This window comes from Pseudomonadota bacterium (assembly GCA_018817425.1).
GTDB lineage: Bacteria > Desulfobacterota > Desulfobacteria > Desulfobacterales > RPRI01 > RPRI01.
The window spans coordinates 1-52,597 of record JAHITX010000008.1 but is presented as its reverse complement, the minus strand read 5'-3'; the positions used below and the strand labels follow the sequence as shown (position 1 = coordinate 52,597).

General features: G+C 38.0%; 49 protein-coding genes. 30 read left to right on the top strand and 19 right to left on the bottom strand.

The genetic code is table 11. From position 1 onward, the window contains the following. Window positions 1-406 precede the first annotated feature (406 nt). From KKC46_02230 to KKC46_02205, 6 genes are all read left to right on the top strand, one after another. Window positions 407-1,909, top strand: coding sequence for a TolC family protein (locus KKC46_02230; protein MBU1052629.1), 1,503 nt, complete (start codon window positions 407-409; stop codon window positions 1,907-1,909). Between the two features lie 5 nt (window positions 1,910-1,914). Further along, window positions 1,915-2,820, top strand: coding sequence for a hypothetical protein (locus KKC46_02225; GenBank protein MBU1052628.1), 906 nt, complete (start codon window positions 1,915-1,917; stop codon window positions 2,818-2,820). Window positions 2,821-3,421: 601 nt separating this feature from the next. After that, entirely contained in the window at window positions 3,422-4,138 is a 717-nt protein-coding gene (locus tag KKC46_02220; protein MBU1052627.1) for a methyltransferase domain-containing protein, read from the top strand. A gap of 346 nt (window positions 4,139-4,484) precedes the next feature. After that, window positions 4,485-5,066, top strand: coding sequence for a transglutaminase family protein (locus KKC46_02215; protein ID MBU1052626.1), 582 nt, complete (start codon window positions 4,485-4,487; stop codon window positions 5,064-5,066). Window positions 5,067-5,525: 459 nt separating this feature from the next. Further along, entirely contained in the window at window positions 5,526-5,954 is a 429-nt protein-coding gene (locus KKC46_02210; GenBank protein ID MBU1052625.1) for a thioesterase family protein, read from the top strand. A gap of 78 nt (window positions 5,955-6,032) precedes the next feature. Then, window positions 6,033-6,455 carry a Rieske 2Fe-2S domain-containing protein gene (locus KKC46_02205; protein ID MBU1052624.1) on the top strand — a complete coding sequence of 141 codons (423 nt, stop codon included), beginning with the start codon at window positions 6,033-6,035 and terminating at the stop codon, window positions 6,453-6,455. Between the two features lie 125 nt (window positions 6,456-6,580). Here KKC46_02205 and rmuC read toward each other — a convergent pair whose 3' ends face one another. The 6 genes from rmuC to KKC46_02175 all read right to left on the bottom strand — a co-directional run bounded on the left by rmuC (window position 6,581) and on the right by KKC46_02175 (window position 12,937). Beyond that, on the bottom strand, window positions 6,581-7,924 hold the full coding sequence (rmuC, locus tag KKC46_02200) for a DNA recombination protein RmuC (GenBank protein MBU1052623.1): 1,344 nt from the start codon (window positions 7,922-7,924) through the stop codon (window positions 6,581-6,583). A gap of 412 nt (window positions 7,925-8,336) precedes the next feature. Beyond that, window positions 8,337-8,537, bottom strand: coding sequence for a cold-shock protein (locus tag KKC46_02195; protein MBU1052622.1), 201 nt, complete (start codon window positions 8,535-8,537; stop codon window positions 8,337-8,339). A gap of 162 nt (window positions 8,538-8,699) precedes the next feature. After that, entirely contained in the window at window positions 8,700-9,146 is a 447-nt protein-coding gene (locus KKC46_02190) for a phage holin family protein (GenBank protein ID MBU1052621.1), read from the bottom strand. A 2-nt stretch (window positions 9,147-9,148) separates the two neighbouring features. After that, a complete protein-coding gene (locus tag KKC46_02185; protein ID MBU1052620.1) occupies window positions 9,149-9,586 on the bottom strand; it encodes a hypothetical protein in 438 nt (145 codons plus the stop codon). 154 nt (window positions 9,587-9,740) lie between these two features. Further along, entirely contained in the window at window positions 9,741-11,453 is a 1,713-nt protein-coding gene (locus tag KKC46_02180; protein MBU1052619.1) for a glutamine--tRNA ligase/YqeY domain fusion protein, read from the bottom strand. Window positions 11,454-12,151: 698 nt separating this feature from the next. Next, window positions 12,152-12,937, bottom strand: coding sequence for an SDR family NAD(P)-dependent oxidoreductase (locus KKC46_02175; GenBank protein ID MBU1052618.1), 786 nt, complete (start codon window positions 12,935-12,937; stop codon window positions 12,152-12,154). Window positions 12,938-13,193: 256 nt separating this feature from the next. Here KKC46_02175 and KKC46_02170 point away from each other — a divergent pair, with 256 nt between their 5' ends. Continuing rightward, the gene (locus tag KKC46_02170) at window positions 13,194-13,562 is read left to right on the top strand and encodes a pyridoxamine 5'-phosphate oxidase family protein (protein ID MBU1052617.1); all 369 of its coding nucleotides are present in this window, start codon (window positions 13,194-13,196) and stop codon (window positions 13,560-13,562) included. Window positions 13,563-13,579: 17 nt separating this feature from the next. Here the strand turns inward: KKC46_02170 and hisF are convergent, their stop codons facing one another. From hisF to KKC46_02150, 4 genes are read right to left on the bottom strand one after another with little or no spacing between them, the layout of a single operon-like run. Further along, window positions 13,580-14,359, bottom strand: coding sequence for an imidazole glycerol phosphate synthase subunit HisF (gene hisF, locus KKC46_02165; protein ID MBU1052616.1), 780 nt, complete (start codon window positions 14,357-14,359; stop codon window positions 13,580-13,582). Then, window positions 14,353-14,982 (bottom strand): imidazole glycerol phosphate synthase subunit HisH, encoded by a 630-nt coding sequence (gene hisH, locus KKC46_02160; protein MBU1052615.1) that lies wholly within the window; start codon window positions 14,980-14,982, stop codon window positions 14,353-14,355. Before hisH ends, hisF begins: the two co-directional genes overlap by 7 nt. A gap of 56 nt (window positions 14,983-15,038) precedes the next feature. Beyond that, window positions 15,039-15,854: a nucleoside triphosphate pyrophosphohydrolase gene (gene mazG / locus KKC46_02155; protein MBU1052614.1), complete on the bottom strand. Its 816-nt coding sequence runs from the start codon at window positions 15,852-15,854 to the stop codon at window positions 15,039-15,041. Beyond that, window positions 15,806-16,363, bottom strand: coding sequence for a CvpA family protein (locus tag KKC46_02150; protein ID MBU1052613.1), 558 nt, complete (start codon window positions 16,361-16,363; stop codon window positions 15,806-15,808). The genes mazG and KKC46_02150 overlap by 49 nt, the downstream gene beginning before the upstream one ends. A 651-nt stretch (window positions 16,364-17,014) precedes the next feature. Between KKC46_02150 and KKC46_02145 the strand changes: the two genes are divergently transcribed. The 3 genes from KKC46_02145 to ybeY all read left to right on the top strand — a co-directional run bounded on the left by KKC46_02145 (window position 17,015) and on the right by ybeY (window position 20,862). Beyond that, complete coding sequence (locus tag KKC46_02145; protein ID MBU1052612.1) at window positions 17,015-18,010, top strand: PhoH family protein; 996 nt, start codon at window positions 17,015-17,017, stop codon at window positions 18,008-18,010. Window positions 18,011-18,113: 103 nt separating this feature from the next. Next, entirely contained in the window at window positions 18,114-20,507 is a 2,394-nt protein-coding gene (locus KKC46_02140; GenBank protein ID MBU1052611.1) for an HDIG domain-containing protein, read from the top strand. Then, entirely contained in the window at window positions 20,407-20,862 is a 456-nt protein-coding gene (ybeY, locus tag KKC46_02135) for an rRNA maturation RNase YbeY (GenBank protein MBU1052610.1), read from the top strand. The genes KKC46_02140 and ybeY overlap by 101 nt, the downstream gene beginning before the upstream one ends. Here the strand turns inward: ybeY and KKC46_02130 are convergent. Beyond that, a complete protein-coding gene (locus KKC46_02130; GenBank protein ID MBU1052609.1) occupies window positions 20,849-21,211 on the bottom strand; it encodes a hypothetical protein in 363 nt (120 codons plus the stop codon). The genes ybeY and KKC46_02130 overlap by 14 nt on opposite strands. Before the next feature lie 319 nt (window positions 21,212-21,530). Between KKC46_02130 and KKC46_02125 the strand changes: the two genes are divergently transcribed. The 4 genes from KKC46_02125 (at window position 21,531) to KKC46_02110 (ending at window position 26,321) form a co-directional block, all read left to right on the top strand. Beyond that, entirely contained in the window at window positions 21,531-23,513 is a 1,983-nt protein-coding gene (locus KKC46_02125) for a (Fe-S)-binding protein (protein MBU1052608.1), read from the top strand. Window positions 23,514-23,535: 22 nt separating this feature from the next. Then, complete coding sequence (gene elbB, locus KKC46_02120; protein MBU1052607.1) at window positions 23,536-24,195, top strand: isoprenoid biosynthesis glyoxalase ElbB; 660 nt, start codon at window positions 23,536-23,538, stop codon at window positions 24,193-24,195. Between the two features lie 373 nt (window positions 24,196-24,568). Further along, window positions 24,569-25,009, top strand: coding sequence for a D-tyrosyl-tRNA(Tyr) deacylase (dtd, locus tag KKC46_02115; protein MBU1052606.1), 441 nt, complete (start codon window positions 24,569-24,571; stop codon window positions 25,007-25,009). Between the two features lie 82 nt (window positions 25,010-25,091). Continuing rightward, window positions 25,092-26,321 carry a D-alanyl-D-alanine carboxypeptidase gene (locus tag KKC46_02110; protein ID MBU1052605.1) on the top strand — a complete coding sequence of 410 codons (1,230 nt, stop codon included), beginning with the start codon at window positions 25,092-25,094 and terminating at the stop codon, window positions 26,319-26,321. 112 nt (window positions 26,322-26,433) lie between these two features. On the opposite strand, the gene KKC46_02105 is transcribed toward KKC46_02110, so the two are convergent. After that, window positions 26,434-27,492, bottom strand: a complete 1,059-nt coding sequence (locus KKC46_02105) for a DUF1311 domain-containing protein (GenBank protein ID MBU1052604.1) — start codon at window positions 27,490-27,492, stop codon at window positions 26,434-26,436. Window positions 27,493-27,632: 140 nt separating this feature from the next. Beyond that, window positions 27,633-28,235 carry a hypothetical protein gene (locus KKC46_02100; GenBank protein MBU1052603.1) on the bottom strand — a complete coding sequence of 201 codons (603 nt, stop codon included), beginning with the start codon at window positions 28,233-28,235 and terminating at the stop codon, window positions 27,633-27,635. Window positions 28,236-28,684: 449 nt separating this feature from the next. On the opposite strand from KKC46_02100, the gene KKC46_02095 reads away from it, so the two are divergent. After that, entirely contained in the window at window positions 28,685-31,357 is a 2,673-nt protein-coding gene (locus KKC46_02095) for a PAS domain S-box protein (protein MBU1052602.1), read from the top strand. A 10-nt stretch (window positions 31,358-31,367) separates the two neighbouring features. On the opposite strand, the gene plsY is transcribed toward KKC46_02095, so the two are convergent. Continuing rightward, on the bottom strand, window positions 31,368-31,982 hold the full coding sequence (plsY, locus tag KKC46_02090; protein ID MBU1052601.1) for a glycerol-3-phosphate 1-O-acyltransferase PlsY: 615 nt from the start codon (window positions 31,980-31,982) through the stop codon (window positions 31,368-31,370). A 396-nt stretch (window positions 31,983-32,378) separates the two neighbouring features. Between plsY and KKC46_02085 the strand changes: the two genes are divergently transcribed. The 11 genes from KKC46_02085 to KKC46_02035 all read left to right on the top strand — a co-directional run bounded on the left by KKC46_02085 (window position 32,379) and on the right by KKC46_02035 (window position 43,297). Further along, window positions 32,379-32,681 (top strand): BrnT family toxin, encoded by a 303-nt coding sequence (locus KKC46_02085; protein ID MBU1052600.1) that lies wholly within the window; start codon window positions 32,379-32,381, stop codon window positions 32,679-32,681. Continuing rightward, window positions 32,678-32,944, top strand: coding sequence for a BrnA antitoxin family protein (locus KKC46_02080; GenBank protein ID MBU1052599.1), 267 nt, complete (start codon window positions 32,678-32,680; stop codon window positions 32,942-32,944). Before KKC46_02085 ends, KKC46_02080 begins: the two co-directional genes overlap by 4 nt. A 90-nt stretch (window positions 32,945-33,034) precedes the next feature. After that, window positions 33,035-33,337: a helix-hairpin-helix domain-containing protein gene (locus tag KKC46_02075; GenBank protein MBU1052598.1), complete on the top strand. Its 303-nt coding sequence runs from the start codon at window positions 33,035-33,037 to the stop codon at window positions 33,335-33,337. A gap of 15 nt (window positions 33,338-33,352) precedes the next feature. Beyond that, complete coding sequence (locus KKC46_02070) at window positions 33,353-34,849, top strand: type I restriction-modification system subunit M (protein ID MBU1052597.1); 1,497 nt, start codon at window positions 33,353-33,355, stop codon at window positions 34,847-34,849. A gap of 7 nt (window positions 34,850-34,856) precedes the next feature. After that, the gene (locus KKC46_02065; GenBank protein MBU1052596.1) at window positions 34,857-35,684 is read left to right on the top strand and encodes a hypothetical protein; all 828 of its coding nucleotides are present in this window, start codon (window positions 34,857-34,859) and stop codon (window positions 35,682-35,684) included. After that, entirely contained in the window at window positions 35,659-36,921 is a 1,263-nt protein-coding gene (locus KKC46_02060; GenBank protein MBU1052595.1) for a restriction endonuclease subunit S, read from the top strand. The genes KKC46_02065 and KKC46_02060 overlap by 26 nt, the downstream gene beginning before the upstream one ends. 4 nt (window positions 36,922-36,925) lie before the next feature. Continuing rightward, window positions 36,926-37,201: a hypothetical protein gene (locus KKC46_02055; GenBank protein ID MBU1052594.1), complete on the top strand. Its 276-nt coding sequence runs from the start codon at window positions 36,926-36,928 to the stop codon at window positions 37,199-37,201. Window positions 37,202-37,203: 2 nt separating this feature from the next. Beyond that, on the top strand, window positions 37,204-37,917 hold the full coding sequence (locus KKC46_02050) for a transposase (GenBank protein ID MBU1052593.1): 714 nt from the start codon (window positions 37,204-37,206) through the stop codon (window positions 37,915-37,917). 3 nt (window positions 37,918-37,920) lie between these two features. Beyond that, window positions 37,921-40,377, top strand: a complete 2,457-nt coding sequence (locus KKC46_02045) for a DEAD/DEAH box helicase family protein (protein MBU1052592.1) — start codon at window positions 37,921-37,923, stop codon at window positions 40,375-40,377. Between the two features lie 67 nt (window positions 40,378-40,444). Further along, window positions 40,445-41,815: an MFS transporter gene (locus KKC46_02040; protein ID MBU1052591.1), complete on the top strand. Its 1,371-nt coding sequence runs from the start codon at window positions 40,445-40,447 to the stop codon at window positions 41,813-41,815. A gap of 21 nt (window positions 41,816-41,836) precedes the next feature. Continuing rightward, a complete protein-coding gene (locus KKC46_02035) occupies window positions 41,837-43,297 on the top strand; it encodes a PLDc N-terminal domain-containing protein (GenBank protein MBU1052590.1) in 1,461 nt (486 codons plus the stop codon). A gap of 106 nt (window positions 43,298-43,403) precedes the next feature. Here KKC46_02035 and KKC46_02030 read toward each other — a convergent pair whose 3' ends face one another. The 3 genes from KKC46_02030 to KKC46_02020 all read right to left on the bottom strand — a co-directional run bounded on the left by KKC46_02030 (window position 43,404) and on the right by KKC46_02020 (window position 46,062). Then, window positions 43,404-43,613: a hypothetical protein gene (locus tag KKC46_02030; protein ID MBU1052589.1), complete on the bottom strand. Its 210-nt coding sequence runs from the start codon at window positions 43,611-43,613 to the stop codon at window positions 43,404-43,406. 102 nt (window positions 43,614-43,715) lie between these two features. Beyond that, complete coding sequence (gene fusA / locus KKC46_02025) at window positions 43,716-45,749, bottom strand: elongation factor G (protein MBU1052588.1); 2,034 nt, start codon at window positions 45,747-45,749, stop codon at window positions 43,716-43,718. A gap of 127 nt (window positions 45,750-45,876) precedes the next feature. Continuing rightward, a complete protein-coding gene (locus KKC46_02020; protein MBU1052587.1) occupies window positions 45,877-46,062 on the bottom strand; it encodes a conjugal transfer protein TraB in 186 nt (61 codons plus the stop codon). Window positions 46,063-46,852: 790 nt separating this feature from the next. Between KKC46_02020 and KKC46_02015 the strand changes: the two genes are divergently transcribed. Beyond that, a complete protein-coding gene (locus KKC46_02015; GenBank protein MBU1052586.1) occupies window positions 46,853-47,479 on the top strand; it encodes a PEP-CTERM sorting domain-containing protein in 627 nt (208 codons plus the stop codon). A gap of 227 nt (window positions 47,480-47,706) precedes the next feature. Here the strand turns inward: KKC46_02015 and KKC46_02010 are convergent, their stop codons facing one another. Beyond that, window positions 47,707-48,702 (bottom strand): DUF362 domain-containing protein, encoded by a 996-nt coding sequence (locus KKC46_02010; protein MBU1052585.1) that lies wholly within the window; start codon window positions 48,700-48,702, stop codon window positions 47,707-47,709. Further along, window positions 48,692-49,708, bottom strand: a complete 1,017-nt coding sequence (locus tag KKC46_02005; GenBank protein MBU1052584.1) for a hypothetical protein — start codon at window positions 49,706-49,708, stop codon at window positions 48,692-48,694. Before KKC46_02005 ends, KKC46_02010 begins: the two co-directional genes overlap by 11 nt. A gap of 358 nt (window positions 49,709-50,066) precedes the next feature. On the opposite strand from KKC46_02005, the gene mobB reads away from it, so the two are divergent. From mobB to KKC46_01990, 3 genes are read left to right on the top strand one after another with little or no spacing between them, the layout of a single operon-like run. Further along, window positions 50,067-50,549: a molybdopterin-guanine dinucleotide biosynthesis protein B gene (gene mobB, locus KKC46_02000; GenBank protein ID MBU1052583.1), complete on the top strand. Its 483-nt coding sequence runs from the start codon at window positions 50,067-50,069 to the stop codon at window positions 50,547-50,549. Beyond that, on the top strand, window positions 50,546-51,328 hold the full coding sequence (locus KKC46_01995; GenBank protein ID MBU1052582.1) for an HD domain-containing protein: 783 nt from the start codon (window positions 50,546-50,548) through the stop codon (window positions 51,326-51,328). The genes mobB and KKC46_01995 overlap by 4 nt, the downstream gene beginning before the upstream one ends. 28 nt (window positions 51,329-51,356) lie before the next feature. Further along, a complete protein-coding gene (locus KKC46_01990; GenBank protein ID MBU1052581.1) occupies window positions 51,357-52,460 on the top strand; it encodes a hypothetical protein in 1,104 nt (367 codons plus the stop codon). The last annotated feature ends 137 nt before the right edge of the window (window positions 52,461-52,597 follow it).

Here is a 52,597-nt window from a genome sequence, read left to right as displayed (position 1 = left end):
TTCCCCCGCCTTGACCTTGACCAAACTGAAACGTTTTGAAAGTGGCTCTAATTTATGGTATTTATGTTATATAGGATTTTGCACTTTCGGGGTAAATATTGCAACCAAAATTGCTTGGGACTGATTACTTTATGGTTTATCAACTATTGTAACCCTTCAAATATTATATATAGCATATGCAAAATAATTTTGTTGTTTTAGTGTTTTAAAAATTTTATATGATAATATGTTTGATATCGTTTAATAAAAGTACCAAATTCATATTCAGAAAGGCTGGAATTTCTTGCGCCATATTTTTAAAATTCTTGCACTCAGCGGATTACTGCTGACATCTGCAAATTTTGCCCTGTTTGAAAAATGGATTGCACAAGCAGCAGAAGAAACGGATGTACAGTACGATACATCAATGTATGTTCAACCCGAACCCATTGGAAAACGGGAAGAAATTACATTGCAAACAGTACTGTCTTCTTCCTTAAAAATCACCCTCACCGAGGCTATTTTACTTTCACTTGAAAACAACCGTTCACTCGTAGTGGAAAGATTGAATCCTTCGATTAAAAGTACTTTTGAAGATCAGGAAAAAGCTGTGTTCGATCCGGAAACAAATGCAGAACTTTCTATCGGAAGAGAGGAAGCAGAACGCCTTGCAAGATCCGGTTCTGAAACCGAGAGTTTCACCAGAGATACTACAGACGGTGTTATTTCTCTTGAAAAGTTTTTTTCTACCGGCACAACAGTTGCCATAGAGGGAAGTACGCAACGGACGGCTTCCACCTTGTATCAGGACAACTTTTACTCAACCCGTTTAGGGATGACAATTACTCAGGCACTTCTCAAAGGTTACGGAACGGATGTCAACCTCGCCCGATTGCAACAGGCTCGCCTTGATACGCGCATGTCCGAATACGAATTGAGAGGTTTTACAGAATCTCTGATAGCTGAAGTGGAACAAACCTTTTGGGATTATGCACTTGCCGGACGTCAGATCGAGATTGTTGAAGAATCCCTTAAGGTGGCCCGTCAGCAGCTAAATGAAACAAAAGAACTGATCGAGGTCGGCCGATTGGCCAAGTCTGAATTAGCAGCTGTTCAAGCCGAGGTTGCCGGACAAGAACAGGCACTGATTGATGCCGGAAGCAATAAAGAAACTACCCGTTTAAAACTGCTGCGACTACTGAATCCTGCGGGCCCCGGTCTGTGGACGCGGGAAATCAATCTAATCTATCAGCCAACCCTGCCTGATATCAAACTTGAAAATATTGAGCTTCATGTAGCCGTGTCAATGCGTATGAGTCCAATTTTAAACGAAGCCAGGTTAAAAATTCTGCGCGGTGATTTAGATCTTGTCCAAACTAAAAACGGGTTGCTTCCACTAATGGATCTTTTTGTAACACTTGGTAAAAGCGGTTACGCAAATTCATTCGGCAAATCCATTAGCAGTCTTGATAAAGACAGCTATGACGCCCTTGCAGGCATTCGATTCAATTATCCCCTGTTTAACCGGGATGCAAAGGCTCAGCACCAGCGAGCGTTGATAGGCCGTGAGCAGTCAGGAAAAGCGCTTGAAAACCTTTCACAGCTTGTTGAAGTTGATGTACACACAGCATACATTGAAGTCAAACGCAGCAAAAAACAGATCGCCGCATCTACGGCTACACGTAGATTTAATGAGGAAAAACATCGTATCGAAACCGAAAAACTTAGAGTAGGAAAATCAACCAGCTTTCTTGTCGCTCAGGCTCAGCGGGATCTTTTGGCAAGCAGGATAGCAGAAGTCAGGGCTCTTGCAAACTACCTTCAGGCACTGGTCGACCTATACCGGCTGGATGGTTCACTGCTCGAACGCAAAGGCATTTCTGTCCCCGGCAAAGAAACTGTTACGCTATTAAAAGAGCAAAGGAAATAATATTTATGGAACAAAATTTATCTTACAACTCTTGCCAAAGAGTGCAAAAAACAATCCGTCATGAAGCAACAGACAGAATTCCAAGAGGCGAACTTTGCATAGCAGATGCTGTAATAAGCCGCGAATTAAATTGCACCAATGTCGGTTTTGATGAAAGACTTTTATTTGCCAATCAAATCGGACTCGATATTATTACTGTTTCACCTGTTTTTAAATACGGAAAAGAAAAGCTTCCAAGCCAGGGTGATTCAGACTGGCCAGATATTGACAAATGGTGCAACAACACTTCTCTGTTTACTTTTGCTCTTATTAACGGTGCGTTGGAAACAGGCATGAAGATACACGGATGGGCGGATTTTTTAAAAATTATAAGAAAATCGCCTCAAACTCTTCTGGAATTTATTGATGAAGTGGAAAAGCTAAATGTTTCAATGTTTAAAGAAGTTGCACAAAAGGGTATTGACGGTATTATACTTGCTGACGATGTTGCATATGCCAAAGGGCTTTTAGTAAATCCAAAAATTCTCCGGGAATATTTTTTTCCTTCTCTTGCAAGACAAGTTGAAGAAATCAAGCGCCTGGGCCTTTTTGCTTTCTTTCATTCAGACGGCGACTATCAGGAAATTATTCCCGACCTGATTGATCTAAATTTTGATGGCATGCAATGTATAGAAAAACGATGCGGCATGGATACTGCCAAACTACAGGAAGAATATGGAGACAGGATTTGCCTGTGGGGAAGCATTGATATTGAAGATACAGTTAGAGCAAATGAGCCGGATAATTTAAAGGCAATTACAGATTCGCTGAAAAGCCTGCAAAAAAAAGGCCTTATATTCGGCACTAACAACGGCCTTTACGAAGTAACTGACATTGCAGGCCTGAAGGCAATTTACCGGTTATTGTATTAAATCAAGTTTGATAATAGAGCCCGTGTTCAGTACATGGTATAGACAAAATATAATCAAGTTGACAATCCGGGGCAAACTCAAGAAACTGTTTTTTATAACATGTTGGAAGGCCGTCAAAAGGAACGGGGTATCCGGACAAAAATGCGGGTAAAATTGGCAGCCAGGTTATTAGTGATTGCATGGACTATGCTTAAAAACAATAAACCGTTTGATTCAAGCCGTTTAAAAACGGATACAGATTAGCATCAAACAGATATAAACTTTAATTACATCAAAGCAAATACTGCTTTGAGCATTTTCGGCGAGAAAGCCCGTGGATGGGCGTTGGAGCGAAACAACTCCGGGAGGGACAATTTAAGGGCTTCTCTCTGAATTCTTTAATCTGGATAAGGAATGATGTGGCGGTCAGCTAATAGTTGGGATGCCGGATAAACGTAACGATTAGATAAAGAGTTCGCCGCATGAGAGAACCGCCGGAAGCAAAATGCGCATTACCAAAAGTACAGCAATAGAGCTGTTCTCTCAATTTGGCGAAGAATATAAACAACTGATTATATTTGAATTATATTTTACACGTTTTTGCTTGACATAAGGAGACAATATGACCAAATCAACGCAAAAATGGTTTAAAGAATGGTCAAATGATTATGATCAAACTTTGGGCAAACTCAAGAGACATCATGAGATGCTTGATCTTGCTGTAGAAATGTCAAATGTAAAAGATGGGGAACGCATTCTTGATGTTGGATGCGGTACAGGCCTCCTGAGTTTAAAATTCCTTGAAGCAGCGAAATGTACAATAAATGGGATTGATCTGTCAGAAGATATGCTTAACATCTGGAAAGAGAAAATTGACACACTAAATCTTTCCAGCCGAGTAAAGACCAAACTGGGAGACGCCGCAACTTTAGAGTTTGAAGATTCCACATTTGAAATAATTGCTTCCACTGTAACATTGCATCATGTCAAAGATAAGCAACAGGCCTTAAATAAAATTTACAAACTATTGAAACCAAATGGGAGATTTGTAATAGGAGATTTGGATGTCGATACAAGCGGTGAATTAGTTGATATTAAAAGGTTAAGGCATATACTGGACTATTTAAAAGAAGAATTATCATTAGCACTTCAAGATGGTGGTGCAGATGCATTTATAAGGATGTATAATAATGGGAAAAAGCATATTTCAAATGATGGCGAATATTGCATAAATTTTGAAATGTGGTCTCAACTATGTAAGAATGCAGGATTTAAAAATATTACTGTTTTGCCGGTAAAATCTTTTAACTGGATGAAGGTATTATGTGCTGAAAAGTAATGTGCATCCCCTGATTTTTTGGACATAAAAATCTAACTAAAACGGAGGGAAAAGAAGCAAAAAGCCGCACCCGCTCAAAAGCACCGGTATCTTTTCAAAATGAACTGTAAATGGATGCAATGGTTACATGCTACTTGAGTACAGAATGAAAATATCTCAGGAAGAAGATTGCCAAAAGGCATTTAAATTTAAAGAAGAGATTCGTTGCATTAAAAGCATTGAACGTAGCTTTATGCAACCAGTATTCGAATAATACATCAAAAGAAAACCACTTTCTTTACCCGACCAATGTTCTGATATGCTTCACGCCGTCAGGTAAGAAATACTTTCTGAGTAGGATTAAGATATGGAGATGTACCTTAGACCGACTGATATAATTGATTGGCAGATACCGGTGATTCTTAACCATGCCAAGGCTCTTTCGGCGGACACTTCAAGTCCTATAGAAATCGCAAGGATTTGTTTTGAGTGGGTACGCGACCATATCCAGCATAGTGGTGATTACGAGGCTAATATCACTACTTGCCTGGCATCGGAGGTTATGATTGAAGGCACGGGATGGTGTTTTGCAAAAAGCCATCTTCTTGCCGCATTACTACGTGCCAACAGTATTCCTGCCGGTTTATGTTACCAACGCCTTAGCCGCGACGATGGTAACGGTTTTACTCTACACGGCTTGAATGCTGTGCACCTGCCTGAATTAGGTTGGTATAGAATTGATGCCAGAGGGAACAAACCCGGTGTTGATGCTCAATTCTGCCCGCCTAAGGAGATGTTGGCCTTTTATCCGCAAGCTGACGGGGAGTTTGATTTTTATGAGATCTGGCCAGATCCTGTCCCAATCGTTTTGGATTGTCTTACTCGGTCCAACGGATGGGCACAAGTTTTTGCAAATCTCCCGGATATTGCCATGATAAAAAAGTCATAGAACCACAAAATGCAACCAACGAATTAATGCTGAGAGTAGTTTTATTTGCAGTCTTTAACGGCTGGTTTCGGGTATTCGACTTAAATGGGAAAGGGAAAGATGTTTTTGCAGCGACACGGAGAAAGTGAAACGAATGTTTCTATGATTTTCACTTGCAGGAAATTAGACCCAGTGCTCACAGAACATGGAAAGCTTTAGAAATCGAGACATGAACCAAAAAAAAGAATAAAAATACTGCAACTTGGTAAACGGTGCTTTTTTGAATGTAAACATATTTGATTTTAAAGAAAAATTGCTGTAAAGATATAACTATTCGAAAAACAGATACTTCAGTATCTTATAATTAACCCGATTTCTCCGGCAAGTTACCCTCATAAAGGTTTTGCAGGTAAAGCGGGGTTAAATGTTTCCATTATATCCTGATTATGTTCAACAAAAGTAATAAACTGGAGACTGTAAATGAAAGATACACTGAAACCCGGAATTGAATACGAATTTAAATTCCAAATTTCAAAATCAAAGCTTGTCCCGGCTCTTTATCCTGAATCTGAAGAATTCCAGCAAATGCCGGAAGTATTTGCCACAGGATTTCTGGTTGGGTTTTTAGAGTGGGCATGTATTAAGGCCTTAAATCCTTATCTTGACTGGCCGGCTGAACAGACTGTGGGTACGCATTTTGATTTAAAGCATACTGCTGCAACTCCGGCAGGATTTGAAGCAACAGCGAAAGTAAAACTTATCGAGGTCGACAGACGACGCTTGGTTTTTGAAGTAGAGGCGTATGATGATATAGATATGATAGCAAAAGGAAAACATGAGAGATTTATAATCAACAAAGAAAAATTTGATTCCGGGATTAAAGAAAAAATTGCGAAAAAAAGCAAATGATTCATTGGAAACAATAAATTTATACTGTTACCTTATCGTCTAAACATCAAAGCAAATCGGGGTTAAAGGAGAAAAAATATGGATGTCAAAATTTTGAAAAGAAGTTTCTTCCAACGTATGCTGGGCCGTCCTGTAACATCTGAGCCCAAAGACTCAACTTGCTGGAGCTATTCCGGCGGCAAACTTACTCTTGACTTAAATAAAGCTCCTGAGCTTAAACAACCTGGCGGTGCTGTGCGTCTGGAAGGAAAAGACCTTCCGGTACGAATACTTGTATTTCTTGGAGAAGACAAAAAATATCATGTTTTCAAGAACCGCTGCTCGCATGTAGGACACCGCCGCCTTGATCCTGTTCCTGGGACAAATACTGTTCAATGTTGCAGCGTAAGCAAGTCCACATATGATTTTAGCGGAAATAAAATTTATGGTCCTGCTCCTCATCCGGTAACACAATATACTGCCAATGTGGACGGAGATAAATTAACGGCAGCAATAAGCTGACAGTTACTTTATCGGAGCTTTAGCAGAGTTTCATAAATTCGGTTACGTATTTTTCATTTTGACCATGAGACTATTATGCCACAGTCTCATGGTCGATATGGCACCAAAATTATGAAATGGAGTACTTAGTCGCTTACTACTTCTATAGATCCTTCATTTGTTTCGCATCCAGGCAATTCCGAAGACGGTGAAGGGGTTTCCTGTACTGACCTAAGGCTGCGCTCAATGGCGCGGGTTCTTGTTTCGGCGCTTTCAATGGTTTTTGAAGCTTCATCAAGCTTCTTTTTGGTTTTTGCCAGAACATCACCGAATTTTCTGAACTCGGATTTAACGGCTCCCAAAAGCTGCCAGATCTCACTTGAACGTTTTTCAATCGCAAGAGTTTTAAATCCCATCTGCAGACTGTTTAATAAAGCAGCAAGGGTCGTGGGCCCTGTAACCACAATTCTATACTCCCGCTGTAAGATATCACATAGCCCGGGTCGCCGGATTATCTCAGCATACAGGCCTTCTGTAGGAATAAACATAAGGGCGAAATCGGTTGTATCGGGAGGGCATAAATATTTATCTCTTATATCTTTTGCTTCGGCCTTTATTCTTATTTCAAGATTTTTAAGAGATCTTTCGACAAGATCTTTATCGGCGGCATCCTGAGCATCAAGAAGACGCTGATAATCTTCCAGCGGAAATTTTGCATCTATAGGCATCCAGACAACATGGTGTCCTGTAGGGTCTTGGCCTGGAAGTTTTATGGCAAATTCCACTCTTTCCCGGCTGTCTTTTTTAGTTGCAACATTTGCTTCGTACTGTTCGGGTGAAAGAATTTGCTCGAGAAGTGCGCCAAGCTGAATTTCTCCCCAGGTTCCGCGGGTTTTAACATTTGTGAGCACCTTTTTTAAATCACCAACACCGGTTGCAAGACTTCTCATTTCTCCAAGGCCTTTGTAAACCTGTTCAAGGCGCTCGCTAACCTGCTTGAAGGATTCTCCAAGGCGTGTTTCAAGAGTATTATGAAGTTTTTCGTCAACGGTGGCTCGCATTAGTTCAAGCTTTTTACTGTTTTCTTCCTGCATGGTACTTAAGCGTGATTCCATTGTAAGCCGCATAGACTCAAGCTTTTCCTCGTTTAATCTTGTCATATCAAGAAGTTGTTTTGAAAAGGTATCAAGCTGGTTTTTCTGCATGCCTGCTATTTCGGCTATTCGTTTTGATAGTGAATCGCCAAAGTCCTTCAATGAAGCGCCCTGTTCTTCACGGGCAGATTTAGAATTGTCGAAAAATTCTTTACGGTTTTCGAAAAATTCTTTTTTTACGATGCTTTCAATATTTGCCACATGTTTTTCAAGTTCTTCAAAATTATTTTTAAGCTTTATTTGTATATCTTCCGGCTTGCGTTTTAAAATGAGAATAATAAGAATTAAAGATAAGATACCAAGCAGGCAAACCAGAATAAGCAGTATATCGGTCATGTTTTCCCCAAAATTAACTGAACCTAACTCGTCTATATGACAAGGAATTTTTATGTGAATTGATTACAATAAGTTGCGTCATGCTTGAATAAGAAAATAACACATTTTAGGAAAAACAAAAACGATGGGAAAATATAAATAGCTGACATTTGGGCAAAAAAAGGCATCGTTAAGTATTTATAAAAATAAAATATATTAAAGCAAACACTTCTCCCTTAACGGATAGATACCCACTTTTTTTCTTCAGAAGGCACAAGGGGAGAGATCAAGCATGTATAATTGCAGGCTGATCGAACAAAGAACCGATCAGATTTATACGCTTGAATTATCCGTCTATGAGATTTATTTTTATACCTGCTATAGGCCTAACAGATAATAAATATTTAAGATGCCTTTTTAAGATGACTGAAAATTAGATTTTTTCCACGTTCTTTGCTGCAGGACCTTGTTTGCCCTCTTCTACATCAAAGCTAACCCGGTCACCCTCAGCAAGAGTTCTGAAACCTGACATTGTAATCGCTGAATGATGAACAAAAACATCCCCGCCCTCTTCCTTTTCGATAAAACCAAACCCCTTTTTATCGTTGAACCATTTTACAATACCTGTCGCCAAAATAAATCTCCTTTTAAAAAACGGTTTTTGTTTCATGTCAAAGATCTCAAAACCTTTGCATGGCGCTGAAGTAACAGCAGATAAACAATAGCTACGTGTTTATTTAAAATACATATTATTAAAGGTCAAGCAAAAATATAGTTTTTTATTTTACAAATATTTTTATTCCCATTTGCCGTCACCTTTGTCGTTTAAATCTATATATTCTGAGTCCGTATTATTTTTTACCCTGGTTTCTACATGGGTTTTTTTATTTATAATTGTCACTTTTTCTTCGGCAAAAAGATTAATAATCCAACTGACAAAACTGATAAACAATGAACCGATTATTGCGGCAAAAAACCCTTTAACATGAAAGCCGGGTATAAGTTTTGATGTTAAAATCAACATAAAAGCGTTTATAACAAAAGTGAATAAGCCTAAACTTACAATATTAATCGGAAGTGTTAATACTAAAGCGATAGGTCTTAAAAAAACATTTAAGATTCCCAGAACCGCAGCGGCAAAAAAAGCCGTTGAAATACCATCAACAGCTATACCTCTGGTTAAATAAGAAGTAACTATTATTGCTGCGGTAAGCACTAACCATTTAATTATAATCTGATACATTTTTATTCTAAATTCTCCACATCAGCCATATCCTGTAATCGACCGGTAGCACGCTTATTTTTCTTTAAATTTTCGATATCAATAAAATTAATTTCCACATCTCCAAGTAAAATTTGGACTTTTGCATTGTAGCAATCTTCAAAATTTAAATCCGTTAAGGTAGTTAATAAATCAATACGATTCGGAGGATATCCCAATTGTATAATTTGATCTTTTTCAAGAAAATCCTCCGGTTTGAGATTAAGCGAGCCAAAGCCAAAGTTCTCAAGCGCTCTTAAAATTCTGGCAGCATTATCAGGAGATAGTTCAATCCAGATATCAATGTCCTTAGTATAACGCGGATGACCGTGAAGAGCAACGGCATATCCACCAACCACCAGATATTTTACTTTATTTGTATTTAATAATTCTATGAACTCTTTGAAATCCTTGCTCAGCATTATATCTCCACAAGTTGTATTCTTTTCTTATTTGTTCTAATGCATACAATCGCTCTTCATATGATTTCGACTGCCAATAGCGAAAATCACTTGGTTGATTATTTGTACTGTATTTTTTTACAACTTTGGCTATTTCCATATAATCACCCACTAATTATTTTTGTTTTTGTTCAATTTTAGCCCATGAATCCCTAAGTGTGACCGTTCTGTTAAATACTAGTAACTCTTTTGATGATTCTTTGCTGTCTACACAGAAATAACCAAGTCTTTCAAACTGGCAGATACTTCCCGGAGTTGCCTTTAAAAGACCGGGTTCGACTTTACACGATTTGAGTATTTCAAGAGATCCTGGGTTTATAAAATCTTTGAAATTACTACCGTCTTTTCCATCAGCCGGATTTTCTTTCACAAACAGACGGTCATACAAACGTACTTTTGCTTCCACGCAGTGAGCAGCCGAAACCCAGTGCAATGTACCCTTGACTTTTCTACCATCATCCGAATAGCCGCCTTTTGTTTTCGGATCGTAAGTGCAATGAAGCTGTGTTATTTCACCTGTGTTTTCATCTTTGTCAATACCTACACAGGTAATATAATATGCCTGCTTAAGGCGAACCTCACGCCCCGGTGAAAGGCGAAAGAATTTTTTCGGCGGTTCTTCCCTGAAATCTTCCTTCTCGATATAAATTTCACGGGAAAAAGGAATCTTTCTGGTACCCATTGAAGAATCTTCCGGATTATTAATCGCATCAAATTCTTCTACAAGATCTTCGGGATAGTTATCAATAACAATTTTTAACGGATTTATTACACCCATAACACGAGGAGCACGTTTGTTCAAATCTTCTCGTATGCAAAATTCCAGCAGGGCCATATCGACAATGCTGTTGCTTTTTGCTACCCCTATTCGCTCACAAAAATTTCTGATAGCATCAGGTGTATAACCTCTTCTTCTCAAACCGGAGATTGTAGGCATTCTCGGATCATCCCATCCGGAAACAAATTCTCCTTCTACAAGTTCAAGAAGTTTTCTTTTGCTCAATACCGTATAGTTAAGGTTAAGACGGGCAAATTCGATCTGCTGCGGATGAAAGATATCCAGTGTATCAAGAATCCAGTCATAAAGAGGGCGATGATCTTCAAATTCAAGGGTGCATATCGAATGCGTAACGCCTTCAATAGAATCGGAAAGACCATGTGCAAAATCATACATGGGATAAATACTCCACTTGCTGCCAGTACGGTGATGATCGGCATGTAAAATGCGGTATAGCACAGGATCACGCATATTCAGATTAGGAGACGACATATCAATCCTGGCGCGAAGAACATGCGATCCATTTTTAAATTCACCATTTTTCATTCTTTCAAACAAGTCAGTATTTTCTTCAATACTACGGCTTCTGTAAGGGCTTTCGATGCCTGGCTCTGTGAGTGTGCCACGATATTTTCTTATTTCTTCCGCATTTAAGCTGCATACATAGGCTTTGCCTTTTTTGATCAGATTTAGTGCGTATTCGTAAAGTTTTTCAAAATAATCCGATGCATAATAAAGTCGGTTTTCCCAGTCAAAACCCAGCCATTTTACATCTTCTTTTATCGAATCCACATATTCTACCTCTTCTTTAGCAGGATTAGTATCATCGAATCTAAGATTGCAAAGACCTTTATATTCCCCGGCAAGACCAAAATTTAAACAGATTGATTTTGCATGCCCTATATGAAGATAGCCGTTTGGTTCAGGTGGAAATCTTGTCATAACCCTGCCGTTGTTCTTATTGGAGCTAAGGTCATTAGAAATAATATTTCGGATAAAATTCGGAGCGGCAACAGGTTCTGCCGAAACCGTACCGGATGCTTTGTTCATATTTTTATTATGGTTATCTTCGTTGCTCATTATTTCCTCAGGTTTGTATTTGCATTATTTCAAATATAAAACATCTTCGATTATTTTAAAGTACACTAAAAAAGCTCAAAATTCAATGGTGTAAGCGTTTCTAAACAGGGCACCCGCATATGCCACCTAAAAGTTAAATACTCTTAATAAAGGGAGCACAGCTTTAATTCCCCCTTAACAAAGGGGGGGGTAGGGGGTTGTTCCGTATATATACTTCTTTCAACCCATCCTTCGATAGCCCTTCATCTTTCTACCTTTCAATTGTTCCAAGAGTAAAACCTCAGATAAATCACCTTGCTTCCTGAGTTTTCGTGATAGAGCCTTCAATTTTGGGTTATACATAATTTTCATTACAACCCCCTTAATCCCCCTTTTTTAAGGGGGAATTAGTGAGAAATCCTTTTCAAAGAGAGAACTTGGGAGTAGCTTTTAATTGGTAATACTGATAGTTATTCTCATTGGTTCATCTATAATATAATATGTCGTTTTAAGTAAAATTAAAAATTTGCTTATAAGAGCCACTTCCAAAACGTTTCAGTTTGGTCAAGCTCAAGGCGGTGGAAAATGTTAACCGCAGGAATACATAGAGTATTTCGAGGATTAAAATTTTCCCCCAACGCAGAGATCGGCCAAAATGGGACGTTTTGAAACTGGCTCATAAGGCTTTTCTAAGAAAAACCGCCGAGAGCTGCCTGGAGACAGTTCCCGTTTATGCACCAGGATTCATCCAGGGCGAAAAACAGGATTGGATGGGCCGCATCCTCCGGCGACATAATTCTGCCGTCGTACCGCTCCATCATATCATTGCGTGTTTTTAACGGCACTCCCAGTTTCTCACCGGCAACTTCTTCTTCCTGCTCTTCCCTTGCTCTGGTGAGCCGGGTGTCCACGGGACCGTAAGCAATACAGTTGCAGGTGATTCCAAATCGTTCCCATTCATGCGCCACCACTTTGGTCAGCGAAATGATTCCACCCTTGGCGGAAGCATAATTTGCCTGGGTAGCCGCACCTTTTACACCGGATATTGAGGATATATTAATAATACGGCCGTTATGCCCTTTAGTCCGCATATGTTTAGCGGCTGCTCTGATACAATTAAATGTTCCTTTAAGATTTACATCTATTGCCATATCCCACTGTAAATCGGTCATTTTGTGAATCGGGGCATCTCGAGTGATACCGGCGCAATTTACAAGGATATTCAGCGCGCCGAATTTCGAAACTGTAGTATCCATTAGCCTCTGAGCGTCTTTGGGATTTACGATATCAGCAATGCAAGAAATGGCCTTACCACCTGAATCTTCTATATCTTTAGCTGATTTTGCAGCTACGGTTTCATCGGTATCATTTATTACAACCGCTGCACCTTCTCTGGAAAAAAGTTGTGCCGTAGCTTTTCCTATCCCACGGCCTGCGCCGGTAATAACAGCAATTTTTCCATCAAGTTTTCCCATACTTTTCCTCCACTCAAGTCTCACCGTCATGCCGGACTACGATCCGGCATCCAGCTTTACTATAACTTATAAACCTTATGGTGAAAGTTCATAAAATATGTAATCAATAATATTTTTTAGAAATTTTTAGATTGACCTTTTTTATTTCGCCATTATCATTTTAATAGAAGATGAAACGCATTTACAGATAATTAACATTTAAGCCGTCTGAAAAACAAACTATTTATATTTCATCGAATAAAAAAAGGGGTATATCATGGAACTCAAAGAATATTTTGAAAGTACAAATGGAACCAGTGTGTTTGCAACCGCAGATAAAGATGGAAAGGTGAATACGGCCATATATTCGCGTCCGCATTTTCTGGAAGATGGAACAATCGCTTTTATCATGCTTGACAGGCTTACTCACCACAATCTTAAATCCAATCCTTATGCAAGTTACCTTTTTATCGAGGATGATCCGGGTTACAAAGGAAAAAGGCTTTACTTGAAAAAGATCCGTGAAGAACAGGATACCGAATTATTAAAATCATTACTTAGAAAAAGATACCCCAAAGAAGAAAGCAAATATCTGGTATTTTTCAGCCTGGAAAATGAATTGCCTCTTATTGGGGATGGTAAATAATTTCTATAGTGCTTGTCCTACCAGCTATTTCTTACTTTTACATTTCTTTGATCAAGATAAGATTTGATTTCGGGAATAGTATATGTACCGTAATGTACCATAGAAGCTATTAATGCAGCATCAGCTTTTCCTTTTGTTAAAACATCACAAAGATGTTCCGGTTTGCCTGCACCGCCTGAAGCAATTACAGGAATTGAAACATTTTCCGAAACAAGTGATGTGAGATTTAACTCATATCCTTCACGGGTTCCGTCTGCATCAATTGAATTCAGACATATCTCTCCTGCACCAAGCTTTTCGGCTTCTATAGCCCATTTAAGAGCATCAATTCCCATAAAAGTTCTTCCGCCGTTTATGACTATTTCATAACCGGAAGGAATACTAGCGCTTTTTCCGACAAATTTGACATCCATTCCCAGCACTATACACTGTTTACCAAAAGCTTCGGCTCCTTTTGAAATAATATCAGGATTCTTTACGGCCGCTGAATTAACACTGACTTTTTCAGCTCCTGCAAGAAGAACTTTGCGCATATCCTCATGATTACGTATTCCGCCACCAACAGAAAAAGGAATAAATATTGTTTCGGCAACACGCCTTACAACATCTATCATAATATTTCTCTTTTCACTGGAAGCAGTAATATCGTAAAAGACAATCTCATCAGCTCCTGCCTCGTAATAATAACGAGCCATCTCAACAGGATCGCCTATATCGACATTATTTTTAAATTTTATCCCTTTTGTCGTTTTGCCTTCACGCACATCAAGGCAGGGAATAATCCGTTTGCTTAACATGGTTTCCACACACAGAAATTTTTAAGTATTGAAAGACCGGGTCTCCCGCTTTTTTCGGGATGAAACTGGGTGGCTATAATATTTTCATACCCGATAATCGATGCAAATGAAATTCCATAAGTTGTTGTTCCTATTACATGGGAATTGTCGTCAGGTGACGGATAATACCCATGAACAAAATAGAACTCATCATTGTCTTTTACATCGGAAAGAACAAAGTGGTCTTTATTAAGTATAATGCTGTTCCACCCCATATGAGGTATCTTAAGACCCGCTTCATTTTTCAGTCTTTTATCAAATCTGAAAGCAAGTACTTTCCCGCCAATAATACCTATACACTCAGTGTTATTTTCCTCACTGTAATTCATTATAATCTGAGTGCCAAGGCATATGCCAAGAATGGGTTTGGCGGATGAAAGGGCGTTTTTAATAGCTTTATCAAGGCCAAGACGCTTTATGCTTTCCATGGCAGAGCCTGCGGCACCTACGCCGGGGAATATAATGCGTTCGGCTTTGTCTATCTCTTTTGTGTCATTTGTAATGATACATTTAAATCCCAGGTGATTCACAGCACTGGCCACGCTGGTCAGATTTCCTGCATCATAGTCTATTATAGCTATCATTTTTTTATTATCATAAATATTAAAAGTATTTTTAAACTTTAAATTTGTACCCTGCTTTACTCCTCACTGCTTTTTACGGTTTCCCACATTGTATCGAATTCATTACGGGATAAGGAGTCAATATCCCGCCCACTTTGTGTAGCCATTTTTTCCATAGTTCTAAATCGTGTTTCAAACTTTTTTATGGATTCTTTCAATGCAGTTTCAGGATGGATTGCTGCAAAACGCGCAACATTTACAAGGGTAAAAAGTATGTCTCCAAACTCAAGAGCAATATTTTCCTTTTTGTTATCATCCGAATTTTCATTAAGAGCGCATTGGAATTCGTGCCATTCTTCTTCTGCTTTTTTCATCACATCGCTGATGTTATCCCAATCGAAGCCGGTTCGCGCAGCCCTTTCAGAAATTCTATATGCACGCATCAGTGCCGGAAGTTTTCCGGGTACAGAATCCAGAGTCGCCTCTATTTTTGCATGGTTTTTTTCATTCTTTTTAATTTTATGCCAGCGATTTCTCAATACGGATGAATCTTCGGCAGATTCTTGTCCGAACACATGTGGATGGCGGCGTACCATTTTTTCTGTAATCTGCTTTACAACATCATCTATTCCAAAAGATTTTTTTTCTTCAAAAAGCCTTGCGATAAAAATAATATGGAATAATACATCTCCAAGCTCTTCACATATTTCATCAAAATTTTCCGATTCGATTGCATCAACAAGTTCATATACTTCTTCCAAAAGATATACGGCCATTGTCTTAGGGGTTTGCTTCTGATCCCACGGACATCCGTTGGTACCTCTGAGAGTTTCTATAAGCTTTATTAAGTTTTCAAAGTTTTGATCTTCTCTGTTTGACCGCTTTTTTCCCAAGCTTTTTTAATATCCTTTATTTTTGTCTGGTATTCATTTTTTAAGACTTTTGGTGTCACCATGATCATCTTATCGGAAAATATCACAAGAAAAGGCGATGTTTTCGAAGAATTAATTATATTTGTGATGCCTGAAAGAAAAGACACAAATACGATTAACAGTATGCAACTGATTAGTGTGCCTTTCAATATTCCAAAAAGCGCTCCAAATATTCTATCAACCCACCCGAGAAAAACTATCTTCAGAATATATTTTATTATGACCCCAAGAATGCTGATTATTAAGAAAACAAAAATAAAAACCAGAAGAAAGCTTAACACATTTAAATAATTATGGTTAGCAACCCAATTTTGCAAGAATTTGCTGACGTCCGGATAATAGGTATAGGCAGCGTAAAAACCTCCAAGCACTCCTATCAGAGATGAAATTTCCTTTATAACACCTCTGAAAATACCACGAATAAGGCAGTAAGATAAAATTACAATTACCAAGATATCAAACAGATTCATAATCCCCCTTTTAGCCGTTTATAATTATTTTCGGCTTCGCAAGTCCCTATTGCTTAAGTTGCGTTTTATCATTTTTAATAAATCTGCACGGAGTAAATATAAGTGGCTCTATATAATATTAAAGTGTTATACTCGAAATATTTTAAATATATTATTGTAGCAGTTAAGGCATAAAATATATTCTATTTTAATTAAAATGAGGCCTGCATTATAATAAAACATTTTTAAATCCGTCAAGTTTTATCTGCCACCTTATACGCTAAATGTTTTTTGCACTACTTAATTGCATTTGATAAAATTTCTAATAAAAATAGTGCTCTTTTCCGGTTGCATAAGTCTGAACTGTAAAATTATACTTAGCCTGTTTCTGTAAAGAGTTTTGTCTATAAATGCTTTAATGTAGTTGGAAATCATGTTTTTTACTTTACAGGCCAAATTATAACTTTTTGCATGTTCAATAATTTGTTATTTGCAATATTCTTTTTAATTATGGTATTAAGGAAAACTAAATAAAAAGACTATTTTCTTTGGATAAAGTTAAGCACTCATGCTTTGTGGTTTTATCAGGCATGGGTGTAAATTTTTTTGATAGTAAATTACGCTATTCTTTTATTATGTTTTTTATATAAAACGGTGTTTTAAAATTTATCTATGAAAATCGATGTAGATGATAATCTTACTAAAATTTCTTTTTCTGATATAAATCTTGCGAAACAACTTTTTGGTGAAAACAATTCTAATCTTCAGAAAGTGGCTGATGCGGTTGCTATAAGAATACATACAAGAGGAAGCGCAGTTACAATCGAAGGTGAAAAAATTGCTTCAAATCTTGCTAAAAATTTATTGACCCAACTCTATGAACTGCTTAAGGATAATTATCCGATTTATCCGAGTGATTTCGATTATGCCATAAGGCTTCTTTCAAAAGATGATACTATCAAGATAAAGGATATTTTTCTCGATACGGTATATATTACAGCAAAGAAACAACCTATAACTCCAAAAAGCCTGGCACAAAAAGAATATATAGATGCCATGCGTCATTTTGATATCGTATTCGGTGTGGGACCTGCAGGTACAGGCAAGACTTATCTGGCGATGGCGATGGGAGTTTCCGCTCTTTCGAAAGGTTTGGTGAGCAGAATTATACTTACGCGACCAGCTGTTGAAGCTGGTGAAGCGCTTGGTTTTTTGCCTGGAGATCTTGCTGAAAAAGTTGACCCCTATTTAAGACCGCTTTATGATGCTCTTCATGATATGATGAGATTTGAAAAGGTTGCAAATCTTATGGAAAAGGGTGTAATCGAAGTTGCTCCGCTTGCCTTCATGCGGGGAAGAACATTAAATGACTCATTTATTATTCTTGATGAGGCCCAGAATACTACTTCGGAACAGATGAAGATGTTTCTTACCCGTATAGGGTTCAGCTCAAAAGCAGTTATTACGGGTGATATAACCCAGATTGATCTGCCTATGGGCAAAACATCCGGTCTTGTCGAATCCAAAAATATTTTGCAGAAAATTAACGGAATTAAATTTGTCTTCTTTTCAAAATCGGATGTTGTAAGGCATAAACTTGTACAAGATATTATTGAAGCATATGAAAATCTTGAAGCAAAGAAACGAAAAGCCGAAAACCAAAAATAAAGTAGCCAGTTTCAAAAGTTTATCAAAAAAAGAGAAAATCTTTTGAAGAACTCTTGAAAAATCAACAGACTAAAGGCTGATAAGAAATGGCCTCTGGTGAGGTATGAAACTAATAAAAATAAAAGAACCAATAATTAAGTCATTTAATTCCAGCAAAAATATCAAATGGTGGATTCTGGCCTGTATTGTTATCATATTTGCACTTACTCTTTATATAGACTTTATGCCCATCACTAAAACATATGATTTAGGGGATATTGCCGATAGAGACATAAAAGCTCCGGAAGACTTTTTAGCTGTAGACAAAGTTGCAACTGAAAAGAACAGAAAAATGGTGGCAGGCAATGTACCGGTTGTATATGATTTTGATTCAAAGCTTTTAACTAAATTAACCCAGCGTGTTCAGACGGCCTTTACAGATATAAGAAATGATTTGATAGCGGGTAAATTCAATTCTGTAAATGTTGGAACAAATGCCCAGCAGCTAACCCCCACCGAAAGATCTTTGAGAATACATAAAGAATTTGAAAAGAAAATAGGCTTTTTAGTCCCTAAAAGTGTTTTTGGTATAATTGAAAAGAGTGAATTTTCCGAAGATATTCCAAATGCTATCAATGGTATAATATCTAAATTTTTTGATACCGCCATAGTTGCCGATAAGGATTCTTTGCTTAAAGTAATTGATCAGGGAATAATATTAAGAAATATAGAAACAAAAGATGAGATTATAACTTATGAATTGAATTCCATATACAGCATTAAGGAGGCAAAAAGCAAAGTAAAAGTAGTAGGACAGCCTGTATTAAAAGACTTGCATTCGGGAAAGCGGGAGACAGTTACATATTGTGTCATGCAGTTGATTCAACCTAACATAACCTTAAACAGAAATGAGACTGAAGAAAGAACAAAAACCGCTGTAGCCGAAATGGGTGCGGTACTATACAGAGTAAAAGCGGGTGAAATGCTTTTACGCGAAGGAGAGAAGGTTTCGGAAGTACAGCTCATAAAGCTGAAAGCTCTCACGGATAAGGTAAGATACAAGCGGATATCGGCAGCTATTACCGGCGCTACCATGATTATGTTAATTCTGCTTGTTACAACATATATGATTAGCTTAAATAACGATAGGGGTACAATAGGTGCCCATAATAAGAAACTTCTTTTTCTTGCCAGCGTAGTAATTATGTGTTTTCTGCTGGCGGAAGTATCATCATTTTTGTCCAGATCCCTTTCCTTAAACGAGCTTTTTTCGATCAGAGCCACATCGGTTCAACTTTGTATTCCGGTTACTGCCGGAGCAATGCTCATTTGTCTCTTTATGGGCTTAAATACAGCCGTTGCTTTTGCCGTTATTATAGCCATTTGTACTGCAATGGTATTTCAAAACCGTTTTGAAATGCTGCTTTACTTTCTGATGAGCGGAATATTGGCGGCCTATTGGATGCAAGATTGCAGAGAACGCAAGGTTTTTATTAAATCCGGTTTAAAACTTGCTGTTTTTAACATACTGCTCACCACAGTAATAACTATTTATAATCCTGCCGCAGAAGCTGAGTTTTCGTGGATAACATTAATCTGGAATTGGGTTTTTGCATTTTTTGGAGGTATGATAACAGGTGTTGTGACTGCAGGCCTCACCCCTCTGGTAGAGGTAACTTTTAACTTTTCTACAGATATAAAACTACTGGAACTCGCAAGTCTTGATCAGCCTGTTCTAAGAAGACTTATGATTGAAGCCCCCGGAACATATCATCATTCGGTTATTATAGGTTCAATGGTAGAAGCTGCTGCATCGGAAATAGGGGCAAATCCTCTGCTTGCCAAGGTTTGTGGTTATTATCATGACATCGGCAAATTAAATAAACCCCTATATTTTATTGAAAACCAGTCGGACGGCGTAAATAAGCATGACAAGCTTTCGCCATCAATGTCCAGTCTTATACTAGTTGCTCATGTAAAGGATGGGGTTGAAATGGCAAAAAAATATAATCTTGGCAAAGAAATTGCTGACACAATCGGCCAGCATCACGGGAAAAGCCTTATACGCTTTTTTTATGACAAGGCAAAACAGCAAAAAGGTGAAAGCACAGTTAAAATCAGTGACTTCCGATATCCAGGCCCAAAACCCCAAACAAAGGAAGCAGGTCTTGTCATGCTTGCCGATGTTACGGAATCGGCTTCAAGAACCCTTGAAAATCCTACACCGGCAAGAATTCAGGGGTTAGTCCAGAATTTAATGAATAATATTTTTACAGACGGGCAGCTTGATAATTGCGAATTAACTTTAAAAGATTTGCATAATATTGCTAAAAGCTTCAATACGATTTTAAACGGAATCCATCATCATCGCATCGAATATTCCGAAACAACCGTTTCAGGCAATGTAAAAGGAAAAAATGGGAGTACTGATAAGCAACAACCAAAACAAGTACAAGATCAGGAAGATAAAAGTACGGAAAGCGGCTCAAGCCATATTAAACGACTTGGATTGTCCTGAAAGTGAACTGTCTATACTCATTGAAGATGATGATGGGATTGCTAAATTAAACAACCAATATTTGCAAAGAATCGGGCCTACCAATGTAATTTCCTTTCCTATGCGTGACAGTGATATTTTTGGAAACAACCATGATCTTCTTGGAGATGTCGTTATATCGGCTGAAACAGCAGAAAGGGAAGGAAATGATTCGGGAACCGGATTTAATATACGGTTTGCCGAGCTTTTGATACACGGAATTCTTCACCTTTTTGGATACGACCATGAGAAAAACGGCACAGAAGCTGAAATAATGGAAAGTAAAGCATCCGAACTTTTAAAACTGATTGAAAATACTTCTTTTACTTCTTCCTGATATTGGCAAAAGGAATAACCTTTGCTCCTTCCAATGTCTTTGTTTTTTCAGAAGCTTCGGTATCATTATTTTGGGTTTGAGAAGCTTTTTGATTAATTTGATCATCGGGTTGGCTATCAGGACACACAACATGTTCGATTCTTACCTTCTTTCCGTTCATAGTAAATTCAGCGCCATTTATATAAGAATCTCTTAGTATCCATGTTATGGCATGAACAGGCACTTGCAGCATCAGCAATTTAACATGATACCATGATGGCTTTGAATTCGGTAGAATTTCTTCAATTCTCGCAAATGTAAGCGGTTTGCCTTCAAAATATATAAGTATTATATCTCCTTCAGAAGTCATTTTCTCTCCGCTGCTGATTTTTTATCTGCCAACTTACAAATATAGAGCAGGCATATAAATTATGATTATATGTTTTTGCAGCCACCTATCATAATATAATTACTTTATCAATAAAAACTCTTCTTATTTGATTAAAACGGATTATATGCAATAGTTAAAAACTATATCCCAATAAGGCTTACCGCTTCCAGGGCGTCATTTTTATTGACATATCCTTTGCTTAGATGTTAGACCAAAAGTCCGAAAAGGTCGTTCTGGTTTATCACAGATATTAAAAAAATCTTAGATATAAATTAGTTATAATGAAGGAGATATATTCATGAAACCTTGGCTTGTAGCAATTATTCTAACTATCGCGGTAGCATATTTTGTTCATCGTGTTTTATACCTTATAAAACTTCTTAAGCTCGGTAAACCGGAAAACAGATTTGACAGAGTTGGCGAGCGCTTATTGATCACCATCAAGCAGAGTATTTTACAATTTTCGCAATTCAGAGTATCAAAAGGCGATTATACCTATGCCGGAATCATGCATATATTTATTATCGCAGGTTTTTTGATCCTTTTGCCCGGAGAAATCGAGTTTATTATAAGTGGGTTTGTGCCTGGTTTTGATTTTTCCTTTTTAGGCGCCCCTGCTTTCAATTTATTTCTGCTCTCCCAGGATATTTTTATCTTTTCAGTTTTAGTCGGAATAGTGATGGCTTTATTGAGACGATTTATAATGAAGCCCCCACAGATCAATTACCACTTAACAGCATATCTCATTTTGGGTTGTATTAGTATTCTGATGTTAACTCTGCTTATAATCAACTCACTGCGCATGGTTGACCCAAATGAAGTAGAATTTGCCGCTATCGCAAGCACCTGGATGCCTATAACCGCTTTTGTCGTTAAAGCAACCGGCGTAAGCGCCATGAATCATATGTTGTTTGAGGTCTGTTGGTGGTTGCATCTTCTTGTACTAATGTTTTTTCTTGATTACATTCCAAACAGCAAACATCTTCATGTATTTTCAGCAATACCGGCCAATTTTTTTAGAAATTTTCCGCCACCTCTTGTTGAACTTCCCAATATTGATTTCGAAGCTGAAGAACTTGGAGCCATGGGAGTTTCTAAGGTTGAGGATTTAACATGGAAACAACTCTTTGACGGTTATACATGTACCGAGTGCGGACGATGCACGGACCAGTGCCCTGCAAACAGCACGGGCAAGGTGCTTTCACCCAGGGAAATTGTCTTGTCTATAAAAGAAAATCTGTTTGCAAATGCAGATAAGCTTCTTTCAACCCCCAAAGAGAAATGGAGAGAAATGGAGCGGGTTGAGCTTATAGGAGACAATATAACTCAGGATGAGTTGTGGGAATGCACCACCTGCGGAGCATGTGCAAATGTTTGTCCAGTAGGGAATGAGCATCTTAGAGATATCATAGAAATGAGACGCCATCTGACAATGGAAGAAGCGGCTGCTCCTGATCTGATGGGCAAAGCAATGAAGAACATGGAAACCAGAGGCCACCCGTTTCTTGGTACCGGATTTGGCCCAACAGATTGGCAGGAAGATATGGATGTTCCTGTATTTATTCCGGGTGAAACGGAATACCTGCTTTGGATAGGGTGTTCAGTAGCTTATGAAGAGCGTGCCCAGAAGATTGCAAGATCCATGGTAAATATTCTTACGGCAGCAAATGTAAATTTTGGTGTTCTCGAAGAGTTTCGCTGCACCGGTGATCCGGCAAAGCAAATGGGAGATGAGCTCCTTTTTAATGAAACTGCCCAGATGAATATCATAGAATTTGCAGAAATGGAAATTAACAAAATTATAACATTATGTCCCCACTGTTACAACAGCTTCACCCATCATTACCCTGCGCTGGGCGGTAACTTTGATGTTATTCCCCACGCAAAGTATATTTTAGACCTGATAAGTTCCGGCAAACTAAAATTATCCAAAACATCGGAAACCATTTGCTATCATGATCCCTGCTATCTTGGAAGGCATAACGGTATCATAGATGAACCGCGCGAAGTTATAGCTAGTATAGGAGAGCTTACCGAAATGCCGAGAAATAAAAAGGCAAGTTTTTGCTGCGGCGGCGGCGGCGGCAATTACTGGGCCGAGGAAACCGGAACCAGAATCAATCAGAATAGAGCCGGTGAAGCTTTTGATACAAAAGCACAAAAAATTGCTACCGCCTGCCCTTTCTGTCTTATGATGTTAACCGATGGGGTGAAACAATTTACTGATGAGCAGAAAATATTTGACATAGCAGAAATAGTTGAATCCCATCTTATAACCTAATAGTATATGGCTGGAGGTAAAAATGGATAAAAAACGAATAGGTGTACTTTTATCCGGCTGCGGGGTTTTTGACGGGTCTGAAATTCATGAAGCAGTACTTACCTTGTTATATCTTGACGAAAAAGGTGCAAAAGTGGTTTGCATGGCTCCGGATATTTCCCAGGCACATGTAATAAATCACCTGACCCAGAAAGAAATAAATGAAAGCCGCAATGTACTTGTCGAATCGGCGAGGATTGCAAGAGGTGAAATAAAAAATATAAATGACGTCAAAGCTTCAGATATAGACGCCCTGATTATTCCGGGCGGTTTCGGTGCTGCAAAAAATCTAAGTGAATTTGCATCCAAAGGCACAAGCGGTTTGGTAAATAATGATGTTTTACGACTGATTTCAGAAATCAAAGCAGCAAAAAAACCGATCGGCGCATTGTGCATAGCACCGGCTACATTGGGTATGGCGCTTAAGGATCAGGGTGTTTCTTTAACGATAGGCAATGATGAAGGGGTTATAAGCGCTTTAAAATCTATCGGCATTAATCATATAGTATGTCCGGTTGACCAAATTGTCGTGGATGAAAAGCATAAAGTTGTTACCACCCCTGCCTATATGCTTGGACCCGGGATAAAGGATGTAGCAAAAGGCATAGAAAAACTTGTTGAAAAGATAATTGAAATGGCCTGATTTTCATTAAACAAATATACAGATATTCCCCATAAGCGCTGGTTTAAATTTCCTTATTTTAAAACAATCAGCGCTTATTTCGTTTTATACTATATAAGGGTAAACGTATTTGTATTTACCTGAAACCGCATGGGTAAACCAAAGAGAGTATGTATTTATTGGTTTATCGAGGAAGAGTTCCTCCGGATTCCCCCTTAGAAAAGGGGGATAAAGGGGGTTGTTAAAATGAAAGCTATTTCAAAAAACTTCAGAACTAAACAACCCCCTGGCCCCCTTTATTAAGGGGGAATTATTTTACCTTTATAAATCGAATTGATCTTTTGATTCCAAATTAAGGGATCATTATATTCCACAATAATGGAAATTTTTTATTATGCGCGCAGTTGTACAAAGAGTAAAAAAAAGCTTTGTTGAAGTTAACGGCAAAACCATAAGCGAAATAGATGCAGGTCTTCTGGTTCTTCTCGGAGTTGCTAAAGACGATACAAAAAAAGATGCCGATTTTTTAGCGGATAAAATATCAAACTTAAGAATTTTTGAAGATGAACAAGGCAAAATGAACAGATCACTTATTGATACAAAAGGTGAAATGCTTGTGGTTTCGCAGTTTACTCTTCTTGGTGACTGCCGTAAAGGAAGGCGTCCTTCATTCATAAATGCTGCCGAACCTGAAAGTGCAAATGAAATTTATGAATACTTTGCCTCAAGTGTAAAGAATAATGGAGTTGAGGTTAAAACCGGTCAGTTTCGTGCTATGATGGACGTACATCTTATTAATGACGGACCTGTTACTTTAATAGTCGAAAGCAGATAAAGTGTACCAAAGATATTGAGTTGTGGGCAATAAGCTATTGTAAACATCTAACATTACACAGGCAAAATAACTTAGAAAGCTTATGAACTCCAAAAGAAAATATTGTGTAACAAAAAATATTATTCTTTCATTATGTATTTCTCTTCTTTTGTACTTTCCAACCTTAAACGTATGTCTTTATGCGCAAGACAATTTTTCAGGTATCAAAAAACTTATTGGAAATGATGATGCGATTATTGTTGCAGATTCAACCGGTAAAATAATTCTTGAAAAAAATTCCGGCAAAAGACTTGTTCCGGCATCTATTCTTAAAATTCTGACATCTCTTGCAGCCTTTCACTACCTTGGACATAACTATAGATTTGAAACCGATTTTTATATAGACAATAATTCAAATCTTAAAGTAAAAGGCTATGGTGACCCTCTATTAATTTCAGAAAACATCAGCGATATAGCAGAAAAACTAAGCAGTAAAATTGAATACATTAATGATATTGTACTTGATGACTCATATTTTAGCTCCGCAATTCCTCCCGGGGCAGTAGCATTATCACCGCAGCCCTATGATTCGCCAAACGGGGCCCTTTGCGCCAATTTCAATACAGTTAATTTCAATGTTATAAACGGCAAATTTGTGAGTGCCGAAAGCCAGACACCGCTTTTACCTTTTGCCGTAAATTTAATAAAAAAATCCGATATCAGAAAGGGAAGAATTCTACTTTCATCGGAATATAATGAAAATACTCTTTATACCGGGCACCTGATTTCATGGTTTTTAGAAAGAAAAGGAATAAAAACAAAAGGACAAATAAGAAAAGGCCTTGTTTGCGATAAAACAGACAAACTTATATTAAAATACTATTCTTCCTTTTCTATTAAAGATGGTGTTTCAAAACTTCTGCTTTACTCAAACAATTTCATAGCAAACCAGCTTGTTCTTGCAATCGGCGCTAAAATGCACGGCCAGCCCGGAACACTCGAAAACGGTGTTTTTGCAATTAAAGATTATGCAACAAAAACTTTAAATATTGACGATCTTTCAATTATCGAAGGGTCAGGCATTTCAAGAAATAACAGCATATCTGCAAAAAGCTTTTTAAAAATACTCGCCGAATTTAAACCTTACATGCACCTGATGAAGCATAAAGGAAATGAATATTTCAAAACCGGCACACTTAAAGATGTGAGCACCAGATCCGGGTATATCAAAGGCCCGAAAGGCCGCTTATTTACTTTCGTAATATTGACTAATTCCAAAGGGAAATCCGCAGAAAAAATATCAAAAAGATTACGTTCTCTGTTGGACGGGTAAGCTTTATGAACGCATTCATGATTCGCCTTCCCCCGAAACCTGCTTTAATGGGTGACCACAATTGCCCCGTAGTCTGTTGAAGTCAATTGTTGCAAATATTTAATTGCCATTATTATTTATCTCCTTTCCCTTTCAGATATTCAAACTGACATATGCTACTAATTCTTTCATCCCAGATGAAGAGAAGGTCAAAGCCTGGTTGCCATCCAAACTTGTAAACCTTACCTTCGTAAAGCATGATGTCAGAACCTTTACTTGCATTCAGATGCAGCAATGCAGATTCATACTGCCAATCAATTCGTTTTGTTTCAGTATCTATTACACCGTACATGCATATTCCAGGACAGTCTTCTTTCCAGCTTATGCGCACAACTTTTTTCGTTTTGCCACCAAAGATATCAGCTGCAGTAATACTGATATCAAACCTGCCCTCATCAAATGCTTTTTTTACTTCAGGGTTTTTTTGATTCCAATTCCATTTTCGCCCCTTATCAAGAATTATCTCTTCAATTACATCCTTATATTCCTTAAATTCGAGATGTTGCCAATTAAGTTTCTGAAAACGTTTTTCATCCGCAGGAAGCGTCAAACTACAATGTATTTCATCAGGTGTTTCGCAGGTGGTATTTAGTATCTGCTCAAATGCCCTGCATACAGGCGCGGTACCTGTAATAGACCAAAAAGGCTTTCCAACAAACGGTTGTTGGCGCATCCAGCATGTAGGGTGCCACGGGGCATATGTGGTTGTAGTTTTGCCATCAATGTATTTTTCCCACTCTTGGAATTCTTCAATTCGTTCAATATAAAGAGCGGTAAATATATTCTTATAGATTACTTTTTCTATCATTTTGGGTGCTGGCTCACATCTCTCATCTCGACCTTTAATCCATCTTCTCTGGTTTTGCTTAACCTGCTCTTTGTCTTTGCCATGAAGTTTGGAAAGAAGGTGACGGTATTCTTCTGACATTTTTATATCTAATTTGGCTATCTCTGCATGAGAGCAAATAAATTTCTCAACACATGTTTTTGCTTTTCTGCAATCAAAACTCGGATATTCAGCTCCACTCGCTTGTACTACAGTAAAAATAATAACCAATAATATTATAGTCAGAAGTAAATTACAGATGTGTGGGTTGGGATTATATCTTGAACTGTGTATTATGCTTTTCATATTCTTAATTTCCTTTTCTGTTAACTCTGAATTGTGAGCTATATTGGGAAATATTTAATCAATGATTGTTGACCAGATAACTATTAAGGCGGATATGTTCAATTCTCCTTATAAGACATATATATATGGTCCAAATTATTTTATGGACTGCACACTTTGCGATTTGGCCCCACTTGCCTGATTGATTGCCGGTAACCAAGATCCGCATTTACCTTTCGTTTTGTTTCCAGAGCAACATACTTCTGCATATTTGCACCAACTCTAAGAAACAGATTTGTTGTACGTTGTTTAAACTTCTCCGGAAGTGCTTCCTCAACCCAAGCGCCATTTCGGTAAATATACTTTGAATAAACTTCACAAACTCCATTAATAGCCACAATTGCATATACAATAGGATTACCTGATTCCAGATCAAGGATTAAAGGTTTTTCTGGATATGTACCGGGAGATATTTTTGTACTTCGCCACTCAATCATTTCCCCTGGTTTATCCGGGTGGATAAATCTAATGCGATATTCCTTGGGTTTAGTGCCGCTACGGTTATGTGCCCACTCACCACCACCACCTTCACTCAACCTTTCCCGTTCAACAACTATGATCCGGTCATCACTCAACTGCACTTCTTCCTTCCATTTTTCCGAACAGCCAACGCCAAAAAAAAATACTATAATTATAATGAGCAAAATAAATACTCTCCTGGGTGAATTAAAGTCATATCTTGTACTTTTAAATATGCTTTTCATATTCTATTTTCCCTTTACTGTTTACTTTGATTTGTGAGCTATATTTGAAAATATTGAATCAATGATTGTCGAGCAAATAACTTTTAAGGCAGGAATATTTGTTATCCGTATTCATGATACGCTTTCCCCCGACCCCTGATCCCTGATCCCTGGAAACTGATGAAGAAAAGAATGATACGAAACCAATATAACTATATAAAATTAAAACTGTTGATATATATACATTTTTATATTTATTGTCAAAAATATGTTTATGAATTAATAATTGCTCAAATTATAATAGCCTGCTTCCCTTTGCACTTATATTATATATATGTATCTATAATTATTTTTCTAATTACTTGACCTGACATAGTAATTCTGATAAAAGCGCCCAATAGATCTATCTAAAAAACTTGATGAAAAAATGAACGTTTTGTCCTGAGAAACGCCAAATTGTGGAGACTTGAATGAAGGATAAATACAGTACCGCTATTAGCATCAAGGACTATATCGATAATCTTCAAACATATAACGGCCTGCTTGACACAGATGGAACACTTCTGATGGCCAACCGGGCAGCAATCGAAACATCCGGTTCATCTTATGACAATGTCATAGGAAAATATTTCCCTGATTCCTACTGGTGGTCTTATGATCCTCTTGCTAAAAAATGGGTTGAAGATGCTATTGAAAAGGCGAAAAAAGGCGAAACAGTCATCTCCGAAAGGTCTGTACGTTTTGGTTCTCACAATTTTATTTTTCAGTTAAGCTTTCGGCCTGTCTTTGATTATGATGGAAAGAAAGTTGAATATCTAGTAGCCGAAGGGCAGGATTTAACTCACATTAAAAAAACGGAAAATGAGCTTAACAAATCGTATAAGCTGATAAACTCTGTGTCGTATTTTACCGGAATTATCGATACTGACGGAAAACTTCAGATAGTAAATACAAAAATATTAGATTACTTCAAATGTTCAAAAGAAGACGTAATTGGCCTGCCTTTCTGGGAATGCAGCTGGTTTACTGCCTCATCAGTGTCTGTAAAAAAAATAAAAAAAGCTTTAAATACAGCCCTTCAGGGTAAGACAATCCAAGCAGAAGTAAAAGTTACTACAAGTGATAATCTGAAAGCTACGGCGCAGTTTATTTTTACTCCGTTAAGTGATAATTCCGGTGCAAAAATAGGGGTCTCATTTGAAGGTATGATAATACCCGAAAGCAAGGCAAAAGATGACCTGCTCTTAAATTCTGAAACAATGTATCTTGATCTTGTGACTCATATGAATGAGGGCCTTGTTATTACCAATGAGAAAAATAAATTTATTTTTATAAACCCTAAATTTTGTAAAATGCTGGAATATACTCTGGAAGAACTTATGAGTATGAGAGACAAAGATATACTGGATGACAAAAATTATAAGCTATATATTAAAGAAGCAAATCATCGGCGGACTAAAGGAAAAGTTGCACGATATGAACTCACATTTCTCACAAAAAACGGGCAAAAACGTCACTGCCTTTTATCTGCATTCCCTATTATTGAAAACGGCTTGTACAAAGGAAGTAATATCACTGTAACTGATCTGACAGAGCTTAAGGAGAAAGAAGAAGCTCTGCAAAACTCTGAAATGATGTACCGCGACCTTGTAACATCAATGAATGAAGGATTAGCTATTACCGATGAAAAAGGTTGCTGCACTTATGTTAATCCAAAACTATGTGAGATGACGGGATTTAGTGAAGATGAACTTTCTTCCATAAAAATAAATGACAGATTGGATATGCAAAGCCGTCTTTCACTTAGGAAAAAATGGGGAAAGCTGGTCACTGGTGAATCTTCAAAGCATGAAATTACAATCATTACTAAATCGGATAAAAAACTACCGGCGCTTATATCTGTATCACCTGTTATATTGAATGGAGAATTTAAAGGAACCAGAGCAGTTATTACGGATATTAAAGAAATTAAAGAAATGGAACAAAAATTGTTGCAGGCTCAGAAGATGGAGGCCATAGGAGTGCTTGCCGGAGGTTTGGCGCATGATTTTAATAATATTCTCCAAACTATTTCAGGATACACTCAAATTCTCCTTCTTAATAAAAAATCCGATAATCAAGAATTTAAAGATTTGAAAGCTATTGAAGAAGTAACCCAAAAAGCAAGTTCTCTTACAAAGCAGCTTTTGATTTTCGCTCGCAAAAACGAAAGCCACCTTAAAGCAATAGATCTTAATAATGAAGTAAATAAAATTTCTGATATTCTATCAAGAACAATTCCTAAAATGATAAATATAGAAGTTTCCCTGGCAGAAAAACTTAAGCCTATCAATGCTGATCCGGTTCAGATCGAGCAAATTATTATAAATATAGGATTGAATGCAGCACATGCTATGCCTGATGGCGGCAAGCTTATGATTGAAACCAGAAACATAAGCTCGAATGAAATATGCATTTGTACAGTTTTGGAATCAGATCAGAAAGAATATGTTGCCCTGAGTATATCTGACAACGGCATTGGCATGAACGGGGAAACACAGAAACATATATTTGAACCATTTTTTACAACCAAGGGACCCAAATATGGAACCGGCCTTGGCCTGGCAATGGTTTATGGTCTTGTCGAAAACCATAAAGGCCATATTAAATGCTACAGCACCCCGGGTTATGGAACAGTTTTTACAATATATTTTCCTGCGATAAAGAGTGTACCCTTTGAGCAGCATATTATAAAATTTGAAGAAAAAGTAATACACTCTGATAATGAAACTATTTTGCTGGTTGACGATGAAGAACCTTTGCGAAGGCTCGGCAATGAGCTGCTTAAAAGGCAGGGCTTTTCTGTCTATTTAGCTGAAAGCGGAGAAAAAGCATTAGAAATATATAAAGAAAAAAAAGAAAGCATTGATCTTGTCATTCTTGATATCAGCATGCCGGGGATGGGTGGATATCTGTGTTTTGAAGAACTTAAAAAAATAGATCCTGATATTAAAGTTATCATAGTGACCGGCTATTCTGATGATGGGAAAGTAAAAGAAATAATAAAGTCGGGGGCAGCAGGATTTGTAGGAAAACCCTATCGATTAACAAATATATTAAATAAAATTCGAGAAATTATAGATGGTAAAACAGATAAACAATAAAACTAACATGTTATATTGAAGGCTCTGTACCGGATAAAAGCCTTTTGATATTGTCTTTGTGCCGATAAAAAATAAATAAGGAAATAATTACAGCGCAACCTGTCAGTAAAAAAGAATGCCCTTCAAACCATATTGCAAACGGAAGAACCATAGAAGCTGATAAAGAGGCCGCAGCAACACGCCTGTAAAAAATCACAATAAATATAAATACTGTAATAGCAATAAGCAAAGCAACCGGAGATGTTATCAGAAAACATCCGGCAGCAGTAGCTACACCCTTTCCCCCGTCTTTGAATTTCAGATAAATAGGATAAAGATGTCCCAAAAAAGAGGCTATAATCACAATAGATATATAAAGCTCAGCATATGAGCCTTCATATTCTAAAACGCAGCAAGCAAGATATACAGGAAATGCCCCCTTCAGCAGATCTCCGGCAAGAGTCAAAACTCCGAGTGTTTTTCCCGAAACCCTCATTACATTTGTTGCACCAATGTTGCCGCTGCCTTTTGTACGTATATCCACTGAGGAAAACTTGTTTGCAAGAATTAACCCGAAAGGAATGGAACCGAGCATATAAGCTCCTATGATAAGCCCTGCAAGTTTTAAAATATAAACGGTGTCCATTACTTTCATCTAAATGAAAAATCACAAAAAAACAATGGTAAAGCTTGTTCCGCTTTCCTTTTACCTAATATATAATGCTTGAAGAAATTTGGGAACAAAAATGACACTACTTCCTTATTTACGAATAGGTATCAAAAAATCAAAGTATATAACACCATATAGGTATTGCCAATATATTAGAGCCAGTTTCAAAACGCCCCATTTTGGCCGATCTTAAGCGTTGGGCTCAGATTTCAATCCTCGAAATACTCAATGTATTCCTGTGGTTGAAATTTTCCACCGCCTTGAGCTTGACCAAACTGAAACGTTTTGAAAGTGGCTCATTATTCAAACGTTTCCCAAAAGGGGGGTATATGTTTATTGACGCAATGTATATATTCATGGTATACACAACGCATGGTTAAACCGACAAAAATATTATCTTATTGCATAGGTTTTGAATGGAACCAAGGGAATATTACCAAGAATTGGGAAAGGCATGATGTTTCAACAGGGGAGTGCGAACAGATCTTTTTTAATAAACCAATCATCGTAAAACGCGACAAAGATCATTCTATGCTTGAAAATTACTATTACGCCCTCGGTCGTACCAATATGAACCGTTTGCTTTTCGCCGTATTCACAGTTCGAGATGAAAAAATCAGAATTATTTCCGCACGGGATATGACCAAAGCGGAAATAGAAAGGTATCTAAAATGAAAAGGAAAATACCTAAATTTAATAGTGAAGCTGAAGAACGCCTTTTTTGGCAAAATAACGATTCGGCAGAATATATTGACTGGTCTGATGCGGAGGAAGCCATTTTTTCCCGGCTTAAACCTTCAACTAAAACGATATCGATCCGCCTTCCTGAATCAATGATTGAAGAATTGAAATTACTAGCTAATAAACGGGATGTTCCCTACCAGTCTCTTTTAAAGATCTTTCTTTCTGAGCGAATTGATTCTGAATTGCATCATTAATAATTTACAAATGCACAAACCTTGGCTTTCAGTGGAACAGTTGGGAAGCGCGGCCCCTGAAGCCGCCGTCAGTCATAAGGAAAACCCCGAATGAAGAATCCAGACAGAGCAACAGTATCCCGACTTATTGATCTTCCAAATATAGGAAAAGCGATAGCGAATGATCTCCAGTTGATTGGCATTGATCATCCAGGGAAATTAATCGGTAAAGACCCATATAACCTATACAAAAAATTATGCACAGTATCGGGCAATTTGCATGATCCCTGTGTTATTGATGTGTTTATATCGGCTGTTCGCTTCATGGAAGGTGGGAATCCCCTTCCCTGGTGGTCGTTTACCAATGAACGAAAAATATATATTGGAAAAAACCAAAAAAGAGCAAGAAAATAAACGTGGGAAAACATAATGTTTGAACAGACTTTTAAAAATATTGACGATACCCTCTGGAAAGATGCCGGGTGCAGTAGTGAGTTAGATTATGTGGAGCAGACCTCCTGGGTGTTGTTTCTGAAATATCTGGATGATTTAGAAAAAGACAAAGCTACAGCAGCCGAACTGACAGGAAAGACATACACCAATATTATTGCTCCCGAATTTCAATGGACAAAATGGGCAGCTCCAAAACTGGAAAATGGCAAAATTGACCACAACGCTTTAACCGGCGATGACCTTGTGGACTTTGTAAACGGTAAACTTTTCCCCTATCTGAAAAAAATTAAAACCAATGCGGAACATGCAGATACCATTGAATACAAAATTGGTGAGATATTCAGTGAACTGAAAAACAGAATTCAAAGCGGTTATAATCTCCGTGAGGTGGTAAACCTTGTTGACGAACTTCGTTTCAGGACTCACAAGGAAAAGCATGAGATGAGCCATCTGTATGAAGCGAAAATTAAAAATATGGGAAATGCCGGGCGTAATGGTGGCGAATATTACACACCCCGTCCGCTGATTAAAACCATTGTTAAAGTGGTTGCTCCCGAAATTGGTAATACAATTTATGATGGTGCGGTTGGTTCGGCGGGTTTCCTGTGTGAAGCCTTTGAGTATTTAAAAACCCGTAGGGGCGACCTTCATGGTCGCCAAAATCTTTCTACAAAAGATTTTGAGACATTGCAGAAAAAAACCTTTTACGGCAAAGAGAAAAAATCCTTGGCTTACATTATTGGCATTATGAATATGATATTGCACGGGGTTGAAGCTCCCAATATTATCCATACCAATACCCTTGCCGAAAACCTTGCCGACATACAGGAAAAAGATCGCTTTGATGTGATTCTGGCAAATCCCCCTTTTGGTGGAAAAGAGAGAGCCGAAGTACAGCAAAACTTTCCCATAAAAACAGGCGAAACTGCTTCTCTGTTTTTGCAGCACTTTATTAAAATGTTAAAAGCTGGCGGAAAAGCCGGTGTAGTAATTAAAAACACCTTTTTAAGCAATACTGATAATGCCTCTATTGCTCTGCGCAAAGAATTATTAAGCAGCTGTAACCTGCATACGGTGTTGGATTTACCGGGTGGAACATTCACAGGTGCAGGAGTTAAAACAGTTGTACTCTTTTTTGAAAAAGGAAGCTCCACTAAAAAAACATGGTTTTACCAGCTGAACCTGGATAGGAATCTTGGTAAAACAAATGCTCTAAATGAAAAAGATTTAGCTGAATTTGTAGAACTGCAAAAAAGATGGGCAGACACACAGGTCGGCCCCGACAGTGAAAACTCCTGGACTGTAAATATAAAAGATATTGACCAAACCACCTTTGACCTTTCTGCTAAAAATCCAAATACACCTGAAGAAGCACCTTTACGAAAGCCGGAAGAGATTTTGAAAGAAATGAAGGCGTTGGATAAAGAGAGCGCAAAATTAATGGATAAATTACAATTGATAATTGAAAATTAGGAGAATAATGGATAAATCGAATAAGATTCAATTATTCCAAAAACAAGCTGTAAGAACTCTGTGGGATGAGGAAAAAGAGCTTTGGTATTTTTCAATTGTTGACGTTGTTGCTATTTTAACGGAACAAAATAATTATCAGACAGCAAGAAAGTATTGGAATAAGCTCAAAGAGCGGTTAAAAAAAGAAGGAAATGAAACGGTGACAAATTGTCACCAGTTGAAAATACAAGCTGCCGATGGCAAAATGCGACTAACCGATGTTGCCGATACAGAACAACTTTTACGCCTCATTCAATCGATTCCATCTCCAAAAGCTGAACCGTTTAAGTTATGGTTGGCAAGAGTGGGCTACCAACGAATTGAAGAAACCGAAGATCCCGAACTGGCTTTTGACCGTGCTATGGAAACATATCTGAAAAAGGGATACTCCAAAGAATGGATTAACCAACGGTTAAAAAGTATTGAAGTGAGAAAAGAACTCACTGATGAGTGGCAGGAACGGGGGATGAAAAAAAATGAGGATTATGCCATTTTAACCAATGAAATAACCAAAGCATGGGCTGATAGAACTGTAAAGGATTATAAAAAGCTTAAAGGGCTGAAAAAAGAAAATTTGCGCGACAACATGACCAATTTAGAGCTGGTTCTAAACATGCTTGCCGAAGCCTCCACCACAGAAATCTCCAAAGAAAAGAAACCCAAAGGTTTGGAAGAAAATAAAGATATTGCCAGAAAAGGTGGCACAGCCGCTAAAAAAGCGCGATTGGAAATTGAAAAGCAGACTGGAAAACCAATTGTGACAGGGAAGAATGAAAAATGGAGAATTGAAAATTGAAAATTCTCAATTACCTGATGGCTGGGAAATAAAGAAGTTGGGGGAGGTTTGCGAAATAAAACCACCAAAGAAAGAGGCAAAGGCTAAATTAAGAGGTACTGACTTAGTTACTTTTTTGCCAATGGAAGACTTAGGCGTTTTAAATAAAGAAATCGTTGGCGTTAAAGAAAGACAGTTAAAAGATGTAGCAGGCAGTTATACTTACTTTGCTGATAACGATGTTTTGTTAGCAAAGATTACACCTTGTTTTGAAAATGGGAAAATCGGTATTGCGAGAAACCTGATTAATGGAATTGGATTTGGTTCAAGTGAATATATAGTTTTTCGTTCTAAGGGCGAAATAATTCAGGATTATTTATATTATTTTTTATCAAGAGAAGCTTTCAGAGATGAGGGCAAAAAACTTATGACTGGTGCTGTTGGTCATAAAAGAGTTTCAAAAGAATTTATTGAAAATTATCTATTACCATTCCCAAAATCACTCCCCGAGCAAAAACGCATAGTAGCCATTTTGGACAAAGCCTTTGCCGCCATAGCCAAAGCAAAAGCCAATGCCGAACAAAACCTTAAAAACGCCAAAGAACTTTTTGAGAGTTATTTGCAAGGGGTGTTTGAGAATAAAGGTGAGGGTTGGGAAGAGAAAAGAATACAAGATATCACTAAAGTTGTTAATGGATATGCTTTTGCGAGTAAAGATTTCAATGCCGCAAATTCGATCAAATCAATAAAAATAACAAATGTTGGTGTAAAGGAATTTGTTGAAGAAAATAATAATTATCTACCCGAGAGATATAGAAATGCTTTTCAAGATTATCAAGTTAGAGAAGGAAATATAGTAATTGCTTTAACAAGAACAATTATTGCGGCCGGTTTAAAAGTTGCTATTGTTCCTGAAAGTTATGATGGAGCATTAATCAATCAACGAGTTGCAGCATTAGTTCCAAATGAAAAATTGATAAATCAAAGATATTTATACAATTTTCTAATAACTGACGGCGTAGCAAAATATGTACTGGCGAATGTTAATACATTAATGCAGCCAAATCTTTCAATCAATGATTTGAAAAATTTGATTGTTCCTTGTCCTTCGTTAAAAGAACAAAAAACCATCGTCAAAAAAATAGATGCCCTTTCAGCCGAAACAAAAAAACTGGAAGCCATCTATCAGCAAAAAACAGAAGACCTGGAAGAGTTGAAAAAATCCATATTGCAAAAAGCATTCAATGGTGAATTGTAGATAAATGGCAAAATACAATCCTGATATTCATTTAAACGAATATAAAAAAATGCCCAATCATTTTCATGGAATTGTGGAAAATACGCCGATAATGGACATTGTGGAAACGGGTGTTTGTGGTGACGATGAAAAGGGCACCCACGTAGGGGCGGATTCCATATCCGCCCAAATATCCGCCCATTTATCCGCCCAAATATCCGCCCAAATATCCGCCCAAATATCAATTCAAAACGGGGTACGCGTGGATTATACACGACGGGAATGGATTGGGGAAATATAATCATGGTATACAACCCAAAAATCCATAATCGCAAATCGATTCGTTTGAAGGGATACGATTATTCGCATGCAGGATTATATTTTGTAACCATATGTTGTCAAAACAGGGAACATTTATTTGGTAAAATTATCGATGGGAAATTGGCATTAAATAATGCGGGTGTAATGATTGAAAAAATATGGCACGAAATTTCAAATGATTTTCCGAATATTCATTTAAACGAATATATAACGATGCCCAACCATATCCACGGAATAATTGAAATCCCCGTAGGGGCGGATTCCATATCCGCCCATTTATCCACCCCCATATCCACCCAAATATCCGACGATATATCCATTCGGAAAAGGAAAAGGGCAGAAATGGATTCTGCGGCAAAAAGGGCAGAAATGGATTCTGCGGCAAAAAGGGCAGAAATGGATTCTGCCCCTACGGTTGGTACGGGATTATCGCGGGTTGTTCAATCATTTAAACGGCATACCACAATTGAATATATTAATATGGTAAAACAAAATATTTTACCGTCCTTTGATAAACGCATTTGGCAACGAAATTATTGGGAACACATCATTCGTAATGAAAATGAATTTGTTAAAATATCAGAATATATCAGAAATAACCCCATAAACTGGAACAGAGACAAATTAAATGGTGGCGAGGGGAATTTTGTTATGGAACCAATAACACCCTATAATGAAGAAAATTGGATGGTGTAAATTTTGAACGAAGCCGAAACAAGAGCCGAATTAATAGACCCTAAATTAAAGGCCTGTGGTTGGGGCGTGGTAGAGGGTTCTAAAATCCTTCGTGAACGAAATGTCTGTAAAATAACAGAGGGTAGAATACAGGCGGGGGGTGGCAGGAAAAAACCACTTATTGCCGATTATATTCTGGTGTACAAAGGCATTAAGCTGGCTGTTGTTGAAGCTAAAAGCGATGAACTTGAAGTGGGCGAAGGTGTGGCACAGGCAAAGCTTTACGCCGAGAAACTTAATTTAGAAACTACTTACTCCACCAATGGAAAAGAGATTTATCAAATCTGTATGAAAACGGGTTCAGAGGGTTTGGTTGCTGATTTTCTTTCGCCCCAAGAACTTTGGGATAAAACCTATTCTGATCAAAACGACTGGCGGGATAAATTTGCAAATATTGCCTTTGAAGATAAAAGCGGAACCTGGCGATTACGCTACTATCAGGAAATTGCGATAAAAAATACACTCGAAGCAGTAGCGCAAAATAAAGACAGAATTTTATTAACCCTTGCCACAGGAACAGGAAAAACGGCCATTGCTTTTCAAATAGCCTGGAAACTGTTTCAAACCCGTTGGAATTTAAATCGTGCCGGCAAAAGAAGACCAAGAATACTGTTTTTAGCCGACCGTAATTTTCTAGCTGACCAGGCATTTAACGCATTTTCAGCATTTCCGGAAGATGCAATGGTTCGCATAAGGCCCAATGATATTAAGAAAAAAGGAAAAGTGCCAACCAACGGCAGTATCTTTTTTACCATTTTTCAATCCTTTATGACCAATAATACAGCAAATAAAAAGGATGAAGAACAAGTCAAAATGCTGATGGCTGCTGAGACCCAGGCAGTGTATAAATCGGCAAACTATAATTTTGGTCAGTACCCAAAAGACTATTTTGATTTTATTGTAATTGACGAATGCCACCGTGGCGGAGCCAATGACGAAGGAAACTGGAGAGGAATTCTAGAGTACTTTTCACCAGCCGTACAATTGGGGCTTACGGCCACGCCCAAACGAAAAGATAACGTTAATACTTATAAATATTTTGGGGAACCTGTTTATATCTATTCGCTCAAAGAAGGTATTAACGATGGTTTCCTTACACCTTTCAAGGTAAAACGCATCAAAACAACACTTGACGATTATATATACACCAGTGATGACGATATTATTGAAGGAAAAATTGAAGAAGGAAAAATATACGAAGAACCCGACTTTAATAAAATTATTGAAATCAAAGAGCGGGAGGCGAAGCGTGTTCAGATTTATATGGACGAAGCCAATCAGAACGAAAAAACCATTATTTTCTGTGCCACACAAATTCACGCCGCCGCAGTTCGTGAGTTGGTAAATCAGTACAAAAAAAGTAAAGACCCGAATTATTGTGTTCGTGTAACTGCAAACGATGGTGAAAGAGGCGAACAGTTTTTGCGGGAATTTCAAGATAATGAAAAAACAATTCCAACGGTATTAACCACTTCCCAAAAACTATCAACAGGTGTTGATGCACGAAATATTCGCAACATTGTTTTAATGCGACCCATCAATCAAATGATTGAGTTTAAGCAAATCGTTGGCAGGGGAACACGTTTATTTGATGGGAAAGAATTTTTCACCATTTATGATTTTGTAGATGCTTTCCATCACTTTGCTGACCCTGAATGGGATGGAGAACCAGAGGAAGAAGATGCTTGTCCTGATTGCGGAGAAACGCCTTGTGTTTGCGAAAAGATACCGCCTAAATCTTGCAAAGTTTGCGGTCAACGCCCTTGTATCTGCGAAAAAGGACCACCAAAGCCCTGTGAAAAATGCGGACAAAGACCCTGTATCTGCATAAAGAAAGTTAAAATAAAGCTAAGAGATGGAAAAGAGCGTGAAATACAACATATGATCGCTACTTCTTTTTGGAATGCTGACGGTAAACCAATATCGTCAGAAGAATTTTTAAATAATCTGTTTGGCGAACTCCCTAACTTTTTTAAAAACGAAGAAGAACTGCGAATTTTATGGAGTAATCCAATAACACGGAAGACCTTACTTGAGAAATTGGACGAAGCAGGTTTTGGAAAAGAAGAATTAAAAACACTACAAAAACTAATTGATGCAGAGAAAAGCGATTTATACGATGTTTTGGAATATGTGTTTAACAGCGACATAAAACCGATAACAAGAGAAGAACGGGTAACAAGAGCCGAAGCAACAATTTTTGCTTTACTCAACGACAAACAAAAAGAATTCATAGAATTCGTATTGAGTAAATATATAGAAACAGGAGTTGAAGAACTCGACCAGGAAAAACTGCCAATCTTACTGACAAATAAATATCAATCGTTGGAAGATGCCAAAGAAATATTGGGAGATGTGGCAAATATCAGTTCACTATTTATAGACTTTCAGAAATATCTATATCTACAAAAAGCGGCATAAATTAAGGAAAATTCTGTTGCACAATCAAACGTCTCTTCTTAAAATCCCTAATGTTCGATTGTTTATTATGTTCCGGATCATGTTCAATGCCCGCTTTTATTATCCTGTTTTTGCAATTTTATTTCTGGATTTCGGATTAACCCTTGAACAGTTTGCACTGCTCAATGTGGCCTGGGCATTAAGCATTGTGCTTTTAGAAGTTCCTTCAGGTGCTTTGGCGGATATTATCGGACGCCGTAATCTGGTGGTATCTGCTGCGGTTATCATGGTTGTTGAAATATCACTGCTTTGTTTTGCTCCACGGGGAAATATTACGCTTCTGTTTTTCATATTTTTGGTCAACCGGATATTAAGCGGTTCAGCGGAGGCTTGTGCAAGCGGGGCTGATGAAGCCATCGCCTATGATACATTGAAAAAACTGGATCGCGCTGCTGAATGGCCGAAAGTCTTAGAAATTCAGATGCGCTACGGTGCCATGGTACGGATGGGGGTTATGATCCTCGGGGCTTTGGTTTACGATCCGGATTTAATGCAAAAGATTGTGGACTTTGCAGGCCTGCAGATTCAGATAAATCAAGGTATTACCATGCGTTTTCCGCTGTATTTGACGCTTGCAATGGCTTTAGGGACGCTTGCGGTTTCACTGAAAATGCGGGAATCAGACAGCATTGAAACCGATAGGCGAATTGACGTGGCAAAAGCGGGCAAACCGATTAGGCAAGCCTTTAAATTAACGCTGAAAGCAGGCCAATGGATATTGCAAACGCCGTTTGTTATGATGATAATTCTGGCCGGGTTGTTCTTTGATCACTGGATCAGAGTACTCATCACTTTAAATAGCGAGTATTACCGGCTTATTAATCTGCCTGAGGCGTCCTTTGGATTGATTGCCGCCTTACTCGCTTTTTTCGGACTTTTTATCCCGAAAATAGCCCGGAAAATGGGACAGACATATACCCCTCTTTCCAATGTGTATATAATGAGTATTCTCAGTATTGCAGGCTTAGCAGGCATGTTGTTGATGATCCCATATTACGGATTGATTCCGGCAATACTTCTTTTTTGCATCATGTATGTTAATACTTATTTGCAAAGTTATTATCTTAATCCTTTGACCGCATCGGAACAACGGGCAACAGTACTTAGTTTTAAGGGTTTGTCTTTCAATTTGGCTTACGGCGTTATGGGGTTGCTATATGCTGGTTTCCTGGCTCATTTACGCGAACAGACCTCAAATATCCTACCCGGATTATCCGGGCCTGAACTTGAAGATTTTGTTTTTGTTAAATCTTTGTTGGGATTCCCATTCTACTTTATAGTTGCCCTTGCAGGATTGTTCTGGTTTGGATGGAGAAAATTAAAAAACAATAAGGAATATAAAAAAGTTCAAGGATTAGAGAACATGAAGAAAATGTACCATGAAGAAAAAGAAAATTAATCTCACGGAGATACCTCAATGATGACGATCTTAGGTAATCTGGTGCACGAAGTCTGGAACATCGTTGCCATAGGACTTGGGCTATTTCTCTCTGTGCTGGCAACCGGGCACGCAGTCCTCAGCAAGCGTGATTCACGCGCCGCCATCGCATGGGTTGGTTTCATTTGGTTGGTACCAATGGCTGGGGCTGTCATGTACTTTGTCTTCGGAGTCAATCGCATTCGCCATAAGGCTGCCTTACTGAGAAGAAACCTTGAGCGGCACCAGGCACAATATGCGCAACCGGAATGCCTGCCTGAAGAGCTGCAGAGTCATCTGCCGGATCACGGGGGAAATCTCAAGCTATTGGCCCGTGTTGTCGGTAGTGTGACAGAGCAACCTTTGCTGCCGGGAAATCAGATAGATCCTTTGGTGAACGGAGACGAAGCTTATCCGGCCATGCTGGAAGCGATCCGACAAGCAAATCATACAATCTCTTTCACAAGTTATATTTTCGATCGGGACGAAGTCGGAAAGGTCTTTGCGCATGAGCTTGGCGAAGCTGTGCGCCGGGGAGTACAAGTTCGTGTACTGATTGATGCAACCGGAACCCGGTATTCATTTCCCACTATTCTTCGCAGTCTGAAACGAGAAGGGGTAAAGTATGCACGGTTTATCCCTCTGTTTCCTTTGCGGCACCTGATGTCAATGAACATGCGCACACACAGAAAGATTTTGGTGACTGATGGACGTGTTGGGTTTACCGGCGGTATGAATATCCGGGTGGGACACTGCATTCAACGCCAACCGCCAAACCCGGTACAAGACATCCATTTTCGTGTAAAAGGTCCTGTGGTAACACAACTGCAAGAGGTATTTGCCGATGATTGGCTGTTCACAACCGGCGAATTTCTGCGTGGCAATTCATGGTTTCCCAAAAACGAAAGCGAAGGGCGGATGTTGGCCCGGGGTGTGATTGATGGCCCGGATGAGAACTTCGAGAAGCTGCTTTGGACGCTTTTAGGAGCGATTTCGATTGCCCACCATTCCATTCGTATCATGACTCCTTATTTTCTGCCCGACCCTGCTCTGATCTCCGCCCTGAATCTGGCATCAATGCGGGGAGTACATGTTGATATTATTTTGCCTTCAAAGATAAATCTGCCCTTCATTCTAAGCGCCTCCCGGGCCATGTGGTCGCAAGTACTCCAATATGGATGCCGGATATGGCTGACCCAGCCTCCATTCGATCATTCCAAACTTGTTCTGGTGGATGGCTGCTGGATACTGCTTGGGTCGGCCAACTGGGATGCAAGAAGTCTGCGTCTCAATTTCGAATTTAATCTGGAATGTTACGATGTCGAACTTGCACGACAGCTTGATATGCAGATCGAAGCAAAGCGGAAATGCGCCCGTCCTGTGACGCTGGAGGAGGTCAATAGCCGGTCGCTGCCGACGCGTCTGCGTGACGGCATAGCGCGATTGTTTACACCTTACCTGTAGACCCTGAGTGTATTGATAATACACGCTAAAAGTTCTGTGTATTAACCAGGCAGGTTGGTGTAAAGTATGGGTTATCCGCACTACCGGAATTGTAGTTTGGGGGGGCTTATAACTTGCTCAGATCATCGAGTATTGCCTTATATGCTTCTTTACTTATACCGGCCTGAGGCAAACTTGCTATCAGGTCCAATGACATGGTATACCCCATTTTCAGCATTGGATTAGTCGTGCTTCCCGGAATATGTTTCTCCAGGATTGCTTTACCTTCTTCATTTTCCAACACTTCCTTTAAAGTTGAGTCACCTGAAAATCCCATGTAGATCCTCCTTTTTATCAAGTATAGTTAATAACGTTTCAAACGGAATAGATTTATAGCAATTGCTATAACCAATTCGTCATACATTTTATGCTATAGGATTTATGTGTGGTCAAAGCGGGAAAACTGCATGCTAAACGTTCCCCTGCCTTGAGTTGCCGATCTTATTGAAGTAGAATAACCAAACATACGCGAAAGAGGAACAGTTGCTTTTAACACATGTATTCCCGATCTTGCGCTGATAGATTCAATTTTTCCACCCCGTGAATTCAAATCGCCTATTATATCACCCATGAAAGCTTCAGGAACAAATATCTCGGTATCCATGATTGGTTCAAGCAGAAATGGTTCGCTTTTAGCAAGAGCATCTTTGCAGGCCATTGCAGCACTTACCTTAAAAGATATCTCGCTTCCAAGTGATTCCTTAAAAGATCCCCCGGTAACAACAGCTTTAACATCTACAACAGGGTATCCCATGATTGTGCCGCTATCAAATGCTTCAAACACACCTTTTTCAATAAAGGGTATAAATGCTTCAGGAATAGAAGAGGCATCTTTCATATCAACTTCAAATATATTGCCGCTTCCCCGGCTGAGAGGTTTAAGAATCAAATTCACTTCTCCGAAATGATGCTGTCCCGCAATTTCCCTGTCAAAAATGGCAGAGCCTTCAGATTCAGCCGCTATGGTTTCTCTATACATAACCTGAGGCTTACCAACATTGACACCTGTGTTATATTCTCTCATCATACGGCTGATTATTATCTCAAGATGAAGCTCTCCCATACCGGATAAAATTGTTTGCCCCGTATCTTCATCTTTGCGAACTCTCAATGTCGGATCTTCATCTGCAAACTTTGTTAAAACCTCATCTAGTTTTTCCTGATCAGCATGAGTTTTCGGTTCAATAGCTATAGATATGACAGGTTCATAAAATTCAATATTTTCCAGCAGGACAGGATAATTGGAAGAACAAAGAGTTTCTCCGGTTGAAGATGTTTTGAGGCCGACTACCCCTACAATGCTTCCGGCGCCTGCTTCTTCGATGCGGTCTCTTTTCCCGGCATGCATTTTTAATATGCGGGAAAGTTTTTCCTTTATATTACGCGAAGGGTTATATACCTCTGCCCCCGTTTTTAAAGTTCCGCTGTAAACTCTTACAAATGTAACCTTGCGCCCTTCCATTAAAGATACTTTAAATATCAATGCAGCTAGCGGACCATTATCCTTGGCTTCAAATAACAAAGTTTCCCCGGTTTCAGGGTGAATTCCTTGTACAGAAGCAACTTCAAGAGGACTGGGAAGATAATTTACGATTGCGTCCAGAAGAGGTTGTATGCCCTTGTTTCTCAATGCCGACCCGCAAAGGACAGGAACTATTTTAAGATTAACAGTTGCTTTTCTTATGGAAGAAATGAGCAATTCTTCTGATATAGGAGTTTCGGATAAATAGGCTTCCATAATCTCATCGTCAACTTCAGAAAGGGTTTCTATAAGTTTTTCCCTGAATTCCAAAGCATTTTCAAGAAGATCGGCAGAGATGTCATTTTTAGAAAATGTAGCGCCAAGAGATTCGTTATCCCACATTATCTGCTTCATACCGACAAGATCTATTACTCCGGCAAAATCTCCTTCAGATCCGACAGGAATTTGAAGAATAAGCGTATTTGCATGGAGCCTTTCTTTCATCATATCTATCGTTCCCAGATAATCGGCACCGATTCTGTCCAGCTTATTAATAAAAGCAATTTTGGGAACTTTATATTTATCAGCCTGACGCCATACGGTTTCAGATTGCGGTTCAACACCTCCTACTGCGCAAAAAACACCAACAGCACCATCAAGCACTCTTAATGATCGCTCAACTTCAATTGTAAAATCAACATGCCCGGGAGTATCTATAATCTGTATATCTTTTCCATCCCAAATACATGTGGTAACCGCAGAAGTAATCGTAATGCCGCGTTCCTGCTCATCCTGCATCCAGTCCATTACTGCTTCGCCGTCATGCACTTCTCCTATTTTGTAAGAACGGCCGGTATAATACAGTATTCGCTCAGTCACAGTTGTCTTGCCTGCATCAATATGAGCAATAACTCCGATATTTCTGAATTTGTTTATCTTGTCTTTTTTCATGTCATTAGGCTACTATTTCTTAAAATGCCGCAATTTATATGGGAGATAAGCATGTATGAACCATTATCAAACTTTACGGCTTATTGATCATAAAGCTTATGAAGGTACGATTTTTAAGACAATATACTTATCGTGTCAAGTTTTCTTCGTCTTTTCCGGCACTATTTTCATCGCCTTTAACAGCTTCTTCAACAGATTTATAAATAGCCTTAAATGATTCATTAAAACCTGTGGGAGAAATCCTTCCGGTTTCAATAAACTTTACAACTATTTCCTTTGCCGTTCTTAGTATATGTTCATCCAAAGATCCCATTATATACTCCTTTTAAACTCAGCAACTTATTAATAACACAAAGCTTTTATTAACAACTTTAAATATATATACCAATACCCAAATAATTATAATATGTTGCAATTGCAATAATAGCCGGGGATAACCGTGAAGGATTAACGATGATACGTCATGAGGGCTTGTTCAGTCAACCGATAACCATATTTAAAGGAAAATTTTTTATGAGCTGGGCAATCCCTGTCTTGTAACCATAGCAATCCTCACTCCTGGCCAGGACATCTGTCCGGTCTCAGCCCTTGCGATTGAAATTATAAAATCAGGATTAAAGAGTAACGGTTTTCTTTACACATTCAATTTTGCATGTTTTCAATCTATTCTGCCGTAGCCGCTACGCCTTAGCAGCCTGTGCTATCTGATAGAAAAGTTCAGAATTCCGAAGAAGTGATGGTACTGTCGGAAAACTTTACAATATCCATATTGAACATATATCATAGTTATCATATTAATATAAAACAATATATTGCTATTACACTCTTTCCATACCTCGCAAATTGCCGAAATGACTGTCGGGATTCTTTACAAAATAGCATGAGACAACTAAAATATAAAATGTGATCAATGATTATCGGAAAAACACAATAAAACGTTTAGCAATTATATTGGTTGCTTATATGTATTTCGCAAGGAACCGGCAAGAAACGGTGGAATTGGCATATATTTTGCGGTTACTTTCAAATGACGAGTTGTTACTATTTGCTCTCTAAATAGATAAAAATTTATTTTATAATAATCCAATTATTATTCCTATGATATGCCCACCTTGAAGGAGGAAAAGATGAAAAAACAAGTTTTGGGATTATCGCTTCTGCTTCTGTTTCTGTTCTGTGCACCGGCTCGGGCGACCCATATTCAGTACTTTGATTATGCAGATGTGACCGAAGCTAGCTTCTCCAGTAGTGGTGACACGTGGAGCTGGACTTTTAGCTTAACAGCGGACTCTATGAAATTATGGGATATTGACGATAATATTCAACTAACTGATGGCTCGTACAACCCAGCATATGCTCTCCACTATGTAACCCTGAGAATAAACCCGAATAATTACACAGGTGGTCCTACATCAAACTATATCGATCTGAAAGTGAACGGTATTCAAATCAAAGACTGGGAAAACCCCATTCGGCTCTATGACTGGGGAGTCCCAGGAGGCTCTGTTTCTGATAAATATGGAATTGCTAGTATTGGTAATAATTATGAAATCACAATTGATCTCTATGGATTAGGAGAACTATCAAACTTGGCTACTAATAAGATCCCTTTAAAAATCGACAATGTCAATCTTGAAGGCTGTTTTGATGTCCCGGAACCAGCGACCCTGCTTCTACTTGGACTTGGGCTTGTAGGGTTGGCAGGAGTCAGGAGAAAGTTTCAAAAGTAACAAAACACATTAGAGCCAGTTTCAAAACGCCCCATTTTGGCCGATCTTAAGCGTTTGGCTCAAATTTCAATCCTCGAAATACTTAATGTATTACTGTGGTTGAAATTTTCCCCCGCCTTGAGCTTGACCAAACTGAAACGTTTTGAAAGTGGCTCATTAGTGTATATTTGCACAAAGGCAGGGCCGGATGGCCCTGCCTTTCTTTGTTTTTTTGCGCACCACAAGCCTTAAACAGCTGTTATTATCTCAGGATTAAGCAGGCGGTAGTTCATATTACCGACTCCTGCTGTATGCGCTTTTTCTATATAAGCAAGTTCTTCTACTCTTTTGCCAAGAAGTGTTGCGCCATATGCATCAACGGCAACCTGATCGGTTCCTGCTATCATTGTATTTGTTTGTTTTAAATCGGAAAGTGATCCGCCTGTAGGCCCGTTTGACATCATGGTTGTTGTCCCGTCAAGAATTACAAGAGTAGGTTTAACCATGATGGCAAGCTCTTTTATTATATTGTTTATATCCTGATGAAAAATATTTCTTCTTCCGCCAAGAAGCCCGTACCAGTTTTTCATTGTCATGGATGCACCGCTTCTGTGGTGATCTTTTAACGGGGCTATACCAATAAGCTTATCGGCATTCATAAGCGGTTTATACAAAACAGGCCAGTCTTTAATCAGTTTACCACCTTCAATTGATAAAGGAGCAAAAAAGCTCTTATCAGGAAGTATTATTTTTGCTCCTTTACTTTTTGCGGCATTTTCTATTCCGGTGAGTGAAAAACATGACACAGGGTCATTAATAGGATTGTCCGTAATAACTACAGATACAGCTCCTGCCGCATAACACAATCTTATTATTTCTTTTAAAAGCTCAGGGTTAGTAGTTGCAGAAAGTATGGGAGGAGATGCAAAAGCGGCATTTACTTTTAAAAGTACACGGTCTCCTTTTTTTATAAATGTTTCAATACCGCCTAAAGCTTTTAGGGCAAGATTGATCGTTTTAACCCTGTCGGCCCCTTTTGCAATTGCGATTTTACCGGCTTTCTCCTTAATAGAAAAATCCGGAAGCCCTGTCATAGATTCTGCTTTAACAGATGAAACCAAATTTTTATTGTTATAAAAGAGATATCCGGTAATACAGGATGAAAGGATCAGAAGCCCTGCTTTAGAAGATCTGATTATAAACTCTCTTCTGCTCGTTTCTTTATCCACGTTTTTATCGGGCATGAGAATTTTTCTCCAGATTATTATTTATTACAAACGCAAGGTCTTTTGCATCATTTAAATCTTTTGCCGAATGTATACCGGCAAGAAAAGAACCGTTTGTAAAGATAATTTCATATTCATCCATAATTTCAATTATTGTCAAATCATCCAGTTTAATATCCGGTTTTATGGTTTGGCCGCCAAGAAAAAGCAAAAATCCTGAATAACTTTTAGCAAGATCTTTAGCTTGGGCCTGATCCGCCCTTTTTGAAATAAATGCTTTTATTTTATTATTTTGTATTTTGTAATCTGCAGCAAAAATCATATTCAGCTTATCAAACCCGAAAGCATTTGTTGTTAAAAGCGAAATGCTTTTTGTATCAAGATTATCTGTCGGAAACATGTTGAGTTCGGCAATAGTGTCTTGTTTGCCACCGGTTTTTTTAATAAAATCCTTAGCAAAAGCAACCATAGAATCCATAAGAAACTCTGATGGTTTTGAAGATACAATCTCAACATAATAATTATTCCATATAAAAAAGATAGCATTTTCCGTTTTATATGAGAACTTGCTCACATCAAGATCTAAAGAGGCTTCCCTTCTTTGCATGCTGTAAACTGCAAAAGAATTTATGATGTTTCCCATGTCGTAAATAAATGTTTCAAGCCATAAATCAGGATCATCCGGCTTTTTATATCTTTGGCAGGCCAGGCTTTTAAATCCGGCAGAAAGATATAACTCGGCTTTGCCGTTAATTTTTTCTGAAAGATTTTCTGCGTTAAAAGTTTCAGGAGAAGATAATGGTTCCATATTATTAAAAGATAAGATACTCTTTGTTAATATTTGAGATGAAGGCTGACCGGAAGTTTCATATAAAGTATTGCCGGTAGTAAAATCAGGTGTATCATATCGAAACTGCTCAAAAAATATTAAAGTTGCTATCAATGCAAGAAGCAGGAGAATAGCTATACCTGAATAAGTCTCAAGGGGTTGCGGATAAGCCGATTTTCTCACAGAAGATTTCATTATTTTTCCTCCCGATTATTAACCCCAAAAATAATAATACAAAAATTATTGCTCTGCTATTTCTGTTTGACTAAACAAAGCTTGAAGTTACTTTATCAAATTAATTTAAAAGTATATATAATCTATTGACAGATTTTTCGCAATAAAATAAGCAGTAATATGCAAGCACGCAACAGCCTGCATTTTTCGCTACAGTTTCTCCGGCCATTTATTGCAGGCTGTCTATGATTCTCTGCTGTTTGCAGTGGAGGGCCCCAATAATTATAAAAAAAAGCAGCAGCTTGAAAAAGCATATTGCATAAGGGTACGGAAAAATCAGAAGAATAACCAAAAATAAAAACAATTCAGGTAATAAATAATGACCCCCATTATATCAATAGTTGGCAAAGCTGAATCAGGCAAAACAACACTTATTGAAAGATTGATCCTCGAACTTAAAAAAAGGGGATATAAAATTGGTACTTTAAAACATGCCTTTCACGGTTTTGATATGGATAAAAAAGGAAAAGACAGTCAGCGCCATATTGATGCCGGAGCAGATACTACAATAATTGTTTCAAAAGATCGCATTGTGATAAATAAAAATAATGACGGTGAGTCTCTTGATTTGATAGCAGGCTATATTACCGGTGTGGATATCGTAATAACCGAAGGATTCAAAAAAGATAATAAGCCTAAAATTGAGGTTTTCAGAAAAGCCAGACATGAGGAACCTGCCTGCATTGATGATAATAACCTGTTTGCATTTGTAACAGATGATAAAATAGATATCACTGTGCCAAAATTTTCTCATAAAGATATAAATGGCATAGCTGATCTTATAGAAAATAAGTTTCTATGAATACGGATACCTTAACCCTTTTAAAAAGCTGGTTTACCGGTTATGTGTCGGGCTTCTATAAAGATGACCTGGAATATAACCGCCCCGTTAGTCTTAAAGAACATCATACCAGGCGTGTTTGCAGTAACATAACAATGATAGGCAAAGAACTTGGTCTTGGTTCACAGGACTTGATAATTGCAGAAGTGATTGCATTATTACATGATATCGGAAGGTTCCGGCAGTATGAGATATATCATACTTTCATTGATTCTATTTCTGAAAATCATGCCAGACTGGGGGTAAAGCAGATAGGGATTCACAAAGTATTGTCAAAATTTTCAAAAACTGACAAACGCTTGATAGCAAAGGCTATAGCATATCATAATGCCTTATCTCTTCCTAAAGAAGATGAAAAGACGCTTTTTTTTATGAAGCTTATAAGGGATGCTGATAAACTGGATATTTGGAGGGTTTTTGCAGATTATTACATTGAAAAATGGCCCAACAATACTATCGCACTTGATCTTCCTGATTTGCCGGTATGTTCAAAACACATTATTGATTCTTTTTATAAACATGCAATTATTGATATGAAGGATTTAAAAACATTAAATGATTTTAAGTTACTTCAGATAAGCTGGGTGTTTGACATAAATTTTATACCGTCATTTAAAATAATTAAGAATAATAATTATATAGAAATGATAGCAAAAACTCTTCCCGCCAACAAAGAAATATCGGAACTTGTAAAAACGGCATTTGATTATGTTGATTCACAGCTTGGTATATCCTTATAAAAGCGTAGTATAACGAAATGGAATTATAATGTCGGTACGACTAAAAGCTTATTTGATGATTTTGATGACGCTTGCACTTTTCTTCGGCTTTCTTCATATTTTTATTATGGATGGAAAAGTATATAATTTTGAAAGACTTCATATATTTCTTTTTAATTTATGCAGCGGCGGAACTATACTGTTGTATTTCAGCGAAGGCAAAGAACATCTTACAAAAAAAACTCTTCTCTTTTCTGCCCTTGCACTAAGTTACGCACTTTTTGCTTTTTTAAAGCTATATTTTGTTTCAATGCTTATAGCCTTGGTGCTTGCTGTTATTGTTGAAAAAATAAGACTTAAGAAATTTACTTTTTTCCCGTACAATTTTTTTACCAATTCACCTGTTTCGGATAAGTTTCATCAGGCATCCCTTTTATGCCTTTCGGTCGGACTTGTAATATCTGCTCTTGTTATTGCAAATAACGAATATTTAAGGCTTGTTTCTTTTTCAAAACTTACAATGGATACATTTTTTTTGGGATTTTCATTTCCTTTATCCTTAATTACAATGTCTGTAATGTTTTCTCTTATGAAAGATGATGCAAGTTTTAACATACGTCTGTTAAAGGATGCCGGTTTCTGGATGGTTAATCTGGGAGTAATAATATTTTTTCTTTTTATCATGTTTGAAAAACTCAAATCCCAGCTTATTGTAACAACTCTTCTTTTTTTTGCGGTAGTTATGATTTTTGTGCTTTTTGCAAAACTTGGAATAAAAGCTCAACAGAAAAACTTTTTGACTTCAGGTATGGTATTTCTTCTTTTTACTGCTGTGACAGGCATACTATATATTCTTATGAAATTTCTTCCCGGTTACAACCAGGATGAATTAAAACTCCTGTTAAGACTGCATGCCTTTGCTTCTCTTTACGGATGGAATTTAAGCGGGCTTGCGATTTTATGCAGATACAATGATTTTCCGATAATGCTTGACTCAAAAGCAATCATTGTTGTTCACTGGATTACGGTAGTAATCCTTGCACCACTTGGTTACTATTTTAAACCCTTTGCTGTTTTTGCAGTAATTTTTTACGCTGTTATGCTATATTTTATTCTTTTCAGCAGGAGTTCTGAAAAAACACTTAACGCTTGAGCCACTTTCAAAACGTTTCAGTTTGGTCAAGCTCAAGGCGGGCGAAAATTTCAACCACAGGAATACATTGAGTATTTCGAGGATTGAAATTTGAGCCCAACGCAGAGATCGGCCAAAATGGGGCGTTTTGAAACTGG

Excerpts from the sequence above, each read along its gene's own strand:
- KKC46_02010 (MBU1052585.1), bottom strand. The coding sequence starts at position 48,702 with ATGCCCGATAAAAACGTGGATAAAGAAACGAGCAGAAGAGAGTTTATA.
- ybeY (MBU1052610.1), top strand. The coding sequence starts at position 20,407 with ATGGGAGTACTGATAAGCAACAACCAAAACAAGTACAAGATCAGGAAG.
- KKC46_02110 (MBU1052605.1), top strand. The coding sequence starts at position 25,092 with ATGAACTCCAAAAGAAAATATTGTGTAACAAAAAATATTATTCTTTCA.
- KKC46_02065 (MBU1052596.1), top strand. The coding sequence starts at position 34,857 with ATGGATAAATCGAATAAGATTCAATTATTCCAAAAACAAGCTGTAAGA.
- KKC46_02075 (MBU1052598.1), top strand. The coding sequence starts at position 33,035 with ATGAAGAATCCAGACAGAGCAACAGTATCCCGACTTATTGATCTTCCA.
- KKC46_02220 (MBU1052627.1), top strand. The coding sequence starts at position 3,422 with ATGACCAAATCAACGCAAAAATGGTTTAAAGAATGGTCAAATGATTAT.
- KKC46_02145 (MBU1052612.1), top strand. The coding sequence starts at position 17,015 with ATGAAAATCGATGTAGATGATAATCTTACTAAAATTTCTTTTTCTGAT.
- KKC46_02210 (MBU1052625.1), top strand. The coding sequence starts at position 5,526 with ATGAAAGATACACTGAAACCCGGAATTGAATACGAATTTAAATTCCAA.
- KKC46_02150 (MBU1052613.1), bottom strand. The coding sequence starts at position 16,363 with ATGAATCTGTTTGATATCTTGGTAATTGTAATTTTATCTTACTGCCTT.
- hisH (MBU1052615.1), bottom strand. The coding sequence starts at position 14,982 with ATGATAGCTATAATAGACTATGATGCAGGAAATCTGACCAGCGTGGCC.
- KKC46_02100 (MBU1052603.1), bottom strand. The coding sequence starts at position 28,235 with ATGAAAAGCATATTTAAAAGTACAAGATATGACTTTAATTCACCCAGG.
- KKC46_02040 (MBU1052591.1), top strand. The coding sequence starts at position 40,445 with ATGTTCCGGATCATGTTCAATGCCCGCTTTTATTATCCTGTTTTTGCA.
- dtd (MBU1052606.1), top strand. The coding sequence starts at position 24,569 with ATGCGCGCAGTTGTACAAAGAGTAAAAAAAAGCTTTGTTGAAGTTAAC.
- KKC46_02070 (MBU1052597.1), top strand. The coding sequence starts at position 33,353 with ATGTTTGAACAGACTTTTAAAAATATTGACGATACCCTCTGGAAAGAT.
- plsY (MBU1052601.1), bottom strand. The coding sequence starts at position 31,982 with ATGGACACCGTTTATATTTTAAAACTTGCAGGGCTTATCATAGGAGCT.
- KKC46_02185 (MBU1052620.1), bottom strand. The coding sequence starts at position 9,586 with ATGCTGAGCAAGGATTTCAAAGAGTTCATAGAATTATTAAATACAAAT.
- KKC46_02225 (MBU1052628.1), top strand. The coding sequence starts at position 1,915 with ATGGAACAAAATTTATCTTACAACTCTTGCCAAAGAGTGCAAAAAACA.
- KKC46_02205 (MBU1052624.1), top strand. The coding sequence starts at position 6,033 with ATGGATGTCAAAATTTTGAAAAGAAGTTTCTTCCAACGTATGCTGGGC.
- KKC46_02105 (MBU1052604.1), bottom strand. The coding sequence starts at position 27,492 with ATGAAAAGCATAATACACAGTTCAAGATATAATCCCAACCCACACATC.
- KKC46_02020 (MBU1052587.1), bottom strand. The coding sequence starts at position 46,062 with ATGGGATCTTTGGATGAACATATACTAAGAACGGCAAAGGAAATAGTT.
- KKC46_02215 (MBU1052626.1), top strand. The coding sequence starts at position 4,485 with ATGGAGATGTACCTTAGACCGACTGATATAATTGATTGGCAGATACCG.
- fusA (MBU1052588.1), bottom strand. The coding sequence starts at position 45,749 with ATGAAAAAAGACAAGATAAACAAATTCAGAAATATCGGAGTTATTGCT.
- KKC46_02130 (MBU1052609.1), bottom strand. The coding sequence starts at position 21,211 with ATGACTTCTGAAGGAGATATAATACTTATATATTTTGAAGGCAAACCG.
- KKC46_02140 (MBU1052611.1), top strand. The coding sequence starts at position 18,114 with ATGAAACTAATAAAAATAAAAGAACCAATAATTAAGTCATTTAATTCC.
- hisF (MBU1052616.1), bottom strand. The coding sequence starts at position 14,359 with ATGTTAAGCAAACGGATTATTCCCTGCCTTGATGTGCGTGAAGGCAAA.
- rmuC (MBU1052623.1), bottom strand. The coding sequence starts at position 7,924 with ATGACCGATATACTGCTTATTCTGGTTTGCCTGCTTGGTATCTTATCT.
- KKC46_02060 (MBU1052595.1), top strand. The coding sequence starts at position 35,659 with ATGAAAAATGGAGAATTGAAAATTGAAAATTCTCAATTACCTGATGGC.
- KKC46_02080 (MBU1052599.1), top strand. The coding sequence starts at position 32,678 with ATGAAAAGGAAAATACCTAAATTTAATAGTGAAGCTGAAGAACGCCTT.
- KKC46_02055 (MBU1052594.1), top strand. The coding sequence starts at position 36,926 with ATGGCAAAATACAATCCTGATATTCATTTAAACGAATATAAAAAAATG.
- KKC46_02125 (MBU1052608.1), top strand. The coding sequence starts at position 21,531 with ATGAAACCTTGGCTTGTAGCAATTATTCTAACTATCGCGGTAGCATAT.
- KKC46_02230 (MBU1052629.1), top strand. The coding sequence starts at position 407 with ATGTATGTTCAACCCGAACCCATTGGAAAACGGGAAGAAATTACATTG.
- KKC46_02035 (MBU1052590.1), top strand. The coding sequence starts at position 41,837 with ATGACGATCTTAGGTAATCTGGTGCACGAAGTCTGGAACATCGTTGCC.
- KKC46_02005 (MBU1052584.1), bottom strand. The coding sequence starts at position 49,708 with ATGAAATCTTCTGTGAGAAAATCGGCTTATCCGCAACCCCTTGAGACT.
- KKC46_02085 (MBU1052600.1), top strand. The coding sequence starts at position 32,379 with ATGGTTAAACCGACAAAAATATTATCTTATTGCATAGGTTTTGAATGG.
- KKC46_02180 (MBU1052619.1), bottom strand. The coding sequence starts at position 11,453 with ATGAACAAAGCATCCGGTACGGTTTCGGCAGAACCTGTTGCCGCTCCG.
- KKC46_01990 (MBU1052581.1), top strand. The coding sequence starts at position 51,357 with ATGTCGGTACGACTAAAAGCTTATTTGATGATTTTGATGACGCTTGCA.
- mobB (MBU1052583.1), top strand. The coding sequence starts at position 50,067 with ATGACCCCCATTATATCAATAGTTGGCAAAGCTGAATCAGGCAAAACA.
- KKC46_01995 (MBU1052582.1), top strand. The coding sequence starts at position 50,546 with ATGAATACGGATACCTTAACCCTTTTAAAAAGCTGGTTTACCGGTTAT.
- KKC46_02050 (MBU1052593.1), top strand. The coding sequence starts at position 37,204 with ATGGTATACAACCCAAAAATCCATAATCGCAAATCGATTCGTTTGAAG.
- KKC46_02095 (MBU1052602.1), top strand. The coding sequence starts at position 28,685 with ATGAAGGATAAATACAGTACCGCTATTAGCATCAAGGACTATATCGAT.
- elbB (MBU1052607.1), top strand. The coding sequence starts at position 23,536 with ATGGATAAAAAACGAATAGGTGTACTTTTATCCGGCTGCGGGGTTTTT.
- KKC46_02175 (MBU1052618.1), bottom strand. The coding sequence starts at position 12,937 with ATGGGAAAACTTGATGGAAAAATTGCTGTTATTACCGGCGCAGGCCGT.
- KKC46_02030 (MBU1052589.1), bottom strand. The coding sequence starts at position 43,613 with ATGGGATTTTCAGGTGACTCAACTTTAAAGGAAGTGTTGGAAAATGAA.
- KKC46_02190 (MBU1052621.1), bottom strand. The coding sequence starts at position 9,146 with ATGTATCAGATTATAATTAAATGGTTAGTGCTTACCGCAGCAATAATA.
- KKC46_02015 (MBU1052586.1), top strand. The coding sequence starts at position 46,853 with ATGCCCACCTTGAAGGAGGAAAAGATGAAAAAACAAGTTTTGGGATTA.
- KKC46_02170 (MBU1052617.1), top strand. The coding sequence starts at position 13,194 with ATGGAACTCAAAGAATATTTTGAAAGTACAAATGGAACCAGTGTGTTT.